This window comes from Streptomyces sp. NPDC001204 (assembly GCF_053598035.1).
Map to the genome: position 1 here is coordinate 139,605 of NZ_JBSFJL010000007.1, position 57,366 is coordinate 196,970.

Sequence of the window (57,366 nt, forward strand, 5' to 3'; positions counted from 1 at the left end):
CGCGCCGGGCCTTGACGGGTTCAGCGCTGCCGCGCCTGGCGACCTGCCCGGCCCTGATGGGGCTAGCGGTGCCGCGTCCGGCGTCACGTCCGGCGTCGCCGCGTCCAGTTCGGCTGGGCCCGGCGGCGTGCCCAGTCCCGCCGTGCCGCGTTCCGCTGCGCCCGGTGACGCGCCGGGCCTTGACGGGTTCAGCGCTGCCGCGCCTGGCGACCTGCCCGGCCCTGATGGGGCTAGCGGTGCCGCGTCCGGCGTCACGTCCGGCGCCGCCGCGTCCAGTTCGGCCGCGCCCGGCGACGTGCCCAGTCCCGCCGTGCCGCGTTCCGCTGCGCCCGGTGACGCACCGGGCCCCGTTGAGGCCAGCCCTGCTGCGCCCGGCGACCTGCCCGGCCCCTGGGGCCAGCCGTGACGCGCTCGGCGGCGCAGCCGGTCCCGCCGCCCCGCGCCCTGCTGCGGCCGGCGACCTGCCCGGCCCTGATGGGGCCAGCCAGGCCGCGCCCGGTGCCATGTCCGGCTCCGCCGCGCCCGGCGGCGTGCCCAGTCCCGCCGTGCCGCGTCCCGTCGCGCCCGGTTCGGCTGTGACCGGCGAGGAAACCAGCCCCGCTGCCCCCGCCCCCGCCGACCCGCCCTCTCAGCAGCCCGGCGGGGCTCAGGACAGCTGACCCGGCAGGGGGGCCGTGTGGGTGACGATCAGGCCCGAGACCGCTCGGGTCAGGGTCACGTACAGGCGGCGCAGGCCGGTGCGTTCGTCGGGTTCGCCGTCGACGACGGCCTGGGGCTCGTCGAGGACGACGTAGTCGTACTCCAGGCCCTTGGCGAGTGAGGCGGGGACCAGGGTGAGGCGGGTCTCGGCCGTCGTCTCCTCGCCGGGGGCGAGGTACGGCAGGCCCGCCGCCGTCAGCGCCTCGGCCACGGCCGGGACGCGGGCGTCGGCGGCGATCAGGCCGACCGAGCCCTCGTTGCGCAGCAACTCCTCGCACGCGGAGACCACGTCGGCGTCCCCGGCGGCCGTACGGATCTCGAAGAAGCCGGGGTTCTCGCGCACCGACGCGACGGGGGCGAGCCCGGGGGCGATGTGCGGCAGCAGCCGGGAGGCGTACGTGATGACGTCCGTCGGCACGCGGAAACCCGCCGTCAGCTCCTCGATCAGGCCGTCGGACTTGCCGAGGTGGGCCAGGGCCTCCTCCCAGGTGCGGGTGGCCCACGGCGTGGTGCCCTGGGCCAGGTCGCCGAGGACGGTCGCGGAGCCGGTGGTGCAGCGCCGGCCGACCGCCCGGTACTGCATGGGGGAGAGGTCCTGCGCCTCGTCCAGGACCACATGCCCGAGGGAGTGGGTCCGCTCCACCAGGTCGGCGGCCTCGTCGACCAGCACGGCGTCGGCGGCGGACCACTTGGCCGACTTCACCGACCGCACGGGCCTGGCCCACAGGAGCGTCTTGCGCTCCTCCTCGGTGAGGATCCCGTCCGCGTGCTCCGCGAGGAAGTCCGCGTCCGTCAGCAGCCGCAGCACCAGTTTCGCCGGGTCGACCGGCGGCCAGACCGCCTTGACGGCCGCCTTGACCGCCGCGTTGCGGGCCACCGCGTCCTGCACACGGTCGTCGGGGGCCTCGCCCGCCCGCTCCATCTGCACCAGCACGGCGTGCGCGATCCGCTGCGGCAGGGCCTCGCGGGCGGCGCCGTAGCGGATGCCACGGTCCAGCAACTCCCGGACGATGTCCTCAAGTTCGTACGCCGGGACGCGCCAGCGCCGCGAGCCGCGCACCACCACGACCGGTTCGGTGGGCATGGTCACGTGGGAGTACAGCGCCCTGCGGAGCACCTCAGCCATCCGTGCGTCGCCCTTGACGATCGCGGTCGCCGCCTCGTCCGCGCCCCGCACCTCCACATGCGCCACCAGATCGCCGACGGTGGCCTGCTGAACGGTCAACTCGCCGAGCGCGGGAAGCACTTGCTCGATGTAGTGCAGGAAGGACCGGTTCGGCCCGATCACGAGGGTGCCGGTGCGGGCAAGCCGCTCGCGGTGGGCGTAGAGAAGGTAGGCGACCCGGTGCAGGCCCACGGCGGTCTTTCCGGTGCCGGGTCCGCCCTGGACGCAGACGGTGCCGGACATCCCGGACCGCACGATCTCGTCCTGCTCGGGCTGGATGGTCGCCACGATGTCGCGCATCGGGCCCACACGCGGGCGCTCGATCTCCTGCTGGAGCAGCTTGCTGGTGGTGGCGGCCCCCGACGGCTCAGCCGGGTCGGACAGGTGCTCGTCCTCGTACGCCGTGAGGTCGCCGCCGGTGTAGCCGAAGCGGCGGCGCAGCGCGACGTCCATCGGGTCCTTCCTGGCGGCCCGGTAGAACGGCTGCGAGACCGGTGCGCGCCAGTCGATGACCATGGGGTCGCCCTCGCCGTCGTGCACGTGCCGGCGCCCGATGTAGAAGCGTTCGCCCTCGGCGCCCTCCGCCCTGTCCGCGCCCGGGGCGTGCAGGTAGTCGAGCCGCCCGAAGAACAGCGGGGTGTCGCTGAGGTCGGCCAGCGCCTTGATGCGCTCGTCGATCTGGCGGGCGAGGACTTCGGCGTTGACCCAGTTCGCGGTGACGTCCCGGATGTCGAGCGACTCCACGTCCTCGCGCATGGCGCGCAGTGCGGCGCGGGAGGCGGACAGGTGGGCGCGCTCGCGGGCGAGGGGGTCGGCGGGCACGTACGAGGGCGAAGGCGACGCGGGAGACGCGGGAGACGAGGACGACGAGGACGACAGGGACGACAAGGGGGTGCCTCCGGAAGGCCTTCGGGGCGGGCGGGCGCCGTGGGGTGGTGCCGTGTGGCTGCGCCGCGCGCGGCGGCGGGATCTGCCGACCGGTTTCCGACCGGACGGCGGCGCTCCGTGAGGGGAGGCGGGCAAGAGGGTGGATTCTAGGACGCGGCTACGCGCGGAGGCCAACCGGTTTCCCGCTCCGGGCCCGCCCAGGCGCCGTGATCGCCTTCCCCTAGGGGTTCGCGTCCGCCGGACGCAGGGGCAGAGGTCCCCCCAGAGGGGTACTCGGAGGCAGGAAGGCCCGGTCCGTGGACCGATGCCGGTCCTATGCCCCCGGATCCACCATGGAGACATGAGCGCAGCAACCATCCACCCGGCTCCCGCCGCTCGCCCGGCCGGCGCCACGGCTGTCCAGGACGGCCCCCGTCATCACGTTCTGGGCGACGCTTTGCACGCCGTCAAGGTGTTCGCGGGCGCCCTGTTCGACGTGGTCGTCCTCGGCGAGTACGGCGAGGAGGCGGGCGTACGCCACAAGTGAGCAACTAGGGTCGGTCCGTGACAGCACGGAAGGTGATGGTCCGGTCACCAGCGGCACTCGCCCTGGCCCTCCTCGTCGTCTCCCTCGCCGCCCTCGCGGTCCTGTTCGCGGTGCAGCGGGTGCAGATGCCCGACGCGGTGGTCTACCAGGCCGAGGGCGCGGCGGTCGTCCACGGCCGCGACCTGTACGGCTTCACGGTCACGCAGGGACGTCTTCCGGCCACGTACCCGCCGTTCGCGGCCCTGCTGTTCGTGCCGGCGGTGTGGCTTCCCGCCGCGGCCCTGAAGGCGGCGTTCTTCGCGGGCAACGCGCTCCTGCTCGCCTGGCTCGTCCACCTCTCCGCGCGGCTCGCCGGGCGCCGGGCCGGGCTTCCGGCGGTGTGTGCCGCGACGGCGTCGGCCGTCTGGCTCGAACCGGTCTTCCAGACCTTCGTGTACGGGCAGATCAACCTCGCGATCATCTGCCTGGTCCTGTGGGACCTGACCAGGCCGCCCGGAGCCCGCGGCAGGGGTGTCCTGATCGGCGTCGCGACCGGCATCAAGCTCACCCCGGGCCTTTTCATCGTGTACCTGCTGCTGCGGGGGCGGCGCCGCGAGGCGGCCGCGGCGGTGGCCGGGTTCGCCGGGACGGTCGCCGTCGGGGCACTCGTGCTGCCCGCGGCCGGCGTCGACTACTGGACGCGCCGTCTGTTCGAGACCAACCGGGTGGGCAAGCCGTGGATCATCGCCAACCAGTCGCTCCAGGGCCTGGTCGCCCGGCTGCTGGGGGAGCCGTCGCCCGGACTCGCCTGGATGCTGCCCGCCGTCGCGGTGGCCGTCGCCGGCCTGTGGCTCGCGTGCCGGGTGCGGCGGGAGCGGTGGGGCGTGCTGCTGACCGGCCTGACCGCGCTGCTCGTCTCACCGATCAGCTGGTCCCACCACTGGGTGTGGTGCGTCCCGCTGATCGCCGTACTCCTGGCCGAGGGCCGCCGCGTCTGGGCGGCGGTCACCGTGGTCCTGTTCACCGCCCGCACCCTGTGGATGGTCCCCAACAAGGGCGTGGAGCTGCACCTGTCCTGGTGGCAGCAGCCCCTGGCCTCGCCCTACCCCCTGCTGGGGCTGGCCCTGCTCATGGCGGTGGCGCTGGAATTCCGCAGACGGCGGTCCGGCGGGCCCCGGGAGGGTCAGGCCTCCTCCGCCAGCAGTTCGTCGGCGTCCATGATCCGGTAGGCGTAGCCCTGTTCGGCCAGGAAGCGCTGGCGGTGGGCGGCGAAGTCCTGGTCGATCGTGTCGCGGGCGACCACCGAGTAGAAGTGCGCCTGGTGGCCGTCGGCCTTCGGGCGCAGCACCCGCCCGAGGCGCTGAGCCTCCTCCTGGCGGGAGCCGAAGGTGCCCGAGACCTGGATGGCGACCGTGGCCTCCGGCAGGTCGATGGAGAAGTTCGCCACCTTCGACACGACCAGCACGCTGATCTCGCCCTCGCGGAACGCGTCGAAGAGCTTCTCGCGCTGCGCGTTGGACGTCTCGCCCTTGATCACCGGCGCGTCCAGGTGCTCGCCCAGCTCGTCGAGCTGGTCGATGTACTGGCCGATGACCAGGATCTGCTGCCCGGCGAAGCGGCGGACGATCGCCTCCGTGACCTTCCGCTTGGTCGCGGTGGTCGCGCAGAAGCGGTACTTCTCCTCCGTCTCGGCCGTCGCGTACGCCAGTCGTTCGGAGTCGGTCAGGTTCACCCGGACCTCGACGCAGTCGGCGGGCGCGATGTGGCCCTGCGCCTCGATCTCCTTCCAGGGCGCGTCGAACCGCTTGGGGCCGATCAGGGAGAACACGTCCGACTCGCGGCCGTCCTCGCGCACCAGGGTCGCGGTCAGTCCCAGCCGCCGCCGGGCCTGGAGGTCCGCGGTGAACTTGAAGACCGGCGCGGGCAGCAGGTGCACCTCGTCGTAGACGATCAGTCCCCAGTCCCGGGAGTCGAACAGCTCCAGGTGGGGGTAGATCCCCTTCCGCCGGGTCGTCAGCACCTGGTAGGTGGCGATGGTGACCGGGCGGACCTCCTTCCTGGTCCCGCTGTACTCCCCGATCTCGTCCTCGGTCAGCGAGGTCCGCTTCACCAGCTCGTGCTTCCACTGCCGGGCCGAGACGGTGTTCGTGACGAGGATCAGCGTCGTGGACTTCGCCTGCGCCATCGAGCCGGCGCCGACCAGCGTCTTGCCGGCCCCGCAGGGCAGGACGACGACACCGCTCCCGCCGTGCCAGAAGTTCTCCACGGCCTGCTTCTGATAGGGCCGCAGCGCCCAGCCGTCCTCGCGCAGCTCGATCGGGTGCGCCTCGCCGTCGACGTACCCGGCGAGGTCCTCGGCGGGCCAGCCCAGCTTCAGCAGGGTCTGCTTGATCTGCCCGCGCTCGGAGGGGTGCACGGCCACCGTGTCCGCGTCGATGCGGGCGCCGACCAGCGGAGCGATCCGCTTGGACTTCAGCACCTCCTCCAGGACCGGCCGGTCGGTGGTGGTCAGGACCAGACCGTGCGCCGGGTGCTTGCTGAGGGTCAGCCGCCCGTAGCGGTCCATCGTCTCGGCGATGTCGACGAGCAGCGCGTGCGGCACGGGGTAGCGGCTGTACTGCACGAGGGCGTCGACGACCTGCTCGGCGTCGTGCCCGGCGGCGCGCGCGTTCCACAGGCCGAGCGGGGTGACCCGGTAGGTGTGGATGTGCTCGGGTGCCCGCTCCAGCTCGGCGAACGGCGCGATGACCCGGCGGCACTCGTCGGCCTGCTCGTGGTCGACCTCGAGAAGCAGGGTCTTGTCCGACTGGACGATTAGGCAGGACACACATACCTCCGGAGATAAGGTCGTCTCATGACAGAACCAACGCCTGTCACAGCACGGGCTATGCCCCGTGCCCGACGCCGGAAGGGCGTCCCGGCCAGCGCGCCGGGGATGCGCGCCGCTATCTATGTTCGCCTATCGCGCGAAACCGACGAGACGACTTCGCCGGAACGCCAGCGCGCGGCCTGTGAAGCGCTGTGCGAGGCACGCGGCTGGGAGGTCGTGGCCGCCGAGGAGGACATCGACGTCTCGGGCTTCTCACGCGGGCTCGACCGGCCGGGACTGCAACGCATCCTGACCAGGCTCGCCGAGCTGGACGTGATCGTGTTCTTCAAGATCGACCGGCTTGCGCGCTCGACGGTCGACTTCGCGGAGATCATGCGACTCGCCGAGCACCAGAGCGTTGCGCTCGCGTCGGCGACAGAGCCGCTCGACCTCACGTCGTCCATGGGCCGGGCCATGGCGAAGGTGATCGCGGTCTTCGCCGAGCTGGAGTCCGACACCATCGGGATGCGGGTGTCCAGCGCGCACGAGCACCTGCGCCGCGAGGGCCGCTACACCGGCGGTCGGGTCCCGTACGGGTACATGGTCGTCCCCAACCCCAACGGGGCGGGCAAGGTCCTTGCGGTCAACGAGGACGAGGCTAAGGCGATCAAGCGGATCGTGGAGCGGGTCCTGACCAAGGACTCGCTTATGCAGATCATCAACGACCTCAACAAGGAGGGCGTCCCGTCGCCCGGCCACTCCTCACGCCAGACCACGGGCAAGCGCAGCGACTCCAAGCAGTGGTACACGACGACGCTGCGGAGCTTGCTGGGCAACCCCCAGTTGCTCGGCCAGGTCATCGAGGACGGAAAGCCGATCCTGCGGACGGACGGCCTGCCGCTGGTCAACCGGCCGCCGATCCTCGATACGGACACCTGGCAAGCGCTCCAGGACGAGTTGGAGCGCCGGGCCAACCCCGGTGAGAAGCGCCGGGAGGGTACGTCGCTGCTGCGCGGCATCATGCACTGCGGAGTCTGCGGTGAGCGCATGTACACCTTCAGCGGGCGCAACGGTCAGCTTCGGTACCGGTGCATCGGCCCACTGAAGTACCGCCAGCGGGCGGCGAAGGGGAGGGAAATGCCGGGCGTGAAGTGCTACGGGCCGACCGTGGCGGGGGTGACCACCGAGGAGCACGTCACCGAGCAGTTCCTCGCGAAGTACGGGCACCTTTCCGTGATGCGGATGGTCCAGGAGGTGGGCGAGGACTTCCGCCCGCAGATCAGGCAGGCCGAGGAAGCGTTGGCCGACCTGCAAAAGGATCGCTACGACCGGGGCCTGTTCAGAGGCGACGACGGAGCGATCCGGTACGCGGAGCAGTACGCCAAGCTGGAAGAGCGACTGGCGACCCTGAAGGAGAGGCAGCGAACGGCGAAGCCGGGCGGTGTGAAGGCGGAGCCGACCGGGGAGACGCACGCCGAGCAGTGGAAGCGCTCGGACGTGGCTGGTAAGCGAGATCTGCTGTTGAACGCGGGCGGCTACGTTGAGGTGGCACCCGCGCGCCGTGGCGGCAAGAAGCTGGACACGTCGCGTCTGTCGGTGTACTTCGGCGAGGAAGGGCACATGCGGCGGGCGGCAGCGGCGAAGGAGAGCGAACAGGAGACCCAGGCGGCTGACAGCCAGGGCTGACGCCGAAGTCACCGGCCACACGCAGCGGCGCCCCCACCTCGTCCGTCAGGTGGGGGCGTCGCTGTCTGCGTTCAGGTCAGGCGGCGTGCTGGTCGAGGTTGTGCCAAGGGCCGATGACCTTGATAGAAGGGCGGCAATACGACAGCGCCGCACCGTCGCGGGTCGTGAACTCGACTGTCTCTGCGACGAGTTCGCAGAGGGCGTCCCCGTCCGTCTCGGACAGTGCCTTCCTGAGCGTGGGGACGGACGCTGCCAGGTCCCATGAGGGGGAACTGAGGCGGAAGCCGCCGAGGGCGTGTGCGTCGGCGAGGCGGAACGAGAGGCGAGTACTGGGCTGGGGTTCATAGCGGGGTGCGGCTGTCAGCAGGCCGGCCTTGATGGATTCGGGTCCGGAGATGACGACCCGCATGGAGGTTGAGCGGGGCAGCACTTCGAAGTGGTCGGCTTCGTGGCTGTCGTGGGACGGCGATTGCCTGCCGAAGAGCTGCCCGATGACCGTGGCGACTTCCTCAGTCCCAGTGGAGACACGCCAGGAGCCTTGGCCGCAGTGGAAGCGGCCGACGAACGTCGTCTTGCGGTTGGTCATGAGAAATCCCCCTCCTGCTTGAGGCGTTGGGTGTGGGCTATGTCGTGGCGGACCTGGGCTGCGAGGAACTCCTCACCGGGGCGGTAGCCGCTGCTGAGGTAGGTCCAGGAGGAGGCGGTGACGAGGGTCGTCTCGTCGGTGGCGGGGAGGCCGGCGCGGGCGCGGGCGGCTTCGGCCTGGGCGAGACGCCAGGCACGGCGAACGTCGCGGAGTGCGCCGAGGGTCGTGGAGTAAGCGCGGGACTTGGTGGAGAAGTGGCCGCGGAAGCCGAGCATGTGGGCCCACTTCCAGAGCTTGAGGTGGGCGAGCTCCGGCAGGTGGCCGAGGACCCAGGCGGTGCGGATCATCTGCCGTACGTGCTGCTGCACGGGCAGGGCCTTGATGGGTTCGGCCTGTCCGGTGCCGTCGCAGTCGGCGCACCGGTCGTGGAAGCGGTCGGGGCCGCGTACGTAGCCGCGTCCGGCGCAGGGGCGGCACATCAGGGTGCGGTCCACGGTGCCGGTGCCTTCGGCGTTCTTGGTGGCGTACTTGGCGACGTATCCGGCGACCTTGGCGTCTGTGTACTCGGCAACGCGGGCGTCGGTGAGTTCGCCGTCGCCCAGGGCGGTGATGGGGTCGACCTTGTACCGGCCGCCCCAGGCGATGACGCGTTCGCCGATGGCGTCGGACTCGATGGTGAGCCGAGCGCTCTTCACGGCCAGGCCCACGGCGGCGCTCAGGGCGTCGAAGGTGGCCCAGGGCGGGGGCGGGGTGGTGTGGCCGTCGGGTCCGTCGAAGCGGATCACGGCATGGAAGTGGACCAGGCCGCGCTTCTGGTACTCGGCGACCTTGGCGAAGGAGACGCGCAGGGCCTGGTTCAGGGCCTTCTGCGTCATGCGGAGGTGCTTGGCGAGGGCACGGCGCAGGTAGGTGGTGAAGCGCGCCCAGAGCTGTCCGGCGTGGGCGTTCCAGAGCACGGCGCCGGTGTAGTCGTAGGTGGCCGGGTTCAGGGGGGTACCGAGCTCGGGGGCATCTTCGGCGTGGGTGTCGCCGCAGGCGCAGGGGCGGGGCTTGCCCGCGCCGGTGGTGGGGCGGTTGTGGACGGGGCCGAACGAGGGGGCGGTGAGGGTGACGAAGGCGCGGGGGTGGTCGCGGACGGTTTCGGCGACGTTCTTGCCGCCGGAGAGCCCGGCCTTGATCAGGTGGTAGGTGTCGGCGGCGTAGACGCGGGAGCAGGCGGGGCAGCGGGAGGAACGGCGGTTGCCGCAGGTGGTCAGCAGGCGTCCGGAGGGTTCGTCTTCGGAACGGTAGGAGCGGACCACTTCTTTGGTGGTCTGGTCAGTGGTGACGGTCCAGCCGTGGAGGTTGACGGGGCTGGTGCAGCCGCGCAGGTCGCGTACCTGCTGCTGTACGCGGTCGAAGTCGTGGGTGTTGGCCAGTTCGATCAGATCCCGCAGGCCGGGGCTGATCACGTGGCGCAGGTCGAGGGGGCGGCGCATGGGTGGCGGGGTCTCCTTTCCGGCGCGAGGGTGGGACCTGCGGGCAGCAGCGATTCAGTGCGCTCGGGCTGCTGCCCGCAGGCATGGCAGGTCGGGCCCAGGGGCGGCCGAGGTGGGTGGTGCCGGAAGGCCGGCGGGGAGAACGCGGCTCTACAGAGCGGCGTGAAGGGCCGTGGCCATGGGCAGGCCGATGCCGAGTCGCCTCTTGAGCTGGGCCGGAGTAATCGTTTCTCCGTGCTCGGCCTGGTGGGATGCGGCGATGGAGCGTGCTTCGGTCAGCAGCGGCTCGGGGACCTTCACCGCAGGTACGGTGGGGGCCGGAGCGATCGGGGCCGGGGTCGGTTCCGGTGTGACGGGCGAGGTAGACGCCGCGACGGGAGCGAGCTGGGCGGGGGCCGGGTCAGGCTCTTGTGCCGGTTCCTTCTCGGTAGCCGGGGTCGGGGCGGTTGCTTTGGTGGTGACCGCGTGGAAGGAACGCAGGAGCTGGGGGCCGACCGCTCCCCAGCCGAGGAGCAGCAGCGGGGCCACGGCGTCCACGGCGGCGCGGCCGTAGTGCGCGGCGGTGATGGGTTCGGCGATGTTGAGGGCCAGGGTGAGCAGGCCGGAGACGTGCATGAGGCGGGTGGCCGCCTTCATCTGCTCGGGCGGGACGCCCCGCAGGGAGAGGTAGCGCAGGGCCACCAGGAGCCCGACCACGGACAGGTCGACCATGGGGGCGATCAGGGGTGCGATGGGGGCGGGGACGCCCAGGCGCAGGGCCAGGGCCCAGACGTTGCCGAAGGAGAAGACGAACGCCAGGAGGGCGATGATGCCCATGACCACGGTGACGGTGCGCTGGGTGATCCGGTCCTCAGACATTGAGTGTTCACCTCCTCTCACAGGGCTGGGGTGTTGGCCGCCGGGTCGTCAGGCCGCGATCGGCGTGGAGCCGTCGTCGTCCGGGTCGGTCTTGGTGAGGTCGACGGTGGGGAGCAGGTCGGCCGGGTCGGCGGTCAGGTGGGCGGTGTTGTGCGCGATCTCGGCCGCCCACTCGTCCGGCACGTACGGGGTACGGATGCGGGTGAAGCCGGGCTGTGACTGGTGGTTCATCGAGGCGACGCCGACGTAGGCCGGGTCCTGAAGGTTGATCGGGTTGGCGTCCGGCCAGTCCCGGATATCCTCACCGAGGGCCGCCACGGCGGCTTCGGCGGTCTTCTGCGCGAAGCTCAGGCCAATGGGGCACACGTCGCGGATGAAGGTCGGGATGGCGTCGCCCGTGCTCTTCTGCGTGGCGAGGATGACGAGCATGCCCACCGAGCGGCCCTTCTTGACGAGGTCTTCCACGAGCCGGGCGTTCTCGGCAGCGAGCGCGGCCAGCCTCTTGGTCTTGGGATCGCTTCCCTTGTGGTCGCGGAAGTAGGTGTGCGCCTCATCGATGATCAGCACGACCAGCGGCCACTTCTCGGACGGGTCCACGTCCCACATGGACTTCACCCCGAGCGCATCGCGCACCAGGGTCGACCGCACCCGCCGCAGGTCCACCAGCCGACGGAACAGCTTGTTGGCCTCTTCGAGATCATCGCCCACGAAGGCGAACATGCGCCGTACCCAGTCGGCATAGTCACCCTCGTACGCGGCGGACACCTTGCCGTCAGCGCAGGCGAACTGAACCCACGGCGCGGGCGCCCAGTCGGACAGAAGCCTGTTGATCAGCGACGTCTTGCCCTTGCCGGGGAGGCCGGCCACGCCCATACCGGTCACGTGCCGAAGGTCGACGGACACCGGCTGGGCGTACTCGTCCACGCCCAGATCCAACTGGGCTACCTTCTCCGGCACCTTGCCCGTGGGACGATGCTCGGTGGGGAACTTCAGCGGATCGAGCCGCACGCCCCGGATGACGACCGAGCCCGGCTCATCCTGCGTGACAGCGACGCGCGTGCACCGCCAGGCGTCCGCCAGGTGCGGGGCAGCCTTCTGATACTGCTCCAGGCCGACCCCGGGCAGGCAGCCCGCCCTTGCGATCACCCCGTACGCGTCATGCGTCACCTTCAGCGCGGGGACCAGAACGCGGGGCTTGACGGGCTTGCCGTCCGCGTTCGACAGCGAAGCCAACGCGGTCGGCAACTTGTCGATGGCGCACAGCTTCAGCATCTGCGCGAGCCGCTTCCAGGTCCGCCGCACCCGCACGGCCTGCCGGATGGACTGCCGGGTCATGGCATCGGCCCGCAGGTAGCGGACGACCCACACCAGCGCCCACACGGCGAGGCCCGCCAGGCCCACCCCGATCAGGGCCGGGGCGTAGCCCATCACCTCACTCACGTCGTTCACGGTCACTTCGCTTCCTTCTTTCGATTCCGGTTTGCGGTGCGGTCGTCGGGTGTGGGCGCAGCGAGGATCAGGCAGAGTTCCGCGCGCTGGACCGCGTCAGCAGGCGGAAATCCGTGGTTCGCCCACATCGCCGCGACGAGACGAACCCTGTCGTCGTGACCGGCGAGCGTCAGGCAGATCTCCGCATGGCGAAGAGCCGACGCGGGTTGAAAGCCCGCCCTCTCCCACACCGCCGCGACACTGTGAAGCCGGGTGTCGCGGCCGGTGCGGGAGAAGTCGGTGCCGCTCACGCCGACTCAGCGGCCGGGGCCGAGCCGCCGACCAGGTCGAGACGGTCCGCGCGGTAGGCGATGCCGTCCGAGAGCGACCCGTTGAAGATCCGGGCCCACGGGGTGGCGAACAGCTCCACCGGCATGACCGGCACACCCGGCTTGAGGCCGTTGGGCAGACCGGTCTCCGGAACGGTGATCTTCATGGCCTCTGCGCGGTCCTCCTCCATGAAGAAGAGGGTGATCGTGAACAGCTTCGCGCCGGTCTCACGGTCGGTCGCGAACTGGGTCTTCTCGGCGTCCGCGTACTTCGGCACGGCCATGTTGCCGACCATGAACGACGCCGACGGGAGCAGGCCAACACGGATACGAGCCATGGGGAGCACTTCCTTTCGAGTTGGGCCGGTAGGTCCGGCCGCACCACTACATAACCACAACACCCGCTACACGCGCAACACCCGCACACCGGGTGTATCGCTACACACGCGACGCAAGGGTGACGCGGGTGTATCGCGTGTGGGGTAAGCGCCGTATCCTGCGGGCATGACACTGCCGCTCGAAGACGACTCTCGGCCGCCCTACGTACAGGCCGCCGAGGTCCTGCGCAGAGAGATCAGCACTGGCCGACTGAAGCCCGGTGACAAGCTGCCCTCTGCCCGCGCCCTCCAGGATCGGTACGGGATCGCGAGCAGCACCGTGCAGAACGCGCTACGGCTCCTCAAAAGTGAAGGGCTGATCTACAGCGTTCAGGGTCGGGGCAGTTTCGTTCGCAACAGCGCCGTCATCGCGCCGGCCGAAGCAGTCCCCGGCGGGCAGAGCCGAGAGGATCGGCTCGAAACGGCCGACGACGCTCCCGGCCCCAGCGCGGAATCACTCGCCGAGGACATGAAGGCCATGAAGGCCGACATCAAGCGGCTTGAGGACACGGTGACTCGGCTTCTGGAGATCGTGGAGGCACAGCAGTGGAAATAGCCGTCGCCAACCGCTGCACCATTGCATCCAACCGGGCAACCGCCGCGCATACGTCGGTCAACTCCGCATCCAGCACGGCTATTTCACGCTCGGTCATTTTCCGCTCCCCGCCTTGCTTCCGTGCCATTTCCCTGCATCCCATCGAGCCGCCCAGAGCCAGCCGAATCCGGGCTTGCTCGCGCAGACCAACCAGCGGTCATCGCGCCTGTTGAGTCAGGTCTACCGCTCCGACCGGACACGTTCGAAGGCCCCGGCCTCACGCTCCCGTCCAGCGGGCAAGAACCTTTCTGCGCGGCCCGCATGGCGGGAGGCATAACCAACTGGCGCCCACTCGGCGAACAGGGCGAACCGAGAGATCCAGGCCCACGGCGAGGCGAGGAGGGATTGCATGCGGCGCGCTCCGCTCGAATCCGAACGGACACCACACCGCCCCCACGCTTTGCGGCCAACACCACACATCTCCCTTCGTTCACGCCGAGGAACATCAATGGTCCGGAGAATCGCCGGTTTGGCTAACCGGTGATCGTCGGCTATGTTCCGCCCCTCACGTCGAGGGGCGCCTATAGAGGTTCGCTTTCGGGTCTGGTGTGACCCCGAGCAAATGTGACCCTCGCCACTCCGCTGCTTTTCTCGTGCGAGATCTCGTCCGCCCCTCTGCTTGTGCTCGCATGCACCGCCGATTCCCGGCCCTCACCTGCTACCAGGTACAAAAATCCGCCCGGGTGTGACAGTCCAAAGGTCACGGATAGGTAACGGTGAGCGCGATTTGCCGTGCGTTTTCCACAGCTCCAACCCTGGACCGATTTGCCTGTGGATAAAGTTCGCCGACCGCCGGAGCAAATAGGTAGCAATGTGCCCATATATATCCATAGCGGTTGCGGAGGCGCGGAGCGGATTGGGAAGGCGAGGGCATCGCATGGGCGCATGGCCGGCCACGGGCCCAGAGCAGCGGAGCTGTTCAGAGTTTCTTTACTGGATCAAGGCGGCCCGCCTACGGCGGTCCGCGCGCTGGCGGCCAAGGGCCGCCGCCGCTCCTTGTCTCCGCCACCGCTCCGGCGGCCCCCACCCGCTCAGCGCGCAGCAACGCCAAGGCGGACAGCCAGACCAGGAAGCAACCCGACCAGTCCGAGCACCAGGACCAGGCCGACACCGACCAAGCGAGGCCCCACCATGCAAACCGGGCTGCACCTCCCAACCCGATAGCCCCAAGGCCGCAAGCAGACCCTTTCGTCAGGCATCTGCCTCGACAACGCCCAGGCCGGGATGGCGGCGAGGGCCGTGACGAATGGAAGAAGCGTGGCTGAGGCCGGCGGGTGGTTGCTGGAAACACACGTGACGGGTGCTCGTTCGGCGCACCCGCCGTCGTGGCTGACTTTCGGTGGCTCAGGTCAGGACCCTCTCTAACTCCACAACATGAGGCCGGTGTTGCAGCAGCACCCGCATCCGAGCACGCCAACTGCCCCGGTACCATCGGCACCGGGGTCCTGATCAGGGATTCCGCGACCGGACCACCCGGAGTGCTGTCCAGGCTGAGGGGTGGTCCGGTCTTTGGCTGTTGGCCTTGGCCATACGAGCGGCGTCGGTGAACCGGCGCCTCAGAGGCAGCTCAGGGCCTTACCCACCTCGTAGATGGTCGGCCGATCCTCGGGCGCGTGGCTGAGCATCGCGTCGATCAGCTCGCCCAGCGCACCGGGTGCTTTCACGGGTCGGCGCCCGCCGTCGGCCACGGCCTCTCGCTGGACAGAGCGCGGAGCGTCGTCCGGGTACTCGACAGCCCGCCAGCCGGTAGCCGAGATGAGCAGGGAGGCGCCGAGGGCGTAGATGTCGGTTTCCTGCGTCGGCTCGGCTTCCCCCGTGGCGAGCACGCTGCGCGCAATCTCCGGCGCCTCGTAGTGGACGAGGCAGCCGCGGAACGGGAAGTCGTAGCCCTCAGGTACGTGTCCGCCCCTCGCTAGGGCGAGGTCGATGAGGTGGGTCCGTTCCACCCCGACGATGAAGTGGGTGGGCTGCACGTCACCGTGTGCCCAGCCCTTGGCGTGGAGTTCGGCCAACGCCTCGACACACCCCAACGCCACCTCGGCGTGCGGCTCGATGGCCGAGTCTTGCCTACGGCAGGGCTCCCACAGTTGGTACAGGTCGGGCCCTTCATGCCACGGCTGGAAGTTCCACGTCCCGCGCTGCCACTCGCCGTACGCGAAGTCATCGAAGCCGAGGCGATGCAGCACGGCCCCCTCGCGTGCGGGTGCGAGGGCGGTCCAGGGCTGAGCGGGCCAGTCGGCCGTGGCTTCGATCGGATGGCCAAGCTTCACGGCGTAGTGGCCTCGATGACTCTCCACCTCCCAGACCGTGGAGCCCCGGCGGTTCACGACCAGGCGCTGAGCCGTGGGCATGAGCGCGTCGAGCACCACGATCGGCAGTTCGGGGGATGACCCGGGCAACGTCTCTTCTCCTTCCAGGCGAACGCGGCCGACCACGAGTCGAGACCGGCCGTATCGCTGCTGTCGTGTGCTACGCCCGACCGTACGGTCGGCCGCAGTCCGAGTCGCACTGCGCGAGGTTCGTGCCGTCCACGATCCACAGGTCGTCGAAGACCATGAACCCGGCCGCCTTCATGGCATGCGCGGAGGCGGCGACCTTCTGCGGGTCGCGGGCCCCACCGCCCGGCGCCGGGTTGTGGTGCAGGAAGCGGCCCGCGTACCGCTCGCACAGGGCCGCGTACTCCTTCGTGTGCAGGATGAGCGCGTGCAGGCCGAGGTCCACGTCATCCGACGGGACCATGGGGACGATGGCGGTAGCTGCGGTGACCACGAAGGCCACCGCCTGGTCCGCGATCCGCTCGGCACGCTCGGGCGACTGCCCGTTGTGGACGACCACGAAGTGGGCGAGGCTTTCGAACAGCTCCTCACCAGCCACCGCGCGACCGGTCCTCTGATCGTTCGCCGTTGCCGTCATGCGAAAACTCCTCGTGTGTGGCGGTGCGTGGCACTTGCCGCCCGCATCGGTTACCGACCCTTGGCCCACGGACGACCAGGAGGCGGGCTTGGATGGCCGGCCCCGAACGGGGAAGGGGGGAGCCGGGGAACTGGCACCCGTTCGGGGCGGCCGGTCTACTGGCCGATGGCGAGAGCCATGCCGATCACCAGGCCGCACGACCCGCTGACCATGATGATGAACAGGACTCCGGCGTACCGGCCGATGGCGCGCATCACAGCCCGTCCCGACTGTTGCCGTTCCGGATGGCCAGGCGTGCGCTCAGTTCCTCCCGCGCACTCGGCGCCACCACGTTGTCCGGCAGGGCATCCCACTCCGTGCCGCCGCCGATCGGTCTTATCTGCACACGGCCGCCGACCTCACCCATGACGACGCCGATACGTCCCCTGGCGCTGTCCTTCGCCAGTTCACCGATGCCTGGTCTGGTCTGCTGGTTGCTCGCCATGCACAGGAGCATCGCGATCCGGCGACCCCGCCAAAAGGTCAGGCTGATTACCCAACTTGGGTAACATCGCGGCAAGTAGAGATCCAGCGACGTTGCGTAGCCCTCGCAGTGGGGAGCCTGCCCGATGCCCGACGCCGACCGGCCGCAGGAACTGCCTGCCCGGCTGCTGACCGATCCCGAGATGATCGATGCGTGTCGGGTGCGGGACTTCGCCAGAGTTTTCCGCCTGGTGAAGACCAAGGCGGGTATCTACCCCTCGATGATCGCCCGGCGCTGCGAGCTGACCCCCAGCCGTGTCGGCGAAGTGATCTCAGGGCAACGTCAGTTGCAGCACATGGACGTCATCGAGCGCATCGCGGACGGCTTGCGCATCCCAGGACACATGCTTGGGCTTGCCCGCCGAGTGTGGGAGACGCCTCAGGCCCTCGTGGTCGCCGAGCGAAAGGTACCGCAAGTACGCGAGCCCGAGCAGCAGACCCCCGCGTCTCTACCGGGTCCCGATGTGGACAGCGTCTTGGCCTTGACCAGCCGAACAAGCCTCAGCGCAGCCACACTTGAAGCCTTCCGCTCCTCCATCGAGGACTACTGGCGACGGGACGACCAGCACGGCGGCGAGGCGCTGAGGCCGGCCATCGTCGGCCAGCTCCGGTATGTCGTTGGACTCCTGGAGGAGAACCGGCCACCGTCCATCCAGAACGGCCTGTACAACATCGCGGCCGAGCTGGCGCGCCTCACCGGCTGGACCTACTTCGACGCCCGCCAGTACAACCAGGCCCGCGCGTACTTCACCGAGGCCCTGCGACTGGCCAAGGAAATCGACGACCGTCAGTTCATGGCCAACGTCCTTGCCTGCATGAGCTTGCAGGCCACCTACCAGGACAAGCCCGCGGATTCTATGGCCCTGGTGACGGCCGCCCAGGACCAAGCGCGGTCGTCTCTTGGTACGACCCCGCGCGTCCTGTCGATGCTGTCCATGCGGGAGGCGTTCGCCCACGCCACCCTCGGGAACGAGGCCGACACTCACCGGGCGATCGGTGAAGCGCACCGCCACTTCGAGCAGATCAGATCGAGCGACCCGGACCCGTCATGGGTGACCTACTTCGATGAACCGAAGCTCATCGTGGACACCGGCATTGCCCATGGCCAACTGGGCGAAGCAGCGACCGCCGAACCCTTGATCGCGGAGGCTCTGCGGCGAGAGGACCGCACCAACCACCGAGGGCGCGCGTTCCATTCGTTCTGGCTGGCCCGCACGCAGCTGGACCAGGGCAAGCTCGACCAGGCATGCCACACCGCCACGCAAGCCCTGGTACCCGCGTCGGCGGTCGCCTCAGAGCGCGTGGCGGGCCATCTCAAGGAGTTCTACGACCAGTTGGCCCCGCACAGGCAGGAGCCCGTAGCTCTGGCCTTCGAGGCGCGGCTACGGGAACTCCTCCCACCCGTCAGCGGATCGATTCGTCCATGAGCAGGTACAGCAGGCCCACCAGCGATCCACTGCTCACGATCTCCCGACGGTCGATCATGCCTCGAACCTCTGAGAGGGGAATCCACTCGATGCGGTCGGACTCGTTCTTTTCCGTGGGCGGCCCGGCGTAGGTCGCGCCGTCCACGCGGAAGACGTGGTGCTGCGAGTCGGTGATGCCGTTGGCCGGCTCGGCGTAGATGAGGGGCTTGATGGGACCGGGGCGCCAGCCTGTCTCCTCCAGGACTTCGCGGGCTGCCGCTTCCTCCGGGGTCTCGCCCTCCTCGACCAAGCCCATGGGCAGCTCCCAGGCCCACGAGTCCGTGATGAAGCGGTGCCGCCACATCATCAGGACCTCTTGGCGATCATTGACCACGGCAGCCACGGCCAGGTGCCGGAGGCGAACGACGTGGTACTCCCACCTGCGCCCGTCTGGCTGTTGGACGTCGACCAGACACAGATTCACCCACTTGTTGGTGTAGATCTGTCGCTCGCCGTGGGTCTTCCACTCCATGCCTGCGGCCCCTCTCGATCGGTCTCTAGGATCTCAGACCTACGCTGACAGAGGGACCGTTCGCGACTTTTCGCGTCGGGGTGACGATATCTTCACCCGGGTGTGAGCCGACCAGGGTGGGTGGGCGCACCGTCTGGCAGGAAGCGGACCTGCGCTTGTCAAGGCGGCTGCTGCTTGGTACCAGCACTCTCCTCGAACCGCGCCAACGGAACCTCGTACACGCTACGGCCGGCACAGCGCTGGCCTTGCGCTGTGCCAACGGGGTGGGGCCGCCCCCATCGAGGGCGGGTGTTGATGCTTTCGTAAGGCGAAAGAACATCCTGAGACGTCGTTCACCGCTCTGTTGTCAACAGATCAGCCGTACGCAGCATGGTGATGGCTATTCCTGAAACAACGACTGCCCATGTGGCGGCCCAGAGCAACCCAATTAGCGATCCACTCCAAATCGAACGAAGCCAACCCACCTGATATGTCAATGGGTCAGCATGCGCAACGATTTTCAAGTACACCGGAGCTGAATCTATTGGATAGAACAGCGGCGCGGCCAGGACCACTGGTAATGTGGTAACCGAGATGATGAAATTTCGAGTGGAATATGACTGCACCTTCGTTCCGACTGCTGCACCAGCAGCGATCCACCCGAAATCAACCAATATTGCTGCGCATATAGAAGCGAATAGGTCGGCCATCGAAACGTGGTTCAGTCCACCCAAGGCTGACGCTAAAGCTAGAATCACTAACAGCTGGCAAAGGAACATTCCGTCGAGTACAAGCAAGATGCTCAGGATGTACCCGAAGGGACTTCCTCCGTAAATTCGATAAAAAGCAAAAACTCCCCACTTGCGATCATTGGAAACATCGGCCATTGCCGCAGTGGCTGAACGGAAAGCCAGTAGTGCGAACATTCCCGGCACCACGAAGGCCATGTATCTTTCGCCCTGCTCTCCACCGGCAGATGCGAGCGCGCCGCTAACACCGACAGCCAGGAAGATAAAGTAGGTTAGAGGCTCAATAAGGCGTCCATAGTAAACCTGTCGCCAGTTCCACATAGAGGCAAAGTGGAACCGCACAGCGATAAGAGGCCGAGAAGCTTTCACTCCACACTTTCCTTTATCAGGGCCCTATAGCCGTCCCACAAGTCCGACGAGCCCGGCGTTGAACTCAGAAATTCCTCCGTCGACATATCAGCCAAAATGGAGCCAGCCTTAATGGCGACAACCCGCGTACAGTATTCTGCAAAGCGTGACGTGTCATGCGTGCTAATCAGGACCGAAGCTCCACTTTGTGCGCTCTCCCTGAAGTGCTCGAAAACTCTTTTCACGGCATCAGGATCTAGCCCCGTCGTGGGTTCATCCAGGACCATCAGCCGTGGGCTTCCCACGATAGCGCGCGCTATCTGACAACGCCTGAGTTCTCCGCCAGAGATCGTTTCCGCTTGGCGATTTATTACCTTTTCAAGGCCCAACACGCCGCATATCTCCTGGGCCTGCTTCTTCACTCCGCGAAAGGAGCCATTTCGAAAGGAAAGTCCCAACTCGATATTCTGACGCACGGTCAAGGACCAGTCGATAATCTCGCGTTGGGGGCACCAGCCGAAATCCTCTGGCGCGATCTGCCTCAGCACTCGCCCCTCGTCAGGCCGCTGCATTCCCGCTATCAGATCAAATAGCGTGGACTTGCCAGCACCGTTGTGGCCAATGAGCGCAACAACTTCGCCGGGCAAGAGTGAGAAGGATACGTTCTTTACCGCTGGCACGTCCATACCAGAATATGTCTTGTGCAAGCCGCGCACTGTCAGTAGTTTGCTCACGTAAGATCCAAAATCGCGTCAGCTAGCTCATCTGGAGTCGCTGTCTCGGAAAATTCCAATACTGTTGTCTCTGAAGGCAATAATTTCTGTATGTACTTACGTTCCGCACCAGAGAACCATCCCATCGCTTCTGTCGCTCTGCGATAGACTCGCGTATTGCCATTACCAGATTTTCGGGCCAACAGAACGATCATTCCGACTTGCACGCTGCCAAGGTTCTCCATTCCGAGGAAATCTTGGGGGCGGCAAAGCAGTACCAGACCAGTGTCCGGCGATACTGTCTCCCGATAGCCGGCTGCTAGAATCTTTTCCATATTAGCCCGTCGATTTTCGCGCCTGAAGCCTAGCGGGCTATCATGTCTCTTGAACTCTCCGCTTTTCAGGTCCAGTATAGCTATACTGTCGCTAACCAATCGTGCGCCTCGCCCACACAAGGCTAAAGCAGTAGCAGTCTTGCCTACGTAATTGTGTCCCGTTAGCAGGACTCCGACGCCGTTGGCGAGCCTTAAGCAACACCCTGCACCAACGGCATGAGTCGTCCACAACGAGGAATGCCGGAACGGTGGAAGCGGTGTAGGTACATCGGACCATCCGGTGAAGGAGTGGTCGAGCAGCTTTCTCCAGCCAGATCCATCGTTTCCCGCGAGGGAAATTCTTTTCGAAAGACCATCTTTTCGTAGTAGGCTTTCGAAAAAACCTCGCTCTGGCCATTCCGCACATTGAAGCGAAACGTGCACCTCAACCTGGTCATCGCCCGTTGGGGCAATGCGCTGATTTCCAAAATAAAAGAGGGCATCGTCGATGTCGGCTGGCGATACGGAAAGCTTGGTCACAACTTCGTAGAAGTTGAAGTATAGATCCTCCATCGTATTCACACTCCGAGCGTTTCTTGCTCTAGGGAATCAGCCGCACGTGCCGTGTGCTTGGCAGGATCCATAGAAATCGACCAGGAGTGCTCAGATAGTCGCCTGATGGAGAATTCTGAAGCAAAAGAGAGGTGAACTGTCCCGAACCACTTGGTGCAGGAAGGCCCGCGTAAGACTGGAAGTGAGTTCGGGTGGACAGCCCACGTAGTACCAGTTGAGGTAAGAAAGCTCGGAGCTGAAGTGAGATACTGGCTGATCCAAGGGTGCACTCTCAGAGTGCGTTCCCGAACACCAATCGGACGGCTATAAGAATAGAGCTCGCCTTCTTCGCCGGCCAATGCGGTATCATCGCAGATGAAGGACCATCCCTGTTTTAGAAGCTCTAGTAACAGGGTTGATTTACCGGACCGAGATGGCCCGTGGAGAAGAAGTGCCTTATCCGGTGAACCTGGAATGGTCGCTGCGCTCGCATGAAAGCTGCGCATTTTATCCTTCAGTGGCGTCAAGGCGAAGGGCGGAAAAGGTGTAGGTAAGCTTGGTGCGGATTCATATTCGTCGTACAGTACCCACGAATCGGCGCCTTGCTTGATATGGAGCTTCCGTTTTACGCCCTCTTTTGCCCGATTGAACTCGCCTGAAGTGGACTCAAAGGCGATGCTCAATTGAGGGGAAGTGTCGAGTGACGGAACCAAGTAGTCTTGAAAGTAGTAGGAAAAGTGCTTAGCGTCATTCTCGCTAGGGACAAACAGATCGACGCTCACGCCCCAGAAGTTCATTCGGATCTGTATGTAGTCCGAGTCCAACCCTCTCCCGGGCGTGTCCACGGTTCACTCCCTGATATGTAAAGGCTTGTGCCGCTGTGGCTGCGAGTAACCAGCGTATCGATTTCTGCGATAGTCGCGTGAACAATTTGAGGGGCCATATCAGATCGCCAAGCCGACAGGACTAGTGAGACATCACGGTCTGGTGGGTAAATCTCTCTCAGTCTAGCCGTCAAAGGTTCGGTACGTCCGTACAGATTGTCACGCTGTCGCAACCTTTCAATGCCGAAAGATCCGAATTGCGAAAGCATCAAGGGTATTCGGGTATCTGGTTCGATGCGATACTGGACGAATAGGTTCGCTTCATACAGTTGCACTGCGCAATCAAAGCGCGCTCCCATATCGGGGAGCACGGCATCCAGGAATGAGGTTGCGGGAACGGCCTTCACGGATATGCCGCTGCTCGCGCCCATCTCAAGGAGCATCCAACCCGAGTCCACGAGAAAGAGCGGGTGTCCATACGTCAGGAAGCAGGCATGGTCTTTGCCCCTTAGGGCAGCCGTTTCTTTGAGAACGAGATCTGCCATCCCGCGATATGCGCTGCGCGGACTACCCTCCTGCGCGTACTCCTGCTCCAGGCTGATGACTTCGCCGTTCGACAAACTCAACAGTTCCTGGTGATATGCCGTCAGGTGAAAAATCTTTTTTGCTGTCCTCAGTATTTCATCGGTTTCGACACTTCGGCGGTCAAAACCCCCGATACCGAGGCCGACCAAGTAGAGGTCGGCCGCGGCATCGGGCACAGCCATATCTTCACGCTTTAGCCGCACCCGGGGAGCCTTTCTTGAGATACCGGAGTTACGGTCAGGCCGTGACCTCGGGGGTCCGCTCATCCCAGAATGTCGCGTGTGCGCCGCTCGCCTTGATCGTTTCTTCGATGGTCGGCACATACACAGGAACCGGAATCTCATCGGTCCCAGGCTGAACGTCGAGTCCACGCGCGGAGGTGTCGACTGCGCCAGTCGTAGCGGTCGAAGTGATCGACATGCTCGTTCTCCTCGTCTCTGAGTGAATCCAAGGTTGATGAGCATGGTCAGACTAGGCGGGAGTCTTGCACCCTTCAAGGTTTCGGAAATTAGATTGGCCGACTCCATGCCTCTTCACGTTATCGACGACGACCAGGACCAGGGCGTTTGTGCTGGATGACACCCAATGTTGATGATCGCGGTCGATGGAGGCACGTGAAAATGGCCGAATCTGCTCCGTGGATGAGGTGAGGGCTGCCGCTGGCCCTCTTGACACGCCATGCCAGAGTTTGCGCACCCACCAGGCGGAGGTGGCGCAGGAGTAAGGGGGTGGGCCACTCACGCGGCCGGCTCACCAGCAAGGTACACCTGGGCGTGGGCAGCCCGTTCCACCCGAGTCCCTAATCGTCACCGGTGGGGCGTGTGGACGGCATGCAGTTCCGTACATGATCGATAGGGCGGGTTCTAGTTGACGGCAACTCTGACGGCAACGACGACACATACACACGCATGATCGCCAACGTGGACCTTCGCAATAGGACACCGTGAGCATGAGTCGCGGTGCGATGCCCGACCCTACGGGTCAGAAGGTTGAAGGCTCGAACGCTGCCAACCGCGCGGTGATTCTGAGACTGGCGGCGCCCCCTGGAAGGCATGCCGGGGCCCACTGCTCTGACCAGGTAAACCACTCCACAGCTCGGACCTATCCGTTAGTGTGTGCATCACGCCTGATCGTATGGACGATCAGGGGACCATTCACACGCAGCGCCCTTTCCATGTGGTCAAACGTCCAGTGTGCCCTATCCGGGGCGGGTCACGGCTGGTCGTCCGCGAGCTCGGCGACCCCCGTGACCCGGTGCAGGGGGTAGGTGCGGACCTCGTCCGCGGTGTGGTCGTAAGCGGTGACGAAGCCGCCCTCGACGCGGATCGGCGCGATGACGCGCTGGCTGGCGGCGCCCTCGGCGTTGACGTAGCCGATCCACAGGGCCTCGCCCGTGAGGACCGCGGCCTGCATGGTGGCGAGGGTCTCGGCGGAGCCGGTGCGGGGCAGTTCGCCGTCCTCCCGGGTCGCGGTCGGCTTGCGCGGGGCGGTGGAGGCCAGGTCGCCCGCCCGGATCGCGCGGATCGCGGCGGACAGCAGCGTGGCGTCCGGGGCGGGCGGGCCCTCCGGGACCGGGTCGGGTGCGGTGCGCGGCGGGGTGCGGTGGGAGTGCGCGCGGGTGATCAGGACGTCGCCCGCCGCGGATTCGGCGGCCGGTGCGTAGCCCATCGCGCGCAGGCCCTCCAGGAGCGTGGCCGGGTCGGCCTGCGCGGCCAGCACGGTCGGCGCGAGGCGGCGCAGGCGCAGCCCGGCGGACCGCTTGTCGGCGAGGATCTCGTTCAGCAGCGCGTCGTCGTCGCAGCGCAGGTACGCCGAGGCCGCGCCGACCCGCAGATGGCCGTGCCGGCGGGCCACGTCGTCGATCAGGTACGCCAGCGGCTGCGGCACCGGTGTACGGGAGTGCGCGGTGAGGAAGGCGTGCAGGTCGGAGGCGGTGCGGCCGGCGTCAAGGGCCCGGCGTACGGAGGCGGGGGTGAACCGGTAGACGGTCGCGCCGCCCTTGGACTCCACGTCCGCGAGCACGCCCAGCGTCTCGGCGAGCGGACGCCACAGGGGCCCGGGCGCGACCGCGGTCAGGTCCGCCTGGAGCAGGACGTGGTCCAGGGGCTCGGGCAGGAGCGGGGCGAGGGCGCGGGCCGCGGCGGCTTGTTCGTCGGCGGACGCGGCGGAGGCGGGGGCGGTGGGAGAGAAGGGGGAGACCGGCGTGGCCGGGGACTGGGGCGCCGGGGCGCCGGGGGTTTCTTCCGGCCGGTGGTGCTTGTGGACGGGCAGCTTGTCCCCGGGGCTCGCGGGCGCGGCCCCGGCCGCGTCCGTGGCCGCCTTCGCGCGTGCGGCGGGACCGCGCCCGGCCTCGCCCGCGGGGGTCTTCCCGGGCGCGGGCTCCGCCTCCGCGGGAGCCGGCGCGGACGCGCCGAGCAGTGCGCGCCCGTGTGCGGACAGCGCGCCCCGGCCGGTGACGCCGAGCAGTTCCGCCTCGGACAGCGTCCACCGGGCGAGGCGGCCGCGCAGGTCGTCCTCCTGCCGCGGTTCGCGCGGCGGGTGCTCCCAGCGCAGCCGGGCCAGCACCGACTCACCGGCCGGTGCGGCGCCCTGCGGCAGGCCCGCGAGCAGCGTGAGCACCCGGTGCCGTACCTCCGGCGCCGCCGAGCGGTCGAGGCCGGGGCCGAGCGCCGACAGGGCCCGGTCCTTGGCGTCCCGTCCGCCGATCAGACCCGCGGTCCGCGTGGCCGCCAGCCAGGCCGCCGCGAGGTGGGCCCAGCGTTCGGCGGCGGGCCGCTCCAGCCACTCGTCGTGGGCCGGGGTCGCCGCGTACCGCTCTTCGTCCTCGCCGTCGGAGGCGAGCAGACCGGCCGCGTAGGCGAGTTCGACCCAGAAGGCGGCCACCGGTTCGGGCACGTCGAGGGCGACGGCGGTGCGCTTGAGGTCGCGCACGCTCAGACCGCCCGCGCGCAGCACGTTCGGGCCGCCCTCGTCCCAGTCCCGCAGCAGTTCCTCCACGGTGGCCAGGGCGGTGTAGGCCTGCGCGGCCGCCGTCGCGTCCACAACCTGTGGACGGTGGGTCGCGGCGGCCTCCACGGCCGGCGGCACCGGCTCGGGCGCGCGGTGGGCGCGGCCCGCGCGCAGGTGCAGGGCCGCCTCGCGGGGGAGGACGACGGTTCCGGGCGCCGTGGGCAGCAGCAGCCCGCGGTCCAGCAGCCGGCGCAGACGCGGCGCCGGGTCGGGGGTGACCTGACCGTAGGGCGGCCCCCACACCAGGCGCTCCAGCACCTCGAGGGAGTCGGCGGGCAGACCGGCGAGCAGCGCGGACATCCGCTCGCGGTCGGTGAACAGGCCGGTGAGCGAGGCGACGGCGGAGACGGAGTCGTGGGTCGAGGGCAGCCCGGCGGTCGTCACGATCTCCTGGATGCGCCCCGGCGACATGCCCGCCGAGGCCTCCCGCACCGTCGGTCCGAGCCCGGTCGGGGACGAGTGCTGGGGCGACGGCGCGAGCAGTTCGCGTGCCGTGCGCACCAGGCGCAGCCGGTCGTCGCCGCCCCAGACGAGGGCCTGTTCGCGCAGGGTTCCCAGGGCGCGGGGCAGCGCGGCGGCGACGACGGGATCACGGGCGTCGGACGCCATCAGGCCGAGCAGTTCGCCGTACGTGGCCGGGTCGCCGGCCACCGCGAGGGCCTGGGCCGTCTGCTGGGCGAACCGGTCCAGCCGCTCCAGGGCGCGGACCACCGAGGCGCGGGTCCCGGCGCGGGTGGCGAGCTGGGTGAGGTCGGTCGGGACCGGGGTGATGAGGTCGGGGCGGCTGCGCAGGAGCGCGGCCAGGGAGGCGTCGTCGCGCGCGCGGAGCGCTTCCGCGAGCGAACGCGGGGCCGCCGGTTTCTCATCGCTGCTCATCCGATTCACGGTACCGGGTGAGTGTCGCGCCCGGCCCCGTACAGCGGCACGGGGCACCGCGCGGGAGACGGTACCGTCGTCCAACGGGGTCATCGGCCAGCCACCCCGGAGGGGCTTCGTGGGGATCGAGAGCGATCAGGTCGTCTACGAGTATCTGAGCCGCGTCGGGGACGTCGCTCAGCAACGCCAGCTGTCCTCGGCCACGCGGATGCGTCTGGTCGCGGAGCTGCGCAACGAGATCGACCGGCGCCGCGCGAAGGCCGCCGTGGACAGTCCCGCCGCCGTCCGCCGCATCATCGACGGGCTCGGCAGCCCCGACGACGTCGTCGCGTCCGCGGGCGGCTCCGGCGGGGGCGGCACGCGGGCGGCGGCCCCGGCCGTGCCCGCGCAGCGTGAACCGGAGGCGGAACAGGCACGCCCGAGGGGCCTGCGCAAGGTCGTACCGCGGCCGCGTCCGTCGCAGCGGCCGGCGGGCCCCGCGCCGTCCGACGGCCCGTCCCCGCCGCACCTGGCGAGCGCCGACGAGCTCGGCGGCCCGGTGGCCGGCTCCGAGTGGTGGCGCCCGGAGCAGGGCCCGTTGGGGATGGGTGACGACGTGCCCGGTTTCATGGGCGGGGTGGAGATCCCGGAGCTGCTCAAGCCCCCGCCGGCGAGGGAATCCGCCGACGCGGAGCCCGCGCCCGAGACGGCCGGTGCCGCCGCACCGGTGGAGGCGGCCGAGCCGGAGGCGCCCGCCGGGCGCCGGCGTTTCGCGCTGCCCCCGTTGCTGGCGGGCCGGAGCAATCCGCTGCTGCTGCTCGCGGCCGGGCTGCTGGTGGTCGGCGCGGTCCTGGGCAACTGGTACGCGCTGCTGCTCGGCTGGGTCATCGCCTACGCCTCCCGCCGGCTGACCGCCGCGGAGTCCAAGTGGGCCGTCGTCGGCATGCCCGGACTGGCGCTCGCCGCCTGGGTGGTCTGGCTGTGGGGTCGTACCGACGACCGCTGGGGCACCCCCATCGCCGAGGGCCACATGAACGACGCGGTCTCCCAGACCTGGCCGTGGGTGGTGCGGGCCGCGGCCGTGCTGTCGGCGCTGTTCCTGGTGTGGCGCTCGCAGCGGCGGACGTAGTCGCGCTCGCCGCCACGGGCACCGGAGATGGTTGTACGTCACACGGGTCCGGGGTCTCGCGGCCCCGCCCCCTGGGCACAATGGCCCGTATGACCTCTCGCCCGCTGACCGTCGGCTTCGACCTCGACATGACCCTCATCGACTCCCGCCCCGGCATCCGCGCCTGCTACCTGGAGCTTTCCGAGCGGACGGGAACGTACATCGACGCCGACCTGGCGGTCACGCGGCTCGGTCCGCCGCTCGCGGAAGAGCTGGTCAACTGGTTCCCGGCCGAGCGCGTGGAGGCGGCGGGGGATCTGTACCGGGAGCTGTACCCGGCGATCGCCGTCTCCGCCACGCCCGCGCTGACCGGCGCCCGCGAGGCGATCGAGGCCGTGCGGCAGGACGGCGGCCGGGCGATCGTCGTCACCGCCAAGTACGAGCCGAACGCCAAGCTGCACCTGGAGCACCTGGGCATCGAGCCGGACGCGGTGATCGGCGACCTGTGGGCCGAGCGGAAGGCCGAGGCGCTGCGCGAGTACGGCGCCCGGGTGTACGTCGGCGATCACGTCGGGGACGTACGGGGCGCCCGCGCGGCCGGCGCCCTGTCGGTGGCGGTGGCCACCGGACCGTGCGACGAGGGGGAACTGCGGGCGGCGGGCGCGGACGTCGTGCTCGCGGATCTGACCGTGTTCCCGGACTGGCTCGCGGCCAACCGCACGCTTTTCGGCCGCTACCGTGAGTCGCCGCGCGCCTGACGGCGACCCGCCGCGATCGACCGGAGCACGCCCGCACCGGCGATCAGGAAGCCGACGCCCATGAGCATGCTCAGTCCGAACATGTAGGTCGGGAAGGGCTTCGTGCCGAGGAACAGCGGCACCAACGTCACCGCGGTGGCCAACGCACCGACGAAGAAGACGATGGCACCTGCACGGACCAGCCGGTCGCCGGCTGTGGCGGAATTCGTTCGGGTATTGTCACGCACGCCACCAAGGATAGTTCCTGGTGCGCGGGCACCGAGAGGCCCGGTTGACCGTGGAGCGGGCGTCGGCGGGGCGGTCGGCAACGGTGGACGACCCCGGCATATTCGAACCGGACCGGAGTTTTGCCGTAAGAAGGAATGATTTCGCAATCGCTCCGGGCAAAGCTCTCTTTAGCGATATGCCCACGCTGAACGTCTACTTGCCTTGATGGAGAATTACCCGGCAGTTCCATTGATGGCCGGACGATCACCTGCCATGGTGGCGCGCGATGCGCTGCGAAATTCGGCCAGTCCCGGTGGGGTAATGGCGAGGGGTGTCGACTTCGCGCCGGCGTGAAGTGAGGAGACCGTTGACCGCGGTCTTGAGAATGCCTTCCTGGTGTGGTTAACAGTTAAACAACTGCTCATTTCGCGCACGCTCCGTCGGGAAGGGGATCCAGCGGTGCACTTGCTCCGTCGGCGGGATCGGCGGACCTGACGGGATCGCGCACGACTTGCGTTCAAATCAAGCCAAGAGGCGCGGCAACTTGCCTCGCGGCCGGACGAGAGATGAGACACGGTTTTCAGGATTCTTGGCCCACTCCGGGTCCAGGGAAACGCCGAGATGGCATCGCCGGTGCGGCGTGCGATTCTGACCGCCTTCCCGCTTCGGTCCGGGCAGCCCATAGGGATCACCGAACTGGCCGAAAGATTATGGGACGACCCGCCGACTTCGGCCGCGGCGAACATTCGGAGCCATCTCACCGCCCTGCGCCGTGACCTCGACGAGGCCCGGCCGGGTCTGAGCTGCCGGGTGCGGACCTACCGGGGCGGCCAGAGCGGCTACGGGCTGGCGGTCACGCCCGACGAGTTCGACCTGGCGCAGTTCACGCTGGCCGCACGGCGTGGCCGGAATCTGCTGCTGCGCGGTGACGCGGAGCCGGCGGCCGAGGTCCTGGAGGGAGCCCTGGCCTGGTGGCGCGGCCCGTTCGGCCAGGACCTCCCGCCGACGCGGTGGTTCAACGCCCACGTCGCGGGCGTCAACAACGCGCGCTTCGACGCCTACCAGGACCTGTTCACCAACTGCATCCTCGCCCGTCGCACCGAGACGCTCTCCTATCGGATCGAGAGCATCATCGCCGAGGCGCCCTACCGCCAGCGGCTGTGGGAGCTCCTGGCCGCGGTGCATTGCATCGACGGGACGCGGCCAGCGCCCTCAGCGCGATCAAGCGCTGCCAGACCCTGTTCGCCGAGGACCTGGGCCTCGACCTGCCGCCCAACGTCGAGGCGATGCGGGCGGCGGCCCTCAGCTGGAACAGCGAGGACGCCCTCCGCCTGGTGGCGGCCCCCACGCTGGTCGCCGACAACGGCGAGCGGACGGACCCCGCGGGCCACGGTTTTGCGCTGTCGTAGGGCGTCCGGGCCACGCCCGCAGTGGCCGGCGGCGCACTCGCGGCCGGCCACCCGCGCCGGAGGATCTCGCGGGCGGCGAACCGTTTCGGACACCTGACGCCCCTTCTCGCTGCCGCACTGTCAGGACACCCTGCGCGGGGCGGGTGTCGAGGTGTCCGGAGGTCCCGGCCGGGAGAGCGCGGTCAAGCTGTCGACGGCGGTGTGTTCAAGGTGGTTCTCAATGCCCGGCCGGTGGCGCGGGGCGTCGCCGCGTGGGCCGTTCGGGTGTCGTCACCGTCCGCGAATACGGGTTGCCGGAGCCGCCCCCTCATGTGCTGAGATATCCCCTGCCTCCCTCGCCCCCGAGCGAGCGCGCCCACGCCGATCGGCCAGGTTCGGCCGACTGGAGTGGGCGGGCTTGACGGCGGGTAAAGAGGTGGGGAGGCTTCGGGACAACGGCAGGCACGAGCGAGCGCTAGATAGCCTGACCTGCGGCAACTGTGGTTCGGCTGACCGGTGAGATGGGGTGCGTGCTTTGCCTACCGGCAAGGTCAAATGGTTCAACGCTGAGAAGGGCTTCGGCTTCCTCTCCCGCGACGACGGCGGCGACGTGTTCGTCCATTCCTCGGTGCTCCCTGCCGGAGTGGACATGCTCAAGCCGGGGCAGCGGGTGGAGTTCGGGGTGGTCGCCGGCCAGCGCGGCGACCAGGCCCTCTCCGTGACGCTCCTGGATCCGACCCCGTCGGTCGCCGCCGCCCAGCGCAAGAAGCCGGACGAGCTGGCGTCCATCGTGCAGGACCTGACCACCCTCCTGGAGGGCGTCGCGCAGACCCTGGAGCGCGGCCGCTACCCCGACAAGACGTCCGGCAAGAACGTCGCCGGACTGCTGCGCGCGGTCGCCGACCAGCTGGACGTATGACCCGACGGGGCTGACAGGGCCGGGCCCTGCCGTCGGATTCCCGCCTGCCGTGCGACGCCTGGCACGACAGGACCTAGGGGAAAGCGAGCGCGTCCGGGCCGAGGGGCGGTACGAGCCCCTCGGCCGCCGCACGCGTGAGCAGCCCGCGGACCGCCGCGTAGCCGGCCTCGCCGAGGCCGGCGGTGAACTCGTTGACGTACAGCCCGATGTGCTGGTCGGCGACGGCCGGGTCCATCTCCTGGGCGTGCTCCATGACGTACGGCCGGGAGGCCTGCGGGTCGTCCCAGGCCGCGCGCACCGACGCGCGGATCGAGTCGGCGAGCCGCGTCAGCGTCCGTTCGCCCAGCGCCCGCCGGGCGATGATCGCGCCGAGCGGGATCGGCAGCCCGGTGGTGCGCTCCCAGTGCTCGCCCATGTCGGCGAGCTTGTGCAGGCCGTAGTTGCGGTAGGTGAACCGCGCCTCGTGGATCACCAGACCGGCGTCGACCTTCCCGTCCCGCACGGCCGGCATGATCTCGTGGAACGGCATGACCACGATCTCGCCCACCCTGCCGGGGACGACGTCCGCGGCCCACAGGCGGAACAGCAGGTACGCCGTCGACTTCTCGCTCGGCACCGCGACCGTACGGCCCGTCAGGTCGGCGTCCGGCTCCTTGGTGAGCACCAGGGGCCCGCAGCCCCGGCCCAGCGCGCCGCCGCACGGCAGCAGCGCGTACTCGCCGAGGACGTACGGCAGCACCGCGTAGGACACCTTCAGCACGTCCAGCTCGCCGCGCTCGGCCATGCCGTTGGTGACGTCGATGTCCGCGAAGGTGACGTCGAGCGCGGGCGCGTCGGGGACGCGGCCGTGGGCGAGCGCGTCGAAGACGAAGGTGTCGTTGGGGCAGGGGGAGTAGGCGATCCGCAGTCGGCTGCTGTCAGGGCTCATGCAATCTTCCAACTCGTGAGGACGGGCGCGAGCTTCCCGAAGCCCTCGGTCAGGGCGGTCAGGGCGTCGCCGATGCGCCAGGCGGCGCGGTCGCGCGGGCCGACGGGGTTGGAGACCGCGCGCACCTCCAGCACCGGGACGCGGTGCGCGGCGGCCGCCTCGGCGACTCCGAACCCCTCCATGGCCTCGGCCAGGGCGCCCGGGTGACGGGCGCGCAGGGCGTCGGCGCGGGCGGCGGTGCCGGTCACCGTGGAGACGGTCAGCACCGTGCCGGTACGGGCCGGGGCGGCGGCCGCGATCGCCCGTACGAGCGCTTCGGGCGGACGGTGGGTGACGGTGCCGAAGCCGAGCTCGGTCACCGGCAGGAATCCGTCGCCGGTCTCGGCGCCCAGGTCGGCGGCGGTGATCTCGTCGGCGACGACGAGCGAGCCGACGGGCGCGTGGGGCGCGAAGCCGCCGGCGATACCGGCCGAGACGACGAGGTCGTAGGGGGCGCCGGCGAGCGCGGCGGCGGTCAGGGCGGAGGCGGTGGTCGCGGCGGCGAGGGCGGGGCCGACGCCGGCGGCGATCAGGTCGACGGCGAGGGGTCCGGGGACCCGGTGGAGGGTCGCTCCGGGCAGCGCCGACAGCGGCTCTTCACGCGCCGGCCCGGCGAACGCCCGTGCCACCGCGTCCCGTTCGACGGGGACGGCGGTGGCGACGAGGACGCGTGGCGCGGACGTGGTCAGGAGTCCTTCGTGAGCTTGAAGGACCACAGACCCCGCACGTCCTTCTCACCCTCCTTGATGGAGACCAGCGTCGAGTTGCCGCTGGCGCCGTACTGGGCGTTGAAGAAGACGCTGCCCGGGATCGTGCGGTAGGTCTTGGTGCTGGAGTCGGTCAGCGGCTGACCGTTCATCAGGATGGTCCAGCCCGTGTCCGCGATCTTCGGGTCGACCCCGAAGCGCACGGTCTCGTCCGGGTCGACCTTGATCGTCTTGATGTCCTTGGACTTGAGGCACTTGGCCAGGTCCGCGGTCTTGATCGCGTTGCCGTCGTTGTAGCAGTTGGCTTCCGAGCTCACCGAGGAGCTGCCGACGGTGATCGTGGACAGGGGGGTCGGCTTGGAACAGGCCGACAGGACGAGCAGTCCGGCGGAAACGGCGCCGGCAGCGGCGACGGCGCGGCGGCGTCGCACGGCGGAATGCAGCGTGGTCATGGCCGAAGGCTATCGGGCCCGCCCGCCTGCCCGCCCACGCGGGGGTGCGGGCGTGGCAGACGGCCCCGTACTGCGCCTCACGCCACCCGGGGCCGCGTGGTGCCCCCGTGCCGGGCCGAGGCCAGCAGACCGCGGACGGTGGGCAGCCAGCCGGCGGCCACGAGCCCGGCGCCCACCGACAGGCCCAGCACGCCGTTGAGCGGCAGCACGATGCCGATCGCGCCGCCGAGCACCCAGGCCACCTGGAGCAGTGTCTCGGAGCGGGCGAACGCCGACGTTCGCACCGGTTCGGGCACGTCCCGCTGGATCAGCGCGTCCAGGGACAGCTTGGCCAGTGCCTGCCCGAAGCCGGCGATCGCGGCCAGGCAGGCCACCAGGAAGGCGCCGAAGAAGACCGCGGCCGTGACCGCCGCGCCCAGCACGATGGCGACGACGGTGACGATGATGATCTCGGGCGCGCGCGATCTCAGCCAGGCCCCGACCGCCGTGCCCAGGGCGTTGCCGGCGCCCGCCGCGACGCCCACGATGCCCAGCGAGACCGCCGCGCTCTCACCGGTCAGCGGGTGCTCACGGAGCAGGAAGGCGAGGAAGAAGATCAGGAACCCGGACAGGCAGCGCAGCGCGGCGTTCGCGGCGAGGGCGTGTGTGACGGCCGTGCCGACGGTGCGCAGGCCGGGACGCTTCAGCGGCTTGCGGCGCGGACCGCGCAGGTGCTGCTCGTCCGCGGCCAGCAGCGCCCGGTCCTCGCCCTTGGCCGAGTCGACCTTGGGCGGCAGGGCGAACGACAGGAACGTTCCCGCGACGAAGATCACGAAGGCGCCGTAGAGCGGCCAGCGCGCGCCGAGGGCCTGGAGGCCCGCGCCGATGGGCGCGGCCACACCGGTGGCGAGCAGCCCGCCGAGGGTGACCCGTGAGTTCGCCTTGACCAGGGAGAACCGGGGCGGCAGCAGCCGGGGTACGACGGCGCTTCTGACCACGCCGTACGCCTTGGAGGCGACCAGCACGCCGAGCGCCGCCGGGTACAGCTCCAGGCTGCCGCTGGCGGCGGCGCCCGCGATGATCAGCGCGAGCAGGGCGCGGGCCAGCATCGCGGCGGCCATCGCGGCGCGGCGGCCGTGCGGGAGGCGGTCGAGGAGGGGGCCGATCACGGGGGCGAGGACCGTGAAGGGGGCCATGGTGATGGCGAGGTACAGCGCGACGCGGCCGCGGGCCTCGTCGGTGGGGACGGAGAAGAAGACGGTGGAGGCGAGCGCCACCGTGATCATCACGTCGCCCGCGCCGTTCACCGCGTGCAGTTCGATCAGCCGGCCGAGCCCGGACTCGCCGGCGCCGTGGGCGTTGGTCGCCCTGCGGATGCCGCGGACCGTTCCGGTCACGGGCAGATGCAGGGCACGCCCGACCGCGCGGACGGACCCGCCGAACCGGCCCGAACCGCTGCCCCGGCTGCTCCCCTTGACCCCCTTGTCCCCACCGACGCCGGTGGTTCCCGGGGGCGTCCTCGCGGCTGCCACCCCGTCATACTGCCCCGGAAACGGCACCGGTAGCGCCATGGCGGCGCGGATGCGACCAACCAGACACCCCTAAGGCACCCACCCGGCCCCGACAGTCCCCACCCTCGACACCTTGACGCGACCACGCTTGCGGGGCGGGGTGTTTTCGGACCCGGACCCGGACCCGGACCCGGACCCGGACCCGGACCCGGTCGCGCTGGCGGTGGCGGGGTTGGTTTCGGGTCCCGGACCCGGTCGCGCTGCGGCGGCCTGGGCCGGTGGACTGCCTTGGCCGCGCGCCGGGCGTCTCAGGGGATGGTCCGGCTGCGGCTGTCCCCGGCGTGCTTGGTGCCGGACCCGGTCGCGGCCGGTCTCGGGGCGGGCTCGGCGCTGGTGCCGTGGTCCCTGCGGCGGCCGGTCTCCGGGCGTGGTCGGGAACGGGCTCGTGGCTCCGGTGGCGGGTTTGTCGCGGCGTGGGCCGGTGTCGGCGTGGGCGGGAAAGTTCTGGTGCGGCGCGGTGAAGACAACGTCGGTGTAGGCCGAGCGGCGACGAGAAGGTAGCGTGCGTAGCGCGCCGTGGCGAACGTTCTCGACCGCGCGCCTTACGGGCATACCGCAGAATGGATGACGTAGGTGCGCCCGAGCGCGAACGGGCGCGGACGTCGACGCGGTCCCAGGGTCCGCTCCGTCCGCCCCGCCGCCTTCAGGCCGGCGCACCCGAAAGACGGCGTAGGAGAGAAGCGATACCTGTGAGCGCAGCGACCACGCGAAGCCGCACCCCCGACCGCCTGTGCGCCGAGGCCGTCGACCTCGCCCGGGCCGCGGCCGAGGAGGCGGCCGCGCCCGGTGTCGTCGGCGAGCACGCGGGAGTGCTCTCCGAGGGCGACCGGGTCGTCACGCACTTCTTCGAGTGCAAGGAGTTCGGATACCGGGGCTGGCGCTGGGCCGTCACCGTGGTCCGTGCGTCGCGCGCCAAGATCGTCACCCTGGACGAGGTCGTCCTGCTGCCCGGCCCGGACGCGCTGCTCGCGCCCGAGTGGGTGCCGTGGAGCGAGCGCCTGCGCCCGGGCGACATGGGCCCCGGCGACCTGCTGCCCACCGACGCCGAGGACCTCCGCCTGGAGGCCGGCTACTCCGGCGAGGACGAGCCCGTGCCGAACGCCGCGGTCTCCCAGGAGATGGCCGAACTGGCGGAGGCGGAGGACGCCGAGGTCACGGCGGGCCCGCCGAGGAACCTGTCCACCGTCCCGTCCCGCGGCTCGATCTCCGCGCTCGCCCAGGAACTGGGCATGCGCCGCGCCCGCGTCCTGTCCCGCTACGGCCTGCACGTCGCCGCCGACCGCTGGGAGGAGGGCTTCGGCGCGAAGACGCCGATGGCCCAGGCGGCCCCGGCGGCCTGCGTGAGCTGCGGCTTCCTGGTGCCGATCGGCGGTTCGCTGGGCCAGGCCTTCGGCGTGTGCGCCAACGAGTTCTCCCCGGCCGACGGCCATGTGGTCTCCCTGACGTACGGCTGCGGCGGCCACTCCGAGGCCGCGGTGATGCCCAAGCCGCCGCAGCCGCCCCCGCCGGTGATCGACGAGACGAGGGTGGACCCCTTCCCGCTGCGTCCGGCCCAGGACTCCGGCTCGGTGCCGGTGACCGGGGACGACGCGACCGCCGAGCTGGGGCACTCCTAGGACCTGCCCCGCGACCGGTCCGGACCGGTCCGTCCGTCCGTCGGGCGAATGGCCTCTCCCACGCGCGGTACCTTCGTCGTCACGCCGATGAGGAGAGTGAACGTGAGCATGTTGGTGCAGCCGTCCGCCGGAGGCGATCCGTTCGGGACCGCGCGCCTGCGGCGCGGTGTGCTGGACGCCTGGGCCACCAGCCCGGCCCGGTTCCGTGAGGACGCCAACGCGGAGGAAGACCTCGTCCTCGGCGGCTACCGGGACCGGCTCGTCGTAGAGCTGGCGCAGAACGCCGCCGACGCCGCCGCCCGCGCGGGCGTGGCCGGCCGGCTGCGGCTCACCCTGCGCGACGACGTGCTGCTCGCCGCCAACACCGGCGCCCCGCTCGACGCGGCCGGCGTGGAGTCGCTGGCCACGCTCCGGGCCTCCGCCAAGCGCGACGCCCGCGACAGCACAGTCGGCCGCTTCGGCGTCGGCTTCGCCGCCGTCCTCGCCGTCACCGACGAGCCCGCAGTCGTCGGCCGGCACGGCGGTGTCCGCTGGTCGCTGGCCGAGGCCCGCGCGCTGGCGGAGGACACCGCCCGGCACAGCCCCGGCCTCGGCGACGAGATCCGCCGCCGCGAAGGACACGTACCGCTGCTGCGGCTGCCGTTCGCCGCCGAGGGCACCGCGCCCGACCCCTACGACACGGTCGTCATCCTGCGGCTGCGCGACGCGGCCGCCGCCGACCTCGCCGAACGCCTCCTGCACGCCGTCGACGACGCCCTGCTCCTCGCCCTGCCCGGGCTGGAGGAGGTGGTCATCGAGATCGGCGACACCGCGCCGCGCACCCTGCGCCGCAGCACCGAGGGCGCCCTGACGGTCGTGGAGGACACCCTCCCCCACTCTCGGCTTCGCTCGAGCGGGGGGACCCTCACCGGCACGACCCGCTGGCGTACCGCGGGCGCGCACGGTCCGCTCACCCCCGAACTCCTCGCCGACCGCCCGGTGGAGGAACGCCTGCGCCCGCACTGGTCGGTCACCTGGGCCGTCCCCGTGGACGCCGACGGCACCCCGGCCGGCCCCCGCACCAGCCCCGTCGTCCACGCCCCCACCCCCAGCGACGAACCCCTCGGCGTGCCGGCCCTGCTCATCGCCTCGTTCCCGCTGGACAGCACCCGCCGCCACGCCGCGCCCGGCCCGCTCACCGACTTCCTCGTGCAGCGCGCGGCCGACGCCTACGCCGAACTCCTCGCCGACTGGCGTCCGGTGACCGAGGGCGTCATCGGCCTCGTGCCCGGCCCGCTGGGCAAGGGCGAACTGGACGGCGCGCTGCGGCAGGCCATTCTCGACCGGCTGCCGCGCACCTCCTTCCTGCCGCCCGCGGCCGTAGCCGCCGCCGACCAGGACCACGACTCCGACCTGCCCGAATCCCTCCGCCCCCGGGACGCCGAGGTGGTCGAGGGCGCGGGCGCCGACACCGTGCGCGTGCTCGCCGAGGTGCTGCCCACCCTGCTGCCCGCCGGACTCGAACGGCGCGTGGAGCTGCGCACGCTGGGCGTGGCCCGCCTGCCGCTGACCGACGCAGTCGACCGGCTGGCCGGCCTGGAGAAGGAGCCCGGCTGGTGGCGGCGGCTGTACGACAGCCTCACGGGCGTCGACCCCGACCGCCTCTCCGGGCTGCCGGTGCCGCTGGCCGACAGCCGTACGACCATCGGGCCCCGGCAGGTCCTGCTGCCCGTGGCCGGTGCCGCCCTCACCGACCCGGAGGTGCTGGCCCGGCTCGGTCTGAAGGTCGCGCACCCGGACGCCGTGCATCCCCTCCTGGAGAAGCTCGGCGCCCTGCCCGCGACGCCGCGCGCCGTGCTCACGACCCCGCAGGTGCGGGCCGCCGTCGCCGCCTCCCTCGACGAGGACACCGGCGGATGGGACGAGGACACCCCGGACGCCGAGGAACTCGCCGACACCGTCCTCGCGCTGGTCAGGGAGGCCGGACTCGAACCCGGCGAGGAGCCCTGGCTCGGCGCGCTCGCCCTGCCCGACGAGGACGGCGAACTCGCCCCAGCCGGTGAACTCGTCCTGCCCGGCGGCCCGTTCGCCCGTCTCATGCGCGAGGGCGAACTCCCGGCCGTGGACGCCGAGCTGGCCGGGAAGTGGGGCGAGCAGCCGCTCGCCGCGTGCGGTGTGCTCGCGAACTTCGCCCTGGTGCGGGCCACGGACGTCGTCCTCGACCCGGACGAACTCGATCCGCGTGACGGGGACTTCCCCGAGCCGGACGACCCCGGGCTGCTCGACGCGGTCGACGTGTGGTGCGAGGACCTGCTCGACCGGTTCCCGGACACGCCCGTGCCGCCGGTCGCCACCGAGATCGTCGCCGTGCGCGACCTGGACCTCGTCGACGACGACCAGTGGCCCCAGGCCCTCGCGCTGCTCGCCCGGCCACCGCTGCGGGACGCGCTCACCCAGCCGGTGCGGATCCTGCTGCCCGACGGCACCCACGAGATCGTCCGGCCGTACACCGCCTGGTGGCTGCGCGGGCACCCGGTGCTCGGCGGGCGCCGCCCGGCCGGCCTGCGCGCCGCCGGGTCCGACCCGCTGCTGCGCGGCCTGTACGAGGAGGCCGAGGCCACCGGCTTCGACGACGAGCAGGTGCTGCGGGCACTCGGCGTGCGCACGAGCGTCGCCGCCCTGCTGGAGGAACCGGGCGGCGCCGCGGAGTTGCTGGAACGGCTCGCCGACCCGGAGCGTCCCGTGACGTCCGCCCAACTGCACGCCCTGTACGGCGCGCTGGCCGAGCTCGACCCGGAGCAGGTGACGCTGCCGGACGAGGTGCGGGCCGTGGTCGACGGCCGGGTGGAGGTCGTGGACGCCGCCGACGCCGTGGTGTGCGACTCCCCGGACCTGCTGCCCTTCACCGAGGGTGTCCCGCTGCTGCCCGTACGGCCCACGCTGGCCGACGAGTTGGCCGAGCTGTTCCAGGTGCGGCGGCTGAGCGAGTCCGTCACCGGCGGGATCGACTCCGAGGGCACCGAGCACGACGTACCGGAGCCGGTGCGGGTGCTGCTCGGCCCGCGCACCCCGCGCACCTACGTCGAGCACGAGGAACTGGTCGTCGACGGAACCGCGCTGGACTGGCGGCTGACCTCCGACGGCGTCCTGCACGCCGCCACCCTGGAGGGCGTGGCCGCCGGTCTCGCCTGGGCGTCGGGCCAGTGGCCGCGCCGCTTCGAGGTCGCGGCACTCCTGGAGGACCCGTCCCGGACGGAGGAACTGGCCCGGGACCGCTGGTTCGACTGAGACGCCTCCGCCGCGCGGCCGCGCCGTGACAAAGCGGACGGTTCCCCGCGGCGGGTTGCGCCACCTCGAACCCAGACCCGTATACCAAATAGTCGCGCTTCCCGTGGGACACTGGGGGCATGGCAGGGTCTGGGGAGTTCCAGCCGGAGTCCGAGCGGGTCACGCGGCAACTCCGGGACGACATTCTCGATGGTGTTCGCAAGCCCGGGAGCAAGCTCGTCGAGCGCGAGCTGGCGGCGCAGATGGGCGTGAGCAGGGTGCCCGTCCGCGACGCTCTGCGCGTGCTCGTCGCCGAGGGTCTGGTCACGCCGAGGCCACGCACATGGGCGGTCGTCCGGGAGTTCACGTCGTCGGACATCGCGGATCTGAACGAGGTCCGCGGGGCCCTGGAGGCCCTGACCTTCCGGCTCGCCGCTCAACGGCGCCACCGCGCCGGCCTCGACCGGCTCCGCTCCAACCTGCAGGAAGAGCTGAAGGCCGCCTGTGCGGGGGACGGCGTACGCGCCCGGCGGGCGGCGGCGGACTTTCATGAGACCGTCACGTCGATGGCCGCCAACGAGCTGCTGAGCGAGCTGGAGAGCACCTTCCGCAGCCGGATGCGATGGCTGCTGGGACAGCACGACGACCTCATGGCGATCGCGCGGGAGCACGAGGCCCTCTACGCCGCGATCGCGGACCGGAACGTCGCGCTCGTCGACGAACTGGTCGCCAAGCACCTGGAGAACAGCCGGCACGCGATCGTCGCCCATCAGCGGTGAGCCGCGCGGCCGGACGACCAAGGTCCAGCCCTCGCGTTTCGGTATACCATTTTTGAATGGCTGATCTGATACTGACCAATGTCCGACCCTGGGGCATGAAGGCCGTCGACATCGTCGTCTCCGGTGGGGAGATCCGCGATCTGCTACCCGCCGGTGCCGCGAGCGAACCCGGCGAGCGGGTGGACGGCGGCGGGCTGCTCGCCCTGCCCGGCTTCGTCAACGCACATGCCCACGTGGACAAGAGCTGGTGGGGCAGGCCGTGGGTGTCCTACGGCGGCGAGCCGACCACGCTGGGCCGGATCGCGCACGAACGAGCCGAGCGGGACGCGCTCGGCATTCCCAGCGTGGCCAACAGCCTCACGGTGCTGAGGGAGTTCCTGCGGCACGGCGTCACCGCGGTGCGCAGCCACGTCGACGTCGACCTCGGGGTCGGCCTGCGGGGGATCGACGCCGTCCGCGAGGCGGTGGACGCGCTCGGCGGCGCGATCGACGTGGAGATCGTCGCGTTCCCGCAGGACGGGGTGGTCCGCCGCCCCGGTGTCCTGGAGCTGCTGGACCAGGCGGCGGCGAACGGTGCGGCCAGTGTCGGCGGACTCGATCCGGCGGCGATCGACCGCGATCCGGTGAAGCAGCTCGACGGGCTGTTCGGCATCGCCGAGCGGCGCGGGGTCGGTATCGACATCCACCTGCACGACGGGGGCGCGTTGGGCGCCTTCCAGTTCGAGCTCATCGCCGACCGCACTCGCCGCGCGGGGTTGCGGGGGAAGGTCAACGTCTCCCATGGCTTCGCCCTCGGGGAGCTGCCTCCGGAGCGGCAGGCCGATCTGCTCGACGAGCTGGCCGAGGCAGGCATCTCCTGGTCGACGGTCGCCCCGGTGCGCATGGCGCCACTGCCCTGGCGCGGGATGCGGGACCGCGGGATGCCGGTGGGTCTTGGCACCGACGGGATCCGCGACCTGTGGTCGCCGTTCGGCGACGGCGATCTGCTGCGCGTGGCCCTGGACTTCGCGCGGCTGCACGGTATGCGGACCGACGAGGACCTCGCCTACGCGGTGGAACTCGCCACCACCCGCGCGGCGGGCTTCGTGCACCGGGGCGTCCACGACCTCGCGGCGGGCGCACCCGCGGACGTCGTGCTGATCGACGCCGAGAACGTGCAGGACGCCCTGATGCGGGCCCCCCGGCGTGAACTCGTGATGTCCGGCGGACGCGTGGTGGTCCGGGGCGGCGAGCTGCTGGTCTAGGACGGCGGGTCCGGACGTGTTGCCCTGAGAGGTTCCCACCTCTCAGGGCGATGACGTGCGCGGGCTCAGCGGCGGACGAGGGCCAGCTGGTCGGCGACGACGGCGCCGTCGTGCAGGACGGTGCGGTCGGTGCCGCGGTCCATCACCGCGCTGGCCGGCGTCTCGCCGTCGACCAGCAGCAGGTCGGCACGGTCGCCGACGGCCAGACCGGGCCGGTCGGCGACCCCGGCCGGCCGGGCGACGTCGTGGCTCATGATCGAGGCGCCGCCGACGGTCGCGACCGCCAGCGACATCTCGATCAGCTCGTCACGGCGGAAGTTGTTGGTGAAGGCGAGCTGCCAGGTGCGGTCGAGCATGTCGCAGTTGCCGTAGGGGCTCCAGTAGTCGCGCTGCCCGTCCTCGCCCAGACCCACCCGGACGCCCGCCTCGGTCAGCGCCACCAGCGACAGCTGCCCGCGGTCCGGCGGCGCCACGGTGGCCATCGCGACGTCCAGCTCGGCGAAGTCGTCGATGATGCGGCGGCTCACCGATTCGGAGATCGAACCCAGCTCGTAGGCGTGGGACATCGTGACCTTGCCCTGCATGCCCAGCGCCCGGGTGCGCTCCAGCACCAGATCGGTGGAGAACACCCCGAGATGACCCGGCTCGTGCAGATGGATGTCCACCTCGACCTGGTACTTCTCGGCCAGCCCGAACACGACGTCCAGGTGCCCCTTGGGATCCCGGTCGAGGGAACAGGGATCGATGCCGCCGATCACCTCGGCGCCCGACTTCAGCGAGGCCTCCAGGTAGTCGACGGTGCCCTTCTCGCGGAGGATGCCCGCCTGCGGGAACGTCATGATCTGGACGTCGGCCCGCCCGGCGAACCGCTCCTTGGCGGCCACCACGGCATCGAACTTCTCCAGCTTGCAGTCCACGTCCACCTGGGCGTACGACCGCACCCGGGTGGTTCCGCGGGCGATCATCCGCTCCAGCGTGCCGGCCACCCGCTCCTCGAGGGGAACCTCCGCGGTACGCCAGTTCCGCCGGTCGTTGAGCATCATCGTCCAGACTCCCGGGCCGCCGGTGTGCGGCCGGAACGGCAGGCCGATCCGGGTGGAGTCCAGGTGCACGTGCACGTCGCTGAACGACGGCAGCAACAGCCGGCCGCGACCCTCCACCACCTCACCGGCCGGCCGCGCTGACGGGTCGTGCGGGCGGATCGCCGCGATGCGATCGCCGGACAGCTCGACGTCGCTGCGCTCGCCACCCCACGGGCGGACGTCACGGATCAACACGGTTGTCACCTCTCTGTTGCGCGGTTCTGTCGCGCGGTACGGCGGTTCACAGGACGCGGCACGATTCCCCCGGGCGTCGCGGCCAGGGCCTCGGCGGCGACGTCGGTGTGATGGCAGGCGATGTCGCCGCTCGGCACGCTGCCGGTGCACAGCTCCCGGCGCCGCGGGTCCAGCCGCGGATGCACCGGACAACGGGACTGGAAGACGCAGCCGCGCGGCGGGTCGGCCGGGCTGGGCAGGTCGCCGGACAGCCGGATCCGCCCGCTGCGGTCGGCCGCCGGGTCAGGTTGCGGGACGGCGGACAGCAGCGCCCGCGTGTACGGGTGCCGCGGAGCGCCGAACACCTCTTCGGTGTCGCCCTGTTCCATGATCCGGCCCAGGTACATGACCGCGATGCGGTCGGCGAAGTGCTTGACCACGGACAGGTCGTGGGCGATGAAGAGATACGCCACCCCGGTGTCCCGCTGGATGTCCTCCAGCAGATTGATCACCTGGGCCTGCACCGAGACGTCCAGCGCGGACACCGGTTCGTCGCAGATGATCAGCTGCGGGTCCAGGGCGAGCGCGCGGGCGATGCCCACGCGCTGCTTCTGGCCGCCGGAGAACTCGTGCGGGAAGCGGTTGTAGTGGTCGGGCCGCAGACCCACCCGGTCCATGAGGTCCCGCACCTTCGCCTTGACGCCGCCGGGCGGCGTGATGCGCTGGGCCAGCAGCGGTGCGGCGATCGCACTGCCCACGGACTGGCGCGGGTTGAGCGAGGACGACGGGTTCTGGAACACCATCTGCACCCGGCGCCGGTACTCCTGGAGGTCCGACCGGCGCAGTTCGGAGATCTCCCGGCCGTCGAGCCTGATGCTCCCGGACGAGGGCTCCAGGAGTCGCATGAGCAGCCGGCCGGTGGTCGACTTGCCGCAGCCGGACTCTCCCACCAGCCCCAGGGTCTGCCCGGCCTCGACCGAGAAACCGACCCCGTCGACGGCTTTGATCACGCCGCCGGCGGACCGGAAGGCGCCGGAACGGATCGGGAAGTGTTTGGTGAGGTCGGTGACCTCCAGCAGCGGCGTCATCGGACCACCTCTCCGGCCGGTTCCAGGGTCTGAAGATGGCACCGCGACGGGTGCCCGGCAGGGCCGGTCAGCGTCGGCCTGTGGGTGCCGCAGGCGCCGTCGGGCACCAGGTGCGTCTTCGGGCAGCGGTCCGCGAACAGGCAGCCCTCGGGCAGGGCCAGCAGCGACGGCGGGAAGCCCGGGATCGGGCTGAGCCGCTCGGACCTCCCCGCCAGCGACGGCATGGAAGCGAGCAGCCCCTGGGTGTAGGGGTGCCGCGGCTCGCTGAACAGGTCGGCGACGGTCGCCTGCTCCACGCACACCCCGCCGTACATCACCACGACCTGGTGGCAGACCTCGGCGACCACGCCGAGGTCGTGGGTCACCAGGATCACCGAGGACCCGGTCTCGGCCTGGAGCTCGTTCAGCAGATCGAGGATCTGGGCCTGCACGGTGACGTCGAGCGCGGTGGTGGGCTCGTCGGCGATCAGCAGCTCGGGTTCGCAGACCAGCGCCATGGCGATCATCGCGCGTTGCCGCATGCCGCCGGAGAACTCGTGCGGGTACGCCGAGTAACGGCGCCTGGGGTCGGGAATCCCGACCCGGCCGAGCATGTCGACGGCGACCGCCGCCGCGGCCTTCTTGGACACGGCGTTGTGCACCCGGTAGGCCTCGGCGATCTGCGCCCCGACGGGATAGAACGGGTGCATCGCCGACAGCGGGTCCTGGAAGATCATCGCGATCTTCTTGCCGCGGTAGGCGCGCATCTGCGCCTCGGTCAGCGGGTTGAGGTCCTTCCCGTCCAGGAGGATCTGCCCGGTGACCGTGGCGGAGGTGTCCTTGAGCAGCCCCATCAGCGCCTGGCTCGTGACGGTCTTGCCGGAGCCGGATTCGCCGACGATGCCGACGGTTTCCCCGCGCGCCAGGGTCAGGTCCATCCCGTTGACCGCGTGCACCACGCCGTCGTCGGTCGGAAAGCTCACCCGCAGATCGCGGATGTCCAGCATGGGCGCGGCTTTGGGCGCGGCTTTGGGCGTGGTCATCAGGCAACCCTCACTCGCGGGTCGATCACGGCGTAGGTGGCGTCGACCACGACGTTGGCGACGATGATGAAGAACGCGGCCATCATGGTGATGGCCATGGTGACCGGAAGGTCGCCGGCCTGGGCGGCGTGCACCGCGGTGAATCCGACGCCCGGCACCGAGAAGATCTGCTCGGTGAGCACGGCGCCGCCCAGCAGGGTGCCGATGTCAAGACCGAGCATGGTGACCACCGGAGTGATGCCGGCCCGCGCACCGTGCTTGAACACGATGATCCGCCGGGACAGGCCCTTCGAGCGCGCGGTGCGCATGAAGTCCTCGCCGAAGGTCTCCAGCATGTTGCCGCGGGTGACCCTGATGTACTGCGCGCTGAACAGCACCGCCAGCGCCACCCAGGGCAGCAGGTAGTTCAGGAACCAGCCGCCCGGACCCGCGGCGCCGAACGGTGAGGTGATCGCGTTGGTGGTGAACGGCAGCAGGTGCACCGTGCTGACGAAGAACAGCAGCAGCAGCAGGCCGGTCACCGGGATGGGCAGGGACACCCCGACCGAGGCGGCGCCGACGATGAGCTTGTCGGTGAACCGGCCCTTGCGCAGCGCCGCCAGCAGGCCGAGACCGACGCCGACGACGCTCCACAGCACGATCGCGCCGCTGGCCACCGACAGGGTGTAGGGCAGGGCCCGCCCGATGATCGCGGTGACGTCCTCGTTGGTCTGGAACGACTTGCCCAGACACGGCCAGGAGCACAGCGCCTCGCTGCCCGGCGCGCCGACCGTGCGGCTGCCGACCAGGCCCGACATGTAGTCGAAGTACTGGGTGAGGAAGGGCTTGTCCATCCCGAGCGCGACCCGGGCCTCGGCGATGCGCTGCGGAGTGCACTCCTGACCGCAGGCCGCCGCGGCCGGGTCCGCCGGGCCCAGTTGGAACAGGCTGAACGTCACGAAGCTGATGACGAACAACAGCAGGATCATCGCGACGAATCGCCGCGTCAGGAATCTGGTCATGGGCGCGACCCGTCGGCTCGGGATGGACTCACCGTTTCTACCTCTTTTGTGACGGGGTCTCAGTGCTGGACGCCGATGATGGACAGGTCGATGCCGCCGAAGAAGTAGCCCACCTGCGCGTTGCGGACCTTGGAGCCGACCACGCTGCTGGTGTAGCTGCGCACCAGCGGAACCAGGGGGTAGCTCTGCATGGCCTGGTCGAACAGGGTCGCCCACTTCTTGCCGAGTTCCTCGCTGGACCCGTTGGTGCCGCGCAGCTCGTACATCGCGCGGGAGATCTTCGGGTCGTAGTAGCGCGGGATGTTGGAGAAGCCGAAGGTCTTGCCGTCCACGCTCGGGCCCAGGTTCGGGTCGACGGTGGTGCGCACCGAACCGCTGTCCGCGCCGCCGCACCAGCCGCTGCGGGCGATGTCCGGCATCTGGTCACCGGCCAGTACGGTGTAGTAGTTGGCGGTCGGGATCGGGCGCAGCTGCAGGTCTATGCCGAGCTGCTTGAAGTTCTGCTGCAGCACGGTGCCGACGTTCTTGTACCGGGGGTTGGCGTCGGCGTAGCCGTACACCAGCTTCTTGGGGTACGTCTTGCCCGCCAGGAGCTTCTTGGCCTCGTCCAGCTTGGGCTTGCCCGTCGGGTCGAGGTCGGTGTGCTGCTCGACGTATCCCCGCTGGGCCGAGTTGATGTACGACTGGGTCAGTTTGCCGAACCGCTCGCCGCCGTACTGCACCTGGACGGCGCTCCGGTCGATGGACAGCGCGAGAGCCTTGCGGACGTCGGGGTCCTTGATCGTCTCGGTGTTGAAGTCCAGCACGTCCGTGCAGCCCAGCAGGCCGCCCGCGGTGCGCTTCTTGACGTCGGCCGCGTTGAGCTTGGCGGCGTCGGACGCCTGCAGACCGCCGTTGCTGTCCAAGGTGACGGCCGTCGGGTCCGAGTCGGCGAGCAGCTGCTGGCTGATGGTCGCCTGGGCGGTGGACAGGGTGAAGGTGAACGTGTCCGGCAGGGCGGTCCGGTTCGGGTCGGTGGCCGGGTTCCACTGGTCGTTGCGGACGAGCTTCATCGAACGGCCGCGGTCGTACGACTGGATCTTGTACGGGCCCGACGAGACGGGGTGGTTGGTGTAGTCGAGCTTGGTGTCCTTGGCCTTCGGCACCGGCGCCGTGTTCGACCGGGAGACCAGGGCGGGGAACTCGGCGAACGGCTGCTTGAGGTGGAAGACGACGGTGCGGTCGTCCGGGGTGTCGATCGCCTTGAAGTCGCCCCCGGAGTACGGGCCCTTGTAACTGTCGTCGGCCAGGGCGGCGTTCAGTTCCTGCGGCGCCTGGGTGTAGACGTCGCGGGCGTAGGTGCGCTCGACTCCGTACTTGATGTCCTTGCTGGTGATCGGCGTGCCGTCCTCGAACTTCAGCCCCTTCTTCAGGGTGTAGGTCCAGGTGAGGCCGTCGGCGGAGGGCTTGCCCAGATCGGTGGCGAGGTCCGGCACGATGGTCGGCGGCTGGCCGGCGGTCTCCTTGGCCATGGTCAGGGTGCGGTAGTACAGCTGCCCCACGTTGGCGGTCTGCACGTAGTTGCTGTTGCCGGGGTCCAGCGTCTGGAAGTCCGAGGACATCAGGACGTTGATGTTCCCGCCCTTGGTGGTGTAGCCCTTCCCGATCTCGACCGGAGCGTAGGCGTCGGCTCTGGGACCGGAGCCGGAACCGGGGGCGGGCTTGGATCCGCCGCAGGCGGTCAGGGTCAGCCCCGCACTCACCGTCAGGGCGATCGCCGCCATGGTGCTTCGTTTCACTGCGTCTCCTTGAGGGTAAGGAAGGGATGGCGCGCGTCGGGGGAGGACGGCGCGTCGGGGGAGATCAGCTTCGGGAGGACCTGGGGTCCAGCGCGTCCCGGACCGCGTCGCCGAGCAGGTTGAACGCGAGCACGGTGATCACCAGTGCTCCCGCCGGGACGGCGAGGAACCACGGGTCGGACAGGTACCAGTTGCCTGCCTGGGCCGCGTTGAGCATCTGGCCCCAGGAGGGTGTGGGGTCCTTGACCCCGACCCCGAGGAAGGACAGGGCCGCCTCCGCGGTGATGTTGGTGGGGATCATCATGGTCGCGTAGACCAGCACGACGCCCATGACGTTCGGGATGATCTGCCGCAGGATGATGCTCCGGTGCGAGGCCCCGTAGGCCTGTGCGGCCTCGACGAACTCCTGCTCCCTGATCGAGAGCACCTGGCCCCGCACGACTCGGGCCAGATAGGCCCAGCCGAAGAAGCCGAGGATGATCACCAGTGAGGCGATCGGTACCAGGCTTCCCGAGTCGAGGGCGGTGCCACGCAGCCGGGACTGCATGATCGGGGTCAGCGACAGCACCAGCAGCAGGTGGGGGAAGGCCAGGAACAGGTCCATCACCCGGCTGATCACCATGTCGATCTTGCCGCCGAAGTATCCGGCGGCGGCGCCGAGCACGGTGCCCAGGACCACCGACACCACCGTGGACAGCAGCGCGATGGTCAGGGAGATCCTCGCGCCGTAGGCCATCCGGGCGAAGATGTCGCGCCCGAGCCCCGGTTCGAGGCCGAGCCAGTGCTCGCTGGAGGGGAAGCGGTAGTACGGCAGCGGCAGGCCCGGCGCGTAGAAGGAGTCCAGGAAGTCCGGTCCCGTCCGGGAGGTGAACGGGTCCGATCCTTCGATGGCCGTCAACACCGGGGCCAGGACCGCGAACAGCACCATGAGGACCACCACGATCAGGGCGGCGATGGCGATCCGGCTGCGCCGTATCCGGAGCCACGCCGTGCCCAGCAGCGACCGCGCGGTGGCGATCTCCGCGGCGGGCCCGCGCTCGGCGGTTGCGGCTGCGGTCGCGGATTGCGGTGGAGGAAGAGTGGCCACCTGCCCATCAGTGGGCTTCGGCGCGTCGGCGTGGCGCGGCGGGCTCGGCGGCTCATGCGGATCCGGCACGTCCGATCCTTTGGTGCTCGAGGGGCGGGGAGGTGGCCGAAACGGTATACCAAGAATCGCGATTTCTACTAGGGTCGACGGCGACCCGGCGCATCGTCATTGCCGGGACATCAGCCCTTGTAGGACGCAGTTTCCGGCTTGTGTAAAAGTTTGCGCGAGCCTTGTCCGGTCGTTACTGGGCCCGGGGAAGCATGGACCGTTCCCGGGGGCGGGGTGACCGTTTCAGTCAGTTGGTGTACCAAATCTGGAAGGCGCTCGATGAAGACCCTGGTCACTGCTTCCTGGGTGATCGCCCACGACGGACGCTCGCACGTGGAGGTGCCGGACGGCGCCGTGCTGATCGACGGCGACACCATCGTCGATGTGGGTGATCGCGCCGGACTCGACCGGCGGCAGGCCGACGTGCGCATCGACCTCGGTGACGCGGTGGTCACCCCCGGTCTGATCGACCTGGACGCCCTCACCGACATCGACCATCTGATCCTGGACTCCTGGGCGTCCCCGGATCTGGCGTCCGGCTTCACCTGGTCGGCCGAGTACTTCGCCGCGCCCCGGGCGGTGTTCGACGCCGCGCAACGCCGCGCGGTACGCGAGTACGCGCTGGTCCAGCTCGCCCTGCACGGCATCACCAGTTACATGCCGATCGCCTCGGAGGTGCACAGCGACTGGGCGGAGACCTACGAGGACTTCGTGGCGATGGCCGAGGTGTCGTCGCGGCTGGGTCTGCGGGGCTTCCTCGGGCCGTCGTTCCGGTCCGGGGTGAACGTGATCGGCGCCGACGGCGAGCGGACCGTGATGTTCGACGAGGAGGCCGGCCGGCGTGGTCTGGCCGAGGCGCTGCGTTTCCTGGACCACACCGCCCGGCTCGCCGATCCCCTGGTGACCGGGGTGCTGCTGCCCTGCCGGATCGAGACCCTGCTCCCCGAACTGCTCGGCGACGTCGCCCGGGCCGCGCGCGAGCGCGGCGCGCTGGTGCGCCTGCACGCTCTGCAGGGCATGTCGGAGCGTGACTACGTCCAGCGCGCCTACGGCCGCACCCCGCTGCAACTGATCGCCGACTCCGGGCTGTTGTCCGACCGGCTGATCGTTCCTCATGGGGTGGTGCTGGACGTGCACCCCGAGGTGCTCGGCACGGACACCGGAGATGTCGCGGTGCTGGCCGACGCGGGCGTCTCGATCGTGCACTGCCCGCTGACGAACGCCCGATATGCCCACAACCTGCACACGTTCGCCGGCTACCGGGCGCGGGGGGTGAACCTCTGCCTGGGCACCGACTCCTTCCCGCCGGACCTGATCCGGGGAATCGACGTGGGCACCCAGGTGGCCAAGCTCCAGGCCGGCGACCTGGGCCAGGGGCACCTCACCGGCTACTTCGACGCGCTGTGGACCGGTGGGGCGACCGCGCTGCACCGGCCGGATCTCGGCCGGCTGGCCGCGGGGGCCACGGCCGACCTGTCGGCGTTCGCTCTGGACGACTTCCGTATGGGCGTCACCGAGGACCCGCTGCGCACCCTGGTGCTCAACGGCACCGCCCGCGAAGCGGTCCTGACGATGGTCGCGGGCAGGGTGGTCATGCGCGACGGCTCGATCCCCGGCGTCGATCTCACCGAACTGAGGCGATCCGGACGGCAGTTGTTCGACATGATGCGCGCGGCCTACCCGGAGCGCGACCATCGCCGGCGCACGGTGGAGGAACTCTTTCCGCCGGTATTCCCGCGGAGTTGAGCGGCGCGGCGCCTCCGGTTCGACCGGCCTCCACACATCCCCCCGCATATCCGCGGTGCAGGTCGAGGTGGTGGCGTTGACGACGGTGCAGGTGGGCTTGCCGGTCGTGGCGAAGCCGTAGCCAGGCCCCTCCAGCGAGCAGCCCGGATGTCGAGATGGCCACCTTGTTGTCGCCGTCGACGACGACCTTGGTGATCTTGGTGTCGCCCAGCCAAGACGATCAAGGTCAGCGTCACGGCGACGGACAACTCGGGCATTGAAGGTCGACCCGAAGGTCGACTTCCTCAGCAACAACAACGCCGGCCGGTGGTACGTCGACGCGTGGATCGACGCCAAGGACGGCGACTACATCTGGAAGGAGAAGGCCGGTTCCTTCCTCTTCCAGCGCGCCGCCAAGCTCACGGCGACGCCGCGCCGGAGCCGGTGAAGAAGGGCAAGACCATCACCGTCACGGGCACGCTCACCCGGGCCAACTGGGAGACGCTGAAGTACGGCGGCTACGCCTCACAGCCGGTGAAGCTGCAGTTCCGCAAGAAGGGCTCCAGCACCTACAAGACGCTGAAGACCATCAAGACGGACTCCAAGGGCAAGCTGAAGACCACGACCAAGGCCACGGCCGACGGCTACTTCCGCTACTCCTTCGCGGGCAACTCGGCCACCTCGGCGGTCGACTCCAAGGCCGACTTCGTCGACGTGAAGTAGGGCGGTACCGGGTCTGGCCCGGCGCGGCAGAGCGGCGGTCGACCACTTCCCCCGGGACGGCCGCCGCCACGCCGAGCGCAGAAAATCCAGATTTCCGTGCAACCTTCCTCATGGATCAGGGATCTGATCATGCGAGTCAGACAGACTCCACGATCATTGGGCCCGGCGCCGAGGACGAACCGTGAGGAACGACCGGCGCGGCCCCTTTCTCCACCTGGGGAACGCATGCGTATACGAGCCACTGTGGCCGTCGCGGCCGGCGCACTCGCCCTGACCGCCCTCGCCGTTCCGGCCGCCCAGGCCGACGACGTGTCCGGAGACACCAAGATCTCCAACGTCGTGGTGAACGGCGGCAAGCCGGTCGTGGTCGGTGCCACTGCCGCCAAGAACGTCACCGTCACGTTCACCGCCACGGACGACTCCGGCATCGACTGGGCACAGTTGATCCTGTTCCACGGCCCGAACGTCGACAAGGCCGACAGCGGGGCGCTGGCCAACAGCAGCGACGGCACCGCCAAGTGCACCAAGGTGGACGCGACGACGTCGAAGTGCACCTCCACCTTCACCCTCCAGCCGCAGTACAACCTCATCAACAAGGTCGCCGGCACCTGGAAGGTGTGGGCCGTGGCCGCCGCCAAGGACGGCGACTACCTCCAGAAGGACAACGCCAAGAGCTTCAGCGTCCAGCGCCTGTCCAAGCTGACCACCAGCGCCAAGCCCAAGCCGGTGAAGAAGGGCAAGAGCGTCACCGTCAGCGGGAAGCTGACCCGGGCCGACTGGGAGAGCGGCAAGTACTCGGGCTACACCGGTCAGGCGGTGAAGCTGCAGTTCCGTAAGAAGGGCACCACCACCTACAAGACGCTGAAGACCGTCAAGACGAACTCCACGGGCGCCCTCAAGACCACCGTGAAGGCCACCGCTGACGGCTACTACCGCTTCAGCTTCGCGGGCACCTCCAACACCCCGGCGGTCAACGCCCCGGGCGACCTGGTCCGCGTGACGAAGTAACCCGCTCGCCGGGTGGCCGGCCCGGACTCTCCCGGGCCGGCTTCGTGGACCGGGCGCTCGTCGGGCACATACAGGCCACTCACAGGAAATCCAGATTTCCGCGCAACCTTCTTCACGGATCAGGGATCTCATCATGTGAGTCAGACAGACTCCACGATCATTGGGCCCGGCGCCGAGGACGAACCGCGAGGAACGGCTGGCGCCGGCCCCCTTTCTCCATCGAGGGAAACGCATGCGTATACGAGCCACCGTGGCCGCCGTGTCCGGCGCCCTGGCCCTCTCCGCCCTCGCCGTGCCCGCCGCGCACGCCGCCGGTCCCTCCACCTACCGCGCGGACATCGCGAAGGTCTTCCAGGCCGCCCAGGCGCCCTCGACCGCCAAGGCCGGGATCAGCGCCCGCGTCGCCGACGACGAGGGCATGCCGTACGACCTGGACGTCACCTTCTCCAACCTCAAGGTCGCCAAGGCCCTCAAGGTCGGCACCGCCGGCCACGTGGCCACCACGATCACCTACACCATGAAGTTCGGCGCCGACGTGGACGTGCGCGCCAAGGACTTCTTCACCGGCCCGTTCCTCTACAAGGGCTCCTTCGACCGGCCGCAGAACGTGATCTTCGGCGACAACCCGGGCAGCTGCTCCGTCACCTCGCAGACCACGGCCAACTGCAAGGGCAAGATCGACATCTACCCGGCTGACGGGGACCTGCGGAACGCCGACGCCGGTTCCTGGCGCGCGGGCGCCGTGGCCGTCGCGTACAACGGCCAGGACCTCGAGTCCGACGACATCGATCTCAGCAAGATCGGTGTCGCCGAGAAGGGCGGCCTCGGCACCACGCTGGTGCAGCGCAACTCCAAGCTGACCACCAGCGCCAAGCCCAAGCCGGTGAAGAAGGGCAAGAGCGTCACCGTGACCGGGAAGCTGTCGCGGGCCAACTGGGAGAGCGGCAAGTACTCGGGCTACACCGGTCAGGCGGTGAAGCTGCAGTTCCGCAAGAAGGGCACCACCACCTACAAGACGCTGAAGACCGTCAAGACGAACTCCACGGGCGCCCTCAAGACCACCGTGAAGGCCACCGTCGACGGCTACTACCGCTTCAGCTTCGCGGGCACCTCCAACACCCCGGCGGTGAACGCCCCGGGTGACCTGGTCCGCGTGAAGAAGTAAGCCACGCCTCCCGGCTAGACGGGAAAGCGGCGGCCGGTCCATTTCCACAGGAACTCCAGGACGGCCGCCGTCACCACCGCGATGCCCACCGCGAGCCACGGCATGGCCGTGCCCTCCAGCTTCAGGGCGAAGAAGTCCTGGAGCGCGGGCACGGCCAGGACGACGAGGAACGCCGCGCCCATCGAGGCCACCAGCGCGATCCGCCACCAGGTGTAGGGGCGGGCGACGATCGCCAGGACCCACATCGAGACCAGGAACAGCGTCAGCGTGGCCGCGCTGGTCTCCGCGTCCAGGGCGCCCGGGCCCGTGTAGTGGTGGCGGGCGACCAGATACGTCACGAAGGTCGCCACGGCGGCCACCACCCCGCCCGGTACCGCGTAGCGCATGACCCGCCGTACGAAGTGGGGCCGGGCCCGTTCCGTGTTCGGGGCGAGGGCCAGGAAGAAGGCCGGGACGCCGATGGTCAGCGTGGACAGCAGGGTCAGGTGGCGGGGCAGGAACGGATACTCCACCTGCGAGCAGACCACCAGCACCGCCAGCAGCACCGAGTAGACCGTCTTCACCAGGAACAGGGTCGCGACCCGGGTGATGTTGCCGATCACCCGACGCCCCTCGGCGACCACGGACGGCAGGACGGCGAAGCTGTTGTTCAGCAGCACGATCTGCGCGACCGCCCGGGTGGCCTCCGAGCCCGAGCCCATCGCCACGCCGATGTCGGCGTCCTTCAGCGCCAGCACGTCGTTCACGCCGTCGCCGGTCATCGCGACCGTGTGCCCGCGTGACTGGAGCGCGCCCACCATGTCCCGCTTCTGCTGCGGGGTGACCCGCCCGAACACCGTGCCCTCGTCCACGTCCCGGGCCATCTCGTCCCGCTCGGCGGGCAGCCGGCGGGCGTCCACGGCCGTGCCGTCGAGCCCGACCTTCGCGGCGACCGCGCCGACGGACACCGCGTTGTCGCCGGAGATGACCTTGGCGCGGACGTCCTGCTCGGCGAAATAGCGCAGGGTGTCGGCGGCGTCGGGCCGCAGCCGCTGCTCCAGCACGACGAGCGCGGCGGGCCGGACGGTCCGGGCCACCTCCGGGTCGTCCAGGTCGCGGGCGGCGCGGGCGAGCAGCAGCACGCGCAGGCCCTGCTCGTTCAGCCGCCCGGTCTCGGCCAGGGCGGGGGCCTCGGCGGGCAGCAGCACGTCCGGGGCGCCCAGCAGCCACGTACTGGAATCGCCGTCGCCCTCGCTGAAGCTGGCGCCGCTGTACTTGCGGGCCGAGGAGAAGGGCAGCGACTCCACGCAGCGCCACTCCTCGCTGTCCGGGTAGGCGGAGATGATCGCCTGGAGGGAGGCGTTGGGGCGCGGGTCGGACTCGCCGAGCGCGCCGAGGACCTTGCGCACGTACGACTCGTCGTAGCCGTCCAGCGATCGCAGCTCGGTGACGTCCATGCCGCCCTCGGTGAGGGTGCCGGTCTTGTCCAGGCAGACCGTGTCGACGCGGGCGAGTCCCTCGATGGCGGGCAGCTCCTGCACGAGGCACTGCTTGCGGCCCAGCCGGATCACGCCGATGGCGAAGGCGACGGAGGTGAGCAGGACCAGTCCCTCGGGGACCATGGGGACGATGCCGCCGATGGTGCGGGCGACGGACTCCTTGAGGTCGTTGTTCTTCACCACGAGCTGGCTGATGACCAGGCCGATCGCGGTCGGGACCATCATCCAGGTCACGTACTTGAGGATGGTGGAGATGCCGGTGCGCAGCTCGGAGTGGACGAGCGTGAAGCGGGAGGCCTCTTCGGCGAGCTGGGCGGCGTAGGCGCCGCGGCCGACCCTGGTCGCCTGGAAGGCGCCGCCGCCGGCGACGACGAAGCTGCCGGACATCACACGGTCGCCGGGCCGCTTGACGACGGGGTCGGCCTCGCCGGTGAGCAGGGACTCGTCGATCTCCAGACCGTCGGTCTCGACACAGGTTCCGTCGACGACGACCTTGTCGCCGGGGCCGATCTCGATGAGGTCGCCGAGGACGATCTCGGAGGTGGCGATCTCGACGGCGGTGTCGTCGCGGCGCACGGTGGGGCGGGCCTCGCCTATGACGGCGAGCGAGTCGAGGGTCTTCTTCGCCCGCCACTCCTGGATGATGCCGATGCCCGTGTTGGCGATGATCACGAAGCCGAACAGGCTGTCCTGGATCGGGGCGGCGAACAGGGTGATCACCCACAGGACGCCGATGATCGCGTTGAACCGGGTGAAGACGTTGGCGCGGACGATGTCGGGGAGGGACCGGCTGCTGCGCACCGGCACGTCGTTGATCTCGCCGCGGGCGATGCGCTCCGCGACCTCGGCCGAGGTGAGTCCGTTCGGCCGGACGGCCGGGATGGGCACGGGGTGCACCGGGTCAAGCTCTGCGCCCGCGTCGATGTGCGTCATGCATTCGACGGTACGTGCGGTTGTGCGGCTTTACTCGTCGAGGAGGCGGAAGATCCGACCTGGGGAGGAGAGGTCTCGTACGGCGGTCGTACGGACGGTGCACGACGGGTCGGCCGTCCCCGGGGCGCGCGCCCCGGGAACAGCCGACCCACCTTGCGTTTTGCAATGCAGAACTTGGTCTTGCAATGCACGGGGCATGAATACAATGCCCGGCGTAATCGGCGCAAGACCCGCAGGCCGAGCGAAAGGGGAGGACACCCATGAGCCGACGGCCGGCCTTCCGAGGTGACGATGACTGACGCGACCTCAGAGCCACCCCCGGACCTGGTTCTTTGTGGCGGGACGGTGGTCGACGGCGGCTCCGGGCGACCCCGCGTGGCGGATGTCGCGGTCCGCGACGGCCACCTGCGCAGCGCCACGGCCGGCCGCGCGATTCGACGAGGAGGCTCGTCTTGACCGACCGGCTCGCCCCCACCCCCGGCGCACGCAACAACTCGGCCTCGCTGCGCCGGGCGCTCGGGATCCTCATCAGGCTCGGTGACGACGTCGAGGGCCGCGGCTGCACGCTCACCGAGCTGGCCGCACAGCAGGGCCTGAGCAAGTCCACGGTGCTGCGGCTGCTCCAACCGCTCGTCGACGCCCGCTTCGTCCAGGTCCTGCCGAGCGGCGCGTACCGGCTCGGCTGGCGCAACGCCCAGCTCGGCCAGGTGTACCTGGCCGGGAACGACCCGCACCGCGACACCCGCGACGTGCTGAAGGGCCTGTCGGAGGCGACGAGCGAGACCGTTCACCTGGTCACGGCGGACTTCCCGCACGTGGTCTACGTCGACAAGGTCGACAGCCCGCTTCCCGTGCGGATGGCCTCGCGGGTCGGCAGCACCCAGTCGGCGTACTGCACCAGCGTCGGCAAGGCCATGCTCGCCTACGCCGACGACGCCGTGGTCGACGCGGTGATCGCGGCGGGCATGGCCCCGCGCACCGGGAACACCATCACCGACGGCGACGCGCTGCGCGCCGAGCTCGCCAGGTCCCGTGCCCGCGGCTGGGCGATCGACGACGTCGAGAACGAGGCGGGGGTGCGCTGCGTCGCCGCCCCGGTCTTCGACGTGACCGGGGCCGCGACCCATGCGATCAGCGTATCGGCTCCCGAGGAACGCATGCCACCGGAGCGCCTCTCGCAGGTGGTGCCCCTGGTGAGAGCGGCGGCCCGCGACATCTCGCAGCGATGGGGAGGCCGCGGATGACCACGGCCCCCCCGGGGACGGGCCCGGCCGGAGCCCGCTCGCGCGGCGCGGCAGAGGCCCGACCGGGTCCCGCTGACCACACCCGACCAACGGCGTGTCCTGCCTCGTCGAAGGCGACCAGGCAGCCCGCCGCCAGCACCCTGTTGTGAGAAGGAGCTGTTCCGT

At 69.7% G+C, this 57,366-nt stretch carries 49 protein-coding genes and 2 pseudogenes (1 of these 51 cut by a window edge); 20 read left to right on the forward strand and 31 right to left on the reverse strand.

Annotated elements, in window-relative coordinates:
- Positions 1-646: 646 nt before the first annotated feature.
- Positions 647-2,620 (reverse strand): HelD family protein, encoded by a 1,974-nt coding sequence (locus tag ACWC91_RS12600; RefSeq protein WP_281157496.1) that lies wholly within the window; start codon positions 2,618-2,620, stop codon positions 647-649.
- 472 nt (positions 2,621-3,092) lie between these two features.
- Between ACWC91_RS12600 and ACWC91_RS12605 the strand changes: the two genes are divergently transcribed.
- On the forward strand, positions 3,093-3,278 hold the full coding sequence (locus ACWC91_RS12605; RefSeq protein ID WP_225074592.1) for a hypothetical protein: 186 nt from the start codon (positions 3,093-3,095) through the stop codon (positions 3,276-3,278).
- 17 nt (positions 3,279-3,295) lie between these two features.
- The gene (locus tag ACWC91_RS12610) at positions 3,296-4,486 is read left to right on the forward strand and encodes a glycosyltransferase 87 family protein (protein WP_374113889.1); all 1,191 of its coding nucleotides are present in this window, start codon (positions 3,296-3,298) and stop codon (positions 4,484-4,486) included.
- On the opposite strand, the gene ACWC91_RS12615 is transcribed toward ACWC91_RS12610, so the two are convergent.
- Entirely contained in the window at positions 4,441-6,084 is a 1,644-nt protein-coding gene (locus tag ACWC91_RS12615; RefSeq protein ID WP_450643996.1) for a DNA repair helicase XPB, read from the reverse strand. The genes ACWC91_RS12610 and ACWC91_RS12615 overlap by 46 nt on opposite strands.
- A 108-nt stretch (positions 6,085-6,192) precedes the next feature.
- Here ACWC91_RS12615 and ACWC91_RS12620 point away from each other — a divergent pair, with 108 nt between their 5' ends.
- On the forward strand, positions 6,193-7,752 hold the full coding sequence (locus ACWC91_RS12620; RefSeq protein WP_450643997.1) for a recombinase family protein: 1,560 nt from the start codon (positions 6,193-6,195) through the stop codon (positions 7,750-7,752).
- Positions 7,753-7,828: 76 nt separating this feature from the next.
- On the opposite strand, the gene ACWC91_RS12625 is transcribed toward ACWC91_RS12620, so the two are convergent.
- The 6 genes from ACWC91_RS12625 to ACWC91_RS12650 all read right to left on the reverse strand — a co-directional run bounded on the left by ACWC91_RS12625 (position 7,829) and on the right by ACWC91_RS12650 (position 12,769).
- Entirely contained in the window at positions 7,829-8,338 is a 510-nt protein-coding gene (locus tag ACWC91_RS12625; RefSeq protein ID WP_450643998.1) for a hypothetical protein, read from the reverse strand.
- The gene (locus tag ACWC91_RS12630) at positions 8,335-9,816 is read right to left on the reverse strand and encodes a replication initiator (protein ID WP_450643999.1); all 1,482 of its coding nucleotides are present in this window, start codon (positions 9,814-9,816) and stop codon (positions 8,335-8,337) included. The genes ACWC91_RS12625 and ACWC91_RS12630 overlap by 4 nt, the downstream gene beginning before the upstream one ends.
- 150 nt (positions 9,817-9,966) lie before the next feature.
- Complete coding sequence (locus ACWC91_RS12635) at positions 9,967-10,674, reverse strand: DUF2637 domain-containing protein (RefSeq protein ID WP_450644000.1); 708 nt, start codon at positions 10,672-10,674, stop codon at positions 9,967-9,969.
- 48 nt (positions 10,675-10,722) lie between these two features.
- Complete coding sequence (locus tag ACWC91_RS12640) at positions 10,723-12,123, reverse strand: FtsK/SpoIIIE domain-containing protein (protein WP_450644001.1); 1,401 nt, start codon at positions 12,121-12,123, stop codon at positions 10,723-10,725.
- 2 nt (positions 12,124-12,125) lie between these two features.
- Positions 12,126-12,413: a hypothetical protein gene (locus ACWC91_RS12645; RefSeq protein WP_450644002.1), complete on the reverse strand. Its 288-nt coding sequence runs from the start codon at positions 12,411-12,413 to the stop codon at positions 12,126-12,128.
- Positions 12,410-12,769 carry a hypothetical protein gene (locus ACWC91_RS12650; RefSeq protein WP_450644003.1) on the reverse strand — a complete coding sequence of 120 codons (360 nt, stop codon included), beginning with the start codon at positions 12,767-12,769 and terminating at the stop codon, positions 12,410-12,412. The genes ACWC91_RS12645 and ACWC91_RS12650 overlap by 4 nt, the downstream gene beginning before the upstream one ends.
- A gap of 166 nt (positions 12,770-12,935) precedes the next feature.
- Between ACWC91_RS12650 and ACWC91_RS12655 the strand changes: the two genes are divergently transcribed.
- On the forward strand, positions 12,936-13,364 hold the full coding sequence (locus tag ACWC91_RS12655) for a GntR family transcriptional regulator (protein ID WP_450644004.1): 429 nt from the start codon (positions 12,936-12,938) through the stop codon (positions 13,362-13,364).
- Between the two features lie 1,595 nt (positions 13,365-14,959).
- On the opposite strand, the gene ACWC91_RS12660 is transcribed toward ACWC91_RS12655, so the two are convergent.
- From ACWC91_RS12660 to ACWC91_RS12670, 3 genes are all read right to left on the reverse strand, one after another.
- Entirely contained in the window at positions 14,960-15,802 is an 843-nt protein-coding gene (locus ACWC91_RS12660; RefSeq protein ID WP_450640304.1) for a protein kinase, read from the reverse strand.
- Positions 15,803-15,872: 70 nt separating this feature from the next.
- Positions 15,873-16,316 carry a glycine-rich domain-containing protein gene (locus ACWC91_RS12665; protein ID WP_450640306.1) on the reverse strand — a complete coding sequence of 148 codons (444 nt, stop codon included), beginning with the start codon at positions 16,314-16,316 and terminating at the stop codon, positions 15,873-15,875.
- A 253-nt stretch (positions 16,317-16,569) separates the two neighbouring features.
- Positions 16,570-16,812 (reverse strand): hypothetical protein, encoded by a 243-nt coding sequence (locus ACWC91_RS12670; RefSeq protein WP_450640308.1) that lies wholly within the window; start codon positions 16,810-16,812, stop codon positions 16,570-16,572.
- A gap of 112 nt (positions 16,813-16,924) precedes the next feature.
- Here ACWC91_RS12670 and ACWC91_RS12675 point away from each other — a divergent pair, with 112 nt between their 5' ends.
- Complete coding sequence (locus ACWC91_RS12675) at positions 16,925-18,265, forward strand: hypothetical protein (RefSeq protein ID WP_450640309.1); 1,341 nt, start codon at positions 16,925-16,927, stop codon at positions 18,263-18,265.
- Here the strand turns inward: ACWC91_RS12675 and ACWC91_RS12680 are convergent.
- The 8 genes from ACWC91_RS12680 to ACWC91_RS12715 form a co-directional block, all read right to left on the reverse strand.
- Positions 18,243-18,776: an NUDIX hydrolase gene (locus tag ACWC91_RS12680; RefSeq protein ID WP_450640311.1), complete on the reverse strand. Its 534-nt coding sequence runs from the start codon at positions 18,774-18,776 to the stop codon at positions 18,243-18,245. The genes ACWC91_RS12675 and ACWC91_RS12680 overlap by 23 nt on opposite strands.
- Positions 18,777-19,108: 332 nt before the next feature.
- The gene (locus ACWC91_RS12685) at positions 19,109-19,873 is read right to left on the reverse strand and encodes an ABC transporter permease (protein WP_450640313.1); all 765 of its coding nucleotides are present in this window, start codon (positions 19,871-19,873) and stop codon (positions 19,109-19,111) included.
- A complete protein-coding gene (locus ACWC91_RS12690) occupies positions 19,870-20,586 on the reverse strand; it encodes an ABC transporter ATP-binding protein (protein WP_450640314.1) in 717 nt (238 codons plus the stop codon). Before ACWC91_RS12690 ends, ACWC91_RS12685 begins: the two co-directional genes overlap by 4 nt.
- Positions 20,583-21,461 (reverse strand): hypothetical protein, encoded by an 879-nt coding sequence (locus ACWC91_RS12695; RefSeq protein WP_450640315.1) that lies wholly within the window; start codon positions 21,459-21,461, stop codon positions 20,583-20,585. Before ACWC91_RS12695 ends, ACWC91_RS12690 begins: the two co-directional genes overlap by 4 nt.
- Positions 21,458-22,213 (reverse strand): hypothetical protein, encoded by a 756-nt coding sequence (locus tag ACWC91_RS12700; RefSeq protein ID WP_450640317.1) that lies wholly within the window; start codon positions 22,211-22,213, stop codon positions 21,458-21,460. Before ACWC91_RS12700 ends, ACWC91_RS12695 begins: the two co-directional genes overlap by 4 nt.
- Before the next feature lie 11 nt (positions 22,214-22,224).
- Positions 22,225-23,022: an SAM-dependent methyltransferase gene (locus tag ACWC91_RS12705; RefSeq protein WP_450640319.1), complete on the reverse strand. Its 798-nt coding sequence runs from the start codon at positions 23,020-23,022 to the stop codon at positions 22,225-22,227.
- Positions 23,023-23,077: 55 nt separating this feature from the next.
- Entirely contained in the window at positions 23,078-23,260 is a 183-nt protein-coding gene (locus tag ACWC91_RS12710) for a hypothetical protein (protein WP_450640321.1), read from the reverse strand.
- A gap of 792 nt (positions 23,261-24,052) precedes the next feature.
- Positions 24,053-26,725, reverse strand: coding sequence for a helicase-associated domain-containing protein (locus ACWC91_RS12715; protein WP_450640323.1), 2,673 nt, complete (start codon positions 26,723-26,725; stop codon positions 24,053-24,055).
- Between the two features lie 118 nt (positions 26,726-26,843).
- Between ACWC91_RS12715 and ACWC91_RS12720 the strand changes: the two genes are divergently transcribed.
- Positions 26,844-27,833 (forward strand): hypothetical protein, encoded by a 990-nt coding sequence (locus tag ACWC91_RS12720; protein ID WP_450640325.1) that lies wholly within the window; start codon positions 26,844-26,846, stop codon positions 27,831-27,833.
- A gap of 89 nt (positions 27,834-27,922) precedes the next feature.
- A complete protein-coding gene (locus ACWC91_RS12725; RefSeq protein ID WP_225074595.1) occupies positions 27,923-28,570 on the forward strand; it encodes an HAD family hydrolase in 648 nt (215 codons plus the stop codon).
- On the opposite strand, the gene ACWC91_RS12730 is transcribed toward ACWC91_RS12725, so the two are convergent.
- Positions 28,546-28,797: a hypothetical protein gene (locus ACWC91_RS12730; RefSeq protein ID WP_225074596.1), complete on the reverse strand. Its 252-nt coding sequence runs from the start codon at positions 28,795-28,797 to the stop codon at positions 28,546-28,548. The two genes, ACWC91_RS12725 and ACWC91_RS12730, sit on opposite strands and share 25 nt — an antisense overlap.
- Positions 28,798-29,398: 601 nt before the next feature.
- Here ACWC91_RS12730 and ACWC91_RS12735 point away from each other — a divergent pair.
- The 3 genes and pseudogenes from ACWC91_RS12735 to ACWC91_RS12745 all read left to right on the forward strand — a co-directional run.
- Positions 29,399-29,896, forward strand: a pseudogene (locus tag ACWC91_RS12735) (AfsR/SARP family transcriptional regulator); the annotation flags it as partial.
- 65 nt (positions 29,897-29,961) lie between these two features.
- On the forward strand, positions 29,962-30,186 hold the full coding sequence (locus tag ACWC91_RS12740; protein WP_450640366.1) for a hypothetical protein: 225 nt from the start codon (positions 29,962-29,964) through the stop codon (positions 30,184-30,186).
- Between the two features lie 514 nt (positions 30,187-30,700).
- Positions 30,701-31,084, forward strand: a complete 384-nt coding sequence (locus tag ACWC91_RS12745) for a cold-shock protein (protein ID WP_141360163.1) — start codon at positions 30,701-30,703, stop codon at positions 31,082-31,084.
- Between the two features lie 73 nt (positions 31,085-31,157).
- Here ACWC91_RS12745 and ACWC91_RS12750 read toward each other — a convergent pair whose 3' ends face one another.
- The 4 genes from ACWC91_RS12750 to ACWC91_RS12765 all read right to left on the reverse strand — a co-directional run bounded on the left by ACWC91_RS12750 (position 31,158) and on the right by ACWC91_RS12765 (position 34,721).
- On the reverse strand, positions 31,158-32,012 hold the full coding sequence (locus ACWC91_RS12750; protein ID WP_450640328.1) for a 1,4-dihydroxy-6-naphthoate synthase: 855 nt from the start codon (positions 32,010-32,012) through the stop codon (positions 31,158-31,160).
- Positions 32,009-32,767 carry a futalosine hydrolase gene (locus ACWC91_RS12755; protein WP_225074598.1) on the reverse strand — a complete coding sequence of 253 codons (759 nt, stop codon included), beginning with the start codon at positions 32,765-32,767 and terminating at the stop codon, positions 32,009-32,011. The genes ACWC91_RS12750 and ACWC91_RS12755 overlap by 4 nt, the downstream gene beginning before the upstream one ends.
- Positions 32,737-33,210: a DUF2771 domain-containing protein gene (locus ACWC91_RS12760; protein ID WP_225074599.1), complete on the reverse strand. Its 474-nt coding sequence runs from the start codon at positions 33,208-33,210 to the stop codon at positions 32,737-32,739. The genes ACWC91_RS12755 and ACWC91_RS12760 overlap by 31 nt, the downstream gene beginning before the upstream one ends.
- 77 nt (positions 33,211-33,287) lie before the next feature.
- Positions 33,288-34,721 (reverse strand): MFS transporter, encoded by a 1,434-nt coding sequence (locus ACWC91_RS12765; RefSeq protein ID WP_141360166.1) that lies wholly within the window; start codon positions 34,719-34,721, stop codon positions 33,288-33,290.
- A 728-nt stretch (positions 34,722-35,449) separates the two neighbouring features.
- On the opposite strand from ACWC91_RS12765, the gene ACWC91_RS12770 reads away from it, so the two are divergent.
- From ACWC91_RS12770 to ACWC91_RS12785, 4 genes are all read left to right on the forward strand, one after another.
- Positions 35,450-36,376: a DUF3027 domain-containing protein gene (locus ACWC91_RS12770; RefSeq protein ID WP_450640330.1), complete on the forward strand. Its 927-nt coding sequence runs from the start codon at positions 35,450-35,452 to the stop codon at positions 36,374-36,376.
- A 102-nt stretch (positions 36,377-36,478) separates the two neighbouring features.
- A complete protein-coding gene (locus tag ACWC91_RS12775; protein WP_281156858.1) occupies positions 36,479-39,643 on the forward strand; it encodes a sacsin N-terminal ATP-binding-like domain-containing protein in 3,165 nt (1,054 codons plus the stop codon).
- A gap of 119 nt (positions 39,644-39,762) precedes the next feature.
- A complete protein-coding gene (locus tag ACWC91_RS12780) occupies positions 39,763-40,401 on the forward strand; it encodes a GntR family transcriptional regulator (RefSeq protein WP_225074602.1) in 639 nt (212 codons plus the stop codon).
- Positions 40,402-40,457: 56 nt separating this feature from the next.
- Positions 40,458-41,645: an amidohydrolase gene (locus tag ACWC91_RS12785; RefSeq protein ID WP_225074603.1), complete on the forward strand. Its 1,188-nt coding sequence runs from the start codon at positions 40,458-40,460 to the stop codon at positions 41,643-41,645.
- A 65-nt stretch (positions 41,646-41,710) separates the two neighbouring features.
- Here ACWC91_RS12785 and ACWC91_RS12790 read toward each other — a convergent pair whose 3' ends face one another.
- The 6 genes from ACWC91_RS12790 to ACWC91_RS12815 all read right to left on the reverse strand — a co-directional run bounded on the left by ACWC91_RS12790 (position 41,711) and on the right by ACWC91_RS12815 (position 48,877).
- A complete protein-coding gene (locus tag ACWC91_RS12790) occupies positions 41,711-42,922 on the reverse strand; it encodes an amidohydrolase (protein ID WP_450640333.1) in 1,212 nt (403 codons plus the stop codon).
- 5 nt (positions 42,923-42,927) lie between these two features.
- Entirely contained in the window at positions 42,928-43,989 is a 1,062-nt protein-coding gene (locus tag ACWC91_RS12795; protein ID WP_450640334.1) for an ABC transporter ATP-binding protein, read from the reverse strand.
- Complete coding sequence (locus tag ACWC91_RS12800; protein WP_225074606.1) at positions 43,986-45,011, reverse strand: ABC transporter ATP-binding protein; 1,026 nt, start codon at positions 45,009-45,011, stop codon at positions 43,986-43,988. The genes ACWC91_RS12795 and ACWC91_RS12800 overlap by 4 nt, the downstream gene beginning before the upstream one ends.
- Positions 45,011-46,012, reverse strand: a complete 1,002-nt coding sequence (locus ACWC91_RS12805; protein WP_225074607.1) for an ABC transporter permease — start codon at positions 46,010-46,012, stop codon at positions 45,011-45,013. Before ACWC91_RS12805 ends, ACWC91_RS12800 begins: the two co-directional genes overlap by 1 nt.
- 59 nt (positions 46,013-46,071) lie before the next feature.
- On the reverse strand, positions 46,072-47,790 hold the full coding sequence (locus tag ACWC91_RS12810) for an ABC transporter substrate-binding protein (protein ID WP_225074608.1): 1,719 nt from the start codon (positions 47,788-47,790) through the stop codon (positions 46,072-46,074).
- A 64-nt stretch (positions 47,791-47,854) separates the two neighbouring features.
- Complete coding sequence (locus ACWC91_RS12815; protein WP_374113893.1) at positions 47,855-48,877, reverse strand: ABC transporter permease; 1,023 nt, start codon at positions 48,875-48,877, stop codon at positions 47,855-47,857.
- 327 nt (positions 48,878-49,204) lie between these two features.
- On the opposite strand from ACWC91_RS12815, the gene ACWC91_RS12820 reads away from it, so the two are divergent.
- The 4 genes and pseudogenes from ACWC91_RS12820 (at position 49,205) to ACWC91_RS12835 (ending at position 53,546) form a co-directional block, all read left to right on the forward strand.
- Positions 49,205-50,671: a chlorohydrolase family protein gene (locus ACWC91_RS12820; protein WP_450640336.1), complete on the forward strand. Its 1,467-nt coding sequence runs from the start codon at positions 49,205-49,207 to the stop codon at positions 50,669-50,671.
- 256 nt (positions 50,672-50,927) lie between these two features.
- Positions 50,928-51,373: pseudogene (locus ACWC91_RS12825) on the forward strand (calcium-binding protein); the annotation flags it as partial.
- 225 nt (positions 51,374-51,598) lie between these two features.
- Entirely contained in the window at positions 51,599-52,381 is a 783-nt protein-coding gene (locus tag ACWC91_RS12830; protein WP_450640338.1) for a DUF5707 domain-containing protein, read from the forward strand.
- A 232-nt stretch (positions 52,382-52,613) separates the two neighbouring features.
- The gene (locus ACWC91_RS12835; RefSeq protein WP_225074612.1) at positions 52,614-53,546 is read left to right on the forward strand and encodes a hypothetical protein; all 933 of its coding nucleotides are present in this window, start codon (positions 52,614-52,616) and stop codon (positions 53,544-53,546) included.
- Between the two features lie 14 nt (positions 53,547-53,560).
- Here ACWC91_RS12835 and ACWC91_RS12840 read toward each other — a convergent pair whose 3' ends face one another.
- Entirely contained in the window at positions 53,561-55,957 is a 2,397-nt protein-coding gene (locus tag ACWC91_RS12840; RefSeq protein ID WP_450640340.1) for a cation-translocating P-type ATPase, read from the reverse strand.
- Between the two features lie 452 nt (positions 55,958-56,409).
- Between ACWC91_RS12840 and ACWC91_RS12845 the strand changes: the two genes are divergently transcribed.
- Together ACWC91_RS12845 and ACWC91_RS12850 are read left to right on the forward strand one after the other, a co-directional pair.
- Complete coding sequence (locus ACWC91_RS12845; protein ID WP_225074614.1) at positions 56,410-57,201, forward strand: IclR family transcriptional regulator; 792 nt, start codon at positions 56,410-56,412, stop codon at positions 57,199-57,201.
- A 163-nt stretch (positions 57,202-57,364) separates the two neighbouring features.
- On the forward strand, positions 57,365-57,366 hold a 2-nt sliver of the coding sequence (locus ACWC91_RS12850; protein ID WP_450640342.1) for a bifunctional 4-hydroxy-2-oxoglutarate aldolase/2-dehydro-3-deoxy-phosphogluconate aldolase. It continues 649 nt past the right edge of the window; a 2-nt sliver of its 651-nt coding sequence is all that appears in the window; its start codon straddles the right edge of the window (only 2 of its three bases are visible, at positions 57,365-57,366); the stop codon falls past the right edge of the window.

What these genes read in the sequence shown, in the direction of transcription:
- ACWC91_RS12600 (WP_281157496.1), bottom strand. Translation starts at nt 2,620, where the DNA reads ATGCGCGAGGACGTGGAGTCGCTCGACATCCGGGACGTCACCGCGAAC.
- ACWC91_RS12605 (WP_225074592.1), top strand. Translation starts at nt 3,093, where the DNA reads ATGAGCGCAGCAACCATCCACCCGGCTCCCGCCGCTCGCCCGGCCGGC.
- ACWC91_RS12620 (WP_450643997.1), top strand. Translation starts at nt 6,193, where the DNA reads ATGCGCGCCGCTATCTATGTTCGCCTATCGCGCGAAACCGACGAGACG.
- ACWC91_RS12625 (WP_450643998.1), bottom strand. Translation starts at nt 8,338, where the DNA reads ATGACCAACCGCAAGACGACGTTCGTCGGCCGCTTCCACTGCGGCCAA.
- ACWC91_RS12630 (WP_450643999.1), bottom strand. Translation starts at nt 9,816, where the DNA reads ATGCGCCGCCCCCTCGACCTGCGCCACGTGATCAGCCCCGGCCTGCGG.
- ACWC91_RS12635 (WP_450644000.1), bottom strand. Translation starts at nt 10,674, where the DNA reads ATGTCTGAGGACCGGATCACCCAGCGCACCGTCACCGTGGTCATGGGC.
- ACWC91_RS12650 (WP_450644003.1), bottom strand. Translation starts at nt 12,769, where the DNA reads ATGGCTCGTATCCGTGTTGGCCTGCTCCCGTCGGCGTCGTTCATGGTC.
- ACWC91_RS12655 (WP_450644004.1), top strand. Translation starts at nt 12,936, where the DNA reads ATGACACTGCCGCTCGAAGACGACTCTCGGCCGCCCTACGTACAGGCC.
- ACWC91_RS12665 (WP_450640306.1), bottom strand. Translation starts at nt 16,316, where the DNA reads ATGACGGCAACGGCGAACGATCAGAGGACCGGTCGCGCGGTGGCTGGT.
- ACWC91_RS12670 (WP_450640308.1), bottom strand. Translation starts at nt 16,812, where the DNA reads ATGCTCCTGTGCATGGCGAGCAACCAGCAGACCAGACCAGGCATCGGT.
- ACWC91_RS12675 (WP_450640309.1), top strand. Translation starts at nt 16,925, where the DNA reads ATGCCCGACGCCGACCGGCCGCAGGAACTGCCTGCCCGGCTGCTGACC.
- ACWC91_RS12680 (WP_450640311.1), bottom strand. Translation starts at nt 18,776, where the DNA reads ATGGAGTGGAAGACCCACGGCGAGCGACAGATCTACACCAACAAGTGG.
- ACWC91_RS12705 (WP_450640319.1), bottom strand. Translation starts at nt 23,022, where the DNA reads ATGGCTGTGCCCGATGCCGCGGCCGACCTCTACTTGGTCGGCCTCGGT.
- ACWC91_RS12710 (WP_450640321.1), bottom strand. Translation starts at nt 23,260, where the DNA reads ATGTCGATCACTTCGACCGCTACGACTGGCGCAGTCGACACCTCCGCG.
- ACWC91_RS12715 (WP_450640323.1), bottom strand. Translation starts at nt 26,725, where the DNA reads ATGAGCAGCGATGAGAAACCGGCGGCCCCGCGTTCGCTCGCGGAAGCG.
- ACWC91_RS12725 (WP_225074595.1), top strand. Translation starts at nt 27,923, where the DNA reads ATGACCTCTCGCCCGCTGACCGTCGGCTTCGACCTCGACATGACCCTC.
- ACWC91_RS12750 (WP_450640328.1), bottom strand. Translation starts at nt 32,012, where the DNA reads ATGAGCCCTGACAGCAGCCGACTGCGGATCGCCTACTCCCCCTGCCCC.
- ACWC91_RS12760 (WP_225074599.1), bottom strand. Translation starts at nt 33,210, where the DNA reads ATGACCACGCTGCATTCCGCCGTGCGACGCCGCCGCGCCGTCGCCGCT.
- ACWC91_RS12780 (WP_225074602.1), top strand. Translation starts at nt 39,763, where the DNA reads ATGGCAGGGTCTGGGGAGTTCCAGCCGGAGTCCGAGCGGGTCACGCGG.
- ACWC91_RS12785 (WP_225074603.1), top strand. Translation starts at nt 40,458, where the DNA reads ATGGCTGATCTGATACTGACCAATGTCCGACCCTGGGGCATGAAGGCC.
- ACWC91_RS12795 (WP_450640334.1), bottom strand. Translation starts at nt 43,989, where the DNA reads ATGACGCCGCTGCTGGAGGTCACCGACCTCACCAAACACTTCCCGATC.
- ACWC91_RS12800 (WP_225074606.1), bottom strand. Translation starts at nt 45,011, where the DNA reads ATGACCACGCCCAAAGCCGCGCCCAAAGCCGCGCCCATGCTGGACATC.
- ACWC91_RS12805 (WP_225074607.1), bottom strand. Translation starts at nt 46,012, where the DNA reads ATGACCAGATTCCTGACGCGGCGATTCGTCGCGATGATCCTGCTGTTG.
- ACWC91_RS12820 (WP_450640336.1), top strand. Translation starts at nt 49,205, where the DNA reads ATGAAGACCCTGGTCACTGCTTCCTGGGTGATCGCCCACGACGGACGC.
- ACWC91_RS12830 (WP_450640338.1), top strand. Translation starts at nt 51,599, where the DNA reads ATGCGTATACGAGCCACTGTGGCCGTCGCGGCCGGCGCACTCGCCCTG.
- ACWC91_RS12835 (WP_225074612.1), top strand. Translation starts at nt 52,614, where the DNA reads ATGCGTATACGAGCCACCGTGGCCGCCGTGTCCGGCGCCCTGGCCCTC.
- ACWC91_RS12840 (WP_450640340.1), bottom strand. Translation starts at nt 55,957, where the DNA reads ATGACGCACATCGACGCGGGCGCAGAGCTTGACCCGGTGCACCCCGTG.